The 57671-nt window shown below is 41.8% G+C and carries 46 protein-coding genes (1 of these 46 running past the window's edge); 20 read left to right on the top strand and 26 right to left on the bottom strand.

All coding sequences use genetic code 11. The features are described 5' to 3' along the window. Positions 1–889 carry the 3' portion of an energy transducer TonB gene (locus H6G14_RS17595; RefSeq protein WP_190568637.1) on the top strand. 527 nt of this gene lie to the left of the window's left edge, so only the last 889 of its 1416 coding nucleotides appear in the window; the start codon falls outside the window, past its left edge; its stop codon occupies positions 887–889. A gap of 66 nt (positions 890–955) precedes the next feature. Here H6G14_RS17595 and H6G14_RS17590 read toward each other — a convergent pair whose 3' ends face one another. The 5 genes from H6G14_RS17590 to H6G14_RS17570 form a co-directional block, all read right to left on the bottom strand. Then, positions 956–2266, bottom strand: a complete 1311-nt coding sequence (locus H6G14_RS17590; protein ID WP_190568636.1) for a DUF58 domain-containing protein — start codon at positions 2264–2266, stop codon at positions 956–958. Between the two features lie 76 nt (positions 2267–2342). After that, positions 2343–3293, bottom strand: coding sequence for an AAA family ATPase (locus H6G14_RS17585; RefSeq protein WP_190568635.1), 951 nt, complete (start codon positions 3291–3293; stop codon positions 2343–2345). A 396-nt stretch (positions 3294–3689) separates the two neighbouring features. Then, positions 3690–4775, bottom strand: coding sequence for a DUF4350 domain-containing protein (locus H6G14_RS17580; RefSeq protein WP_190568634.1), 1086 nt, complete (start codon positions 4773–4775; stop codon positions 3690–3692). Continuing rightward, positions 4772–5377, bottom strand: a complete 606-nt coding sequence (locus H6G14_RS17575) for a DUF4129 domain-containing protein (RefSeq protein ID WP_190568633.1) — start codon at positions 5375–5377, stop codon at positions 4772–4774. The genes H6G14_RS17580 and H6G14_RS17575 overlap by 4 nt, the downstream gene beginning before the upstream one ends. Positions 5378–5415: 38 nt before the next feature. Further along, the gene (locus H6G14_RS17570) at positions 5416–5904 is read right to left on the bottom strand and encodes a DUF2243 domain-containing protein (protein WP_190568632.1); all 489 of its coding nucleotides are present in this window, start codon (positions 5902–5904) and stop codon (positions 5416–5418) included. A 168-nt stretch (positions 5905–6072) separates the two neighbouring features. Here H6G14_RS17570 and H6G14_RS17565 point away from each other — a divergent pair, with 168 nt between their 5' ends. Both H6G14_RS17565 and H6G14_RS17560 read left to right on the top strand, forming a co-directional pair. After that, the gene (locus H6G14_RS17565; protein WP_190568631.1) at positions 6073–6546 is read left to right on the top strand and encodes an NADAR family protein; all 474 of its coding nucleotides are present in this window, start codon (positions 6073–6075) and stop codon (positions 6544–6546) included. Between the two features lie 267 nt (positions 6547–6813). After that, positions 6814–11304 (top strand): PAS domain-containing protein, encoded by a 4491-nt coding sequence (locus H6G14_RS17560; protein WP_190568630.1) that lies wholly within the window; start codon positions 6814–6816, stop codon positions 11302–11304. 96 nt (positions 11305–11400) lie between these two features. Here H6G14_RS17560 and H6G14_RS17555 read toward each other — a convergent pair whose 3' ends face one another. Then, positions 11401–12291: an alpha/beta fold hydrolase gene (locus tag H6G14_RS17555; protein WP_190568629.1), complete on the bottom strand. Its 891-nt coding sequence runs from the start codon at positions 12289–12291 to the stop codon at positions 11401–11403. Between the two features lie 14 nt (positions 12292–12305). Then, a complete protein-coding gene (locus tag H6G14_RS17550) occupies positions 12306–12803 on the bottom strand; it encodes a HugZ family pyridoxamine 5'-phosphate oxidase (RefSeq protein ID WP_190568628.1) in 498 nt (165 codons plus the stop codon). 152 nt (positions 12804–12955) lie between these two features. On the opposite strand from H6G14_RS17550, the gene H6G14_RS17545 reads away from it, so the two are divergent. The 3 genes from H6G14_RS17545 to H6G14_RS17535 all read left to right on the top strand — a co-directional run bounded on the left by H6G14_RS17545 (position 12956) and on the right by H6G14_RS17535 (position 16144). After that, the gene (locus H6G14_RS17545; protein ID WP_190568627.1) at positions 12956–14437 is read left to right on the top strand and encodes a CIA30 family protein; all 1482 of its coding nucleotides are present in this window, start codon (positions 12956–12958) and stop codon (positions 14435–14437) included. A gap of 72 nt (positions 14438–14509) precedes the next feature. Then, on the top strand, positions 14510–14854 hold the full coding sequence (locus H6G14_RS17540; protein ID WP_190568626.1) for a hypothetical protein: 345 nt from the start codon (positions 14510–14512) through the stop codon (positions 14852–14854). A gap of 693 nt (positions 14855–15547) precedes the next feature. After that, positions 15548–16144: a peptidoglycan-binding domain-containing protein gene (locus H6G14_RS17535; RefSeq protein WP_190568625.1), complete on the top strand. Its 597-nt coding sequence runs from the start codon at positions 15548–15550 to the stop codon at positions 16142–16144. A gap of 45 nt (positions 16145–16189) precedes the next feature. Here the strand turns inward: H6G14_RS17535 and H6G14_RS17530 are convergent, their stop codons facing one another. Both H6G14_RS17530 and H6G14_RS17525 read right to left on the bottom strand, forming a co-directional pair. Next, the gene (locus H6G14_RS17530) at positions 16190–18610 is read right to left on the bottom strand and encodes a sucrose synthase (protein WP_190568624.1); all 2421 of its coding nucleotides are present in this window, start codon (positions 18608–18610) and stop codon (positions 16190–16192) included. A gap of 397 nt (positions 18611–19007) precedes the next feature. Then, positions 19008–19958: a LysR family transcriptional regulator gene (locus H6G14_RS17525; protein ID WP_190568623.1), complete on the bottom strand. Its 951-nt coding sequence runs from the start codon at positions 19956–19958 to the stop codon at positions 19008–19010. A 282-nt stretch (positions 19959–20240) separates the two neighbouring features. On the opposite strand from H6G14_RS17525, the gene H6G14_RS17520 reads away from it, so the two are divergent. Then, positions 20241–20465, top strand: a complete 225-nt coding sequence (locus H6G14_RS17520; RefSeq protein WP_190568622.1) for a hypothetical protein — start codon at positions 20241–20243, stop codon at positions 20463–20465. Next, positions 20440–20667 (top strand): hypothetical protein, encoded by a 228-nt coding sequence (locus H6G14_RS17515; protein WP_190568621.1) that lies wholly within the window; start codon positions 20440–20442, stop codon positions 20665–20667. Before H6G14_RS17520 ends, H6G14_RS17515 begins: the two co-directional genes overlap by 26 nt. 71 nt (positions 20668–20738) lie before the next feature. Here the strand turns inward: H6G14_RS17515 and H6G14_RS17510 are convergent, their stop codons facing one another. Further along, positions 20739–21596: an acyl-CoA desaturase gene (locus H6G14_RS17510; protein ID WP_190568620.1), complete on the bottom strand. Its 858-nt coding sequence runs from the start codon at positions 21594–21596 to the stop codon at positions 20739–20741. A gap of 270 nt (positions 21597–21866) precedes the next feature. Here H6G14_RS17510 and H6G14_RS17505 point away from each other — a divergent pair, with 270 nt between their 5' ends. The 7 genes from H6G14_RS17505 to H6G14_RS17475 all read left to right on the top strand — a co-directional run bounded on the left by H6G14_RS17505 (position 21867) and on the right by H6G14_RS17475 (position 34386). Then, positions 21867–23081 (top strand): TetR/AcrR family transcriptional regulator, encoded by a 1215-nt coding sequence (locus H6G14_RS17505; RefSeq protein ID WP_190568619.1) that lies wholly within the window; start codon positions 21867–21869, stop codon positions 23079–23081. Positions 23082–23412: 331 nt separating this feature from the next. Further along, entirely contained in the window at positions 23413–23871 is a 459-nt protein-coding gene (locus H6G14_RS17500; RefSeq protein WP_190568618.1) for an NUDIX hydrolase, read from the top strand. Positions 23872–24354: 483 nt separating this feature from the next. Next, the gene (locus tag H6G14_RS17495) at positions 24355–30312 is read left to right on the top strand and encodes an AAA family ATPase (RefSeq protein WP_190568617.1); all 5958 of its coding nucleotides are present in this window, start codon (positions 24355–24357) and stop codon (positions 30310–30312) included. Between the two features lie 497 nt (positions 30313–30809). Continuing rightward, on the top strand, positions 30810–32921 hold the full coding sequence (argZ, locus tag H6G14_RS17490) for a bifunctional arginine dihydrolase/ornithine cyclodeaminase (RefSeq protein WP_190568616.1): 2112 nt from the start codon (positions 30810–30812) through the stop codon (positions 32919–32921). Between the two features lie 99 nt (positions 32922–33020). Next, positions 33021–33524 carry a DUF2085 domain-containing protein gene (locus H6G14_RS17485; protein WP_190568615.1) on the top strand — a complete coding sequence of 168 codons (504 nt, stop codon included), beginning with the start codon at positions 33021–33023 and terminating at the stop codon, positions 33522–33524. Positions 33525–33646: 122 nt separating this feature from the next. Then, the gene (locus H6G14_RS17480) at positions 33647–34057 is read left to right on the top strand and encodes a XisH family protein (RefSeq protein WP_190568614.1); all 411 of its coding nucleotides are present in this window, start codon (positions 33647–33649) and stop codon (positions 34055–34057) included. 56 nt (positions 34058–34113) lie between these two features. Further along, positions 34114–34386 (top strand): XisI protein, encoded by a 273-nt coding sequence (locus tag H6G14_RS17475; protein WP_422394082.1) that lies wholly within the window; start codon positions 34114–34116, stop codon positions 34384–34386. Positions 34387–34414: 28 nt separating this feature from the next. Here H6G14_RS17475 and H6G14_RS17470 read toward each other — a convergent pair whose 3' ends face one another. Next, positions 34415–35320, bottom strand: coding sequence for a pentapeptide repeat-containing protein (locus H6G14_RS17470; protein WP_190568612.1), 906 nt, complete (start codon positions 35318–35320; stop codon positions 34415–34417). Between the two features lie 349 nt (positions 35321–35669). Next, complete coding sequence (locus H6G14_RS17465; protein ID WP_190568669.1) at positions 35670–37424, bottom strand: N-acetylmuramoyl-L-alanine amidase; 1755 nt, start codon at positions 37422–37424, stop codon at positions 35670–35672. A gap of 96 nt (positions 37425–37520) precedes the next feature. Between H6G14_RS17465 and H6G14_RS17460 the strand changes: the two genes are divergently transcribed. Both H6G14_RS17460 and H6G14_RS17455 read left to right on the top strand, forming a co-directional pair. Then, positions 37521–39158: a CTP synthase gene (locus tag H6G14_RS17460; RefSeq protein WP_190568611.1), complete on the top strand. Its 1638-nt coding sequence runs from the start codon at positions 37521–37523 to the stop codon at positions 39156–39158. Between the two features lie 551 nt (positions 39159–39709). Next, on the top strand, positions 39710–40132 hold the full coding sequence (locus H6G14_RS17455; RefSeq protein WP_190568610.1) for a hypothetical protein: 423 nt from the start codon (positions 39710–39712) through the stop codon (positions 40130–40132). A gap of 42 nt (positions 40133–40174) precedes the next feature. Here H6G14_RS17455 and H6G14_RS17450 read toward each other — a convergent pair whose 3' ends face one another. The 3 genes from H6G14_RS17450 to H6G14_RS17440 all read right to left on the bottom strand — a co-directional run bounded on the left by H6G14_RS17450 (position 40175) and on the right by H6G14_RS17440 (position 42341). Continuing rightward, entirely contained in the window at positions 40175–41110 is a 936-nt protein-coding gene (locus H6G14_RS17450) for an ROK family protein (protein ID WP_190568609.1), read from the bottom strand. A gap of 55 nt (positions 41111–41165) precedes the next feature. Continuing rightward, on the bottom strand, positions 41166–41369 hold the full coding sequence (locus tag H6G14_RS17445) for a hypothetical protein (protein ID WP_190568608.1): 204 nt from the start codon (positions 41367–41369) through the stop codon (positions 41166–41168). An 81-nt stretch (positions 41370–41450) separates the two neighbouring features. Beyond that, on the bottom strand, positions 41451–42341 hold the full coding sequence (locus H6G14_RS17440) for an ABC transporter permease (protein ID WP_190568607.1): 891 nt from the start codon (positions 42339–42341) through the stop codon (positions 41451–41453). 132 nt (positions 42342–42473) lie between these two features. On the opposite strand from H6G14_RS17440, the gene H6G14_RS17435 reads away from it, so the two are divergent. Next, positions 42474–42935: a hypothetical protein gene (locus H6G14_RS17435; protein WP_190568606.1), complete on the top strand. Its 462-nt coding sequence runs from the start codon at positions 42474–42476 to the stop codon at positions 42933–42935. A 61-nt stretch (positions 42936–42996) separates the two neighbouring features. Here the strand turns inward: H6G14_RS17435 and H6G14_RS17430 are convergent, their stop codons facing one another. The 3 genes from H6G14_RS17430 to H6G14_RS17420 form a co-directional block, all read right to left on the bottom strand. Beyond that, positions 42997–43395 (bottom strand): nuclear transport factor 2 family protein, encoded by a 399-nt coding sequence (locus H6G14_RS17430; protein ID WP_190568668.1) that lies wholly within the window; start codon positions 43393–43395, stop codon positions 42997–42999. A gap of 63 nt (positions 43396–43458) precedes the next feature. Beyond that, positions 43459–44466, bottom strand: a complete 1008-nt coding sequence (locus H6G14_RS17425; protein WP_190568605.1) for a quinone oxidoreductase family protein — start codon at positions 44464–44466, stop codon at positions 43459–43461. 145 nt (positions 44467–44611) lie between these two features. Further along, complete coding sequence (locus tag H6G14_RS17420) at positions 44612–45412, bottom strand: aspartyl/asparaginyl beta-hydroxylase domain-containing protein (RefSeq protein WP_190568604.1); 801 nt, start codon at positions 45410–45412, stop codon at positions 44612–44614. A gap of 124 nt (positions 45413–45536) precedes the next feature. Between H6G14_RS17420 and H6G14_RS17415 the strand changes: the two genes are divergently transcribed. After that, positions 45537–47015: an amidohydrolase family protein gene (locus tag H6G14_RS17415; protein ID WP_190568603.1), complete on the top strand. Its 1479-nt coding sequence runs from the start codon at positions 45537–45539 to the stop codon at positions 47013–47015. Positions 47016–47199: 184 nt separating this feature from the next. On the opposite strand, the gene H6G14_RS17410 is transcribed toward H6G14_RS17415, so the two are convergent. The 5 genes from H6G14_RS17410 to H6G14_RS17390 form a co-directional block, all read right to left on the bottom strand. Next, positions 47200–48087, bottom strand: coding sequence for a DUF4437 domain-containing protein (locus H6G14_RS17410; protein ID WP_190568602.1), 888 nt, complete (start codon positions 48085–48087; stop codon positions 47200–47202). Between the two features lie 307 nt (positions 48088–48394). Continuing rightward, positions 48395–49783 carry a histidine--tRNA ligase gene (gene hisS / locus H6G14_RS17405; RefSeq protein WP_190568601.1) on the bottom strand — a complete coding sequence of 463 codons (1389 nt, stop codon included), beginning with the start codon at positions 49781–49783 and terminating at the stop codon, positions 48395–48397. Between the two features lie 394 nt (positions 49784–50177). After that, positions 50178–50624: a DUF3598 family protein gene (locus H6G14_RS17400; protein WP_190568600.1), complete on the bottom strand. Its 447-nt coding sequence runs from the start codon at positions 50622–50624 to the stop codon at positions 50178–50180. Positions 50625–50658: 34 nt separating this feature from the next. Then, positions 50659–51939, bottom strand: a complete 1281-nt coding sequence (gene aroA, locus H6G14_RS17395) for a 3-phosphoshikimate 1-carboxyvinyltransferase (RefSeq protein WP_190568599.1) — start codon at positions 51937–51939, stop codon at positions 50659–50661. Between the two features lie 91 nt (positions 51940–52030). Beyond that, on the bottom strand, positions 52031–52582 hold the full coding sequence (locus H6G14_RS17390; protein ID WP_190568598.1) for a Uma2 family endonuclease: 552 nt from the start codon (positions 52580–52582) through the stop codon (positions 52031–52033). Between the two features lie 231 nt (positions 52583–52813). Here H6G14_RS17390 and H6G14_RS17385 point away from each other — a divergent pair, with 231 nt between their 5' ends. Continuing rightward, positions 52814–53509: a Uma2 family endonuclease gene (locus tag H6G14_RS17385; protein WP_190568597.1), complete on the top strand. Its 696-nt coding sequence runs from the start codon at positions 52814–52816 to the stop codon at positions 53507–53509. 232 nt (positions 53510–53741) lie between these two features. Here the strand turns inward: H6G14_RS17385 and H6G14_RS17380 are convergent, their stop codons facing one another. From H6G14_RS17380 to H6G14_RS17370, 3 genes are all read right to left on the bottom strand, one after another. Further along, complete coding sequence (locus H6G14_RS17380; protein ID WP_190568596.1) at positions 53742–55163, bottom strand: aldehyde dehydrogenase family protein; 1422 nt, start codon at positions 55161–55163, stop codon at positions 53742–53744. Between the two features lie 134 nt (positions 55164–55297). Next, complete coding sequence (locus tag H6G14_RS17375) at positions 55298–56341, bottom strand: nitrilase-related carbon-nitrogen hydrolase (RefSeq protein WP_190568595.1); 1044 nt, start codon at positions 56339–56341, stop codon at positions 55298–55300. A gap of 88 nt (positions 56342–56429) precedes the next feature. Beyond that, on the bottom strand, positions 56430–57188 hold the full coding sequence (locus tag H6G14_RS17370; protein WP_190568594.1) for a red chlorophyll catabolite reductase: 759 nt from the start codon (positions 57186–57188) through the stop codon (positions 56430–56432). Positions 57189–57671 lie beyond the last annotated feature (483 nt).

Genomic DNA, 57671 nt, shown 5'->3' with positions numbered 1-57671 from the left:
TAGAGATTCTAGAGGAACTCAAGCAAATACCAGCAATACTGGCGAAACTACAGGTTCGACATCTCGGCAAGTAGGTTCTCCAGTAAGTAATAGTACACCCGCAGTAACTAGTCCGGCGATCGCCACAGCACCAACACCACGAAAAATTCCTACAGAACCCCGTGAAAGCAACAGACCAGGAAATGGTCGTGCAGCTTGCCGCGAGTGTAACGCCAGATATCCAGAAGCTGCTAGACGGCGGGGAATAGAAGGTAAAGTAGAAGTAGCTGTTGATACGGATGCTCAAGGTAATGTTACTAATGTTAGAGTTGCTCGTTCTAGCGGTAATCGAGAATTAGACGAAGAAACTTTAAGACAAGCACGTAATTGGAAATTAAAACCGGCTGAGGGTGGTAGACAGGGAGTAGCGATCGCCACTGAATTTGCCCTACAAGGGTCACGACGACACCGCCAACTCCAAGAACAAAAAAAACGTAGAGAAGCCGAAGCCAGACAGCGACAAACAACAGCAGCTAATACTGACTCTACAGAAGGAACTCGCAGACGCAGACGTTTGGTGACTTCCACTGAAGCTAATACTCCTGCTCAAACCTCCAGGGAAACCAGAGTCAGACGCATACGAGAATCTACATCAGAACGCTCTAACACGCCTACATCAGCAACAAGAACAGGAACGGCTAGAGAGAGTTTGCGTCGTATCCGCCGGGAGCGTACAACTAATAATTCTGCACAAGCAGCACCACAAACCCCTACTAGACGGCGGCGCAGAGAAAATGCTCCATCTGCTAGTCAAAGCAAGTTAAGAGCGACTTTACGGAATTTACGTCAATCCACTCAGTCCACACCCGCAGCACCACCAGCGTCAACTACGCCTGCAAATCAGGAATAGAATTCTTATCTCTTGGGGAGAGGGATTTTGGTAATGATGGGTAATGGGGATATTACTTTTTGAAGATTAAAGTTGATTACGGGCTTTGAGTTGCAAATATCGATCAACTAACTGATCAGTAATTTGATTGGCTGGCGCATCAAGTACTAAGACACCTTTTTGTTTTAGTTGAGCAAAAGCAACTTGTCTTTGCGCCAGTAAATCTAAAGCAACTGCACGGTTGTAAGTTTGGGTGACATCTTCCGTAAAAGTATGTGCTAAATTGTCTACCTGTGGATCTCGTAAGGTGACGCAAAATGGTAAATAGCGTGGTGTCAGTCGAGTAAGTGCGGCGAGGAGTTCAGTAGAAGCAGTGACATCAACTAAATCAGTAATTACTACTACCAGCGCGCGACGAGTTTGTTGTTTGACAACATTTGTTACTGCACCCAAATAATCGGACTCTAATAATACTGGTTGAATTGGTGTCAGATGGTCAATTAGCTTACTTAAATGATGTTGACCCCTTTCTGGTGGTAGCCATGTGTGCATAAGACGGTCAAATACACCCACACCAACACGATCGCCACGATGCAATCCGGCTAAAGCTAATGATAAAGCTGCATTTAATCCCCAGTCAAATCGTTGTAAACCTTTGACTCTAGCAGTCATCAACCGACCGCGATCCAATAATATAATTAAGGTTTGCTCCTGTTCTGGTTCCAGCACCCGCACTAAAGGCGCTCCCACACGACGGGCGGTAGCTTTCCAATCAATCAAGCGTAAATCGTCACCAGTGCGATAGTTCCGCAATTCGGCAAAATCTGTCCCAATCCCTAACTGTCGTGATTGGCGCATCGAACCAGATGATTGTAGTGTCAAACGAATGGAGAGCGATCGCAAACCGATCAAATCCGGGTAAACTTTCACCTGTACACTTTGGGGAATTTGCCAATCATCCCAAGCTAAACCCCAAGGCGCTAACTGTCGTACCTGAATATTCCCCCAAGAAAATTCCCCGCGCTGTGTTGGTTTGACAGTATATTTGATCTCTTCCTTTCCTTGTGAAGGAATTGTAGTATTGACCGTTAGCGTAGACACACCAAATCCAGTCGGGTAATAATCGCGGATTTGAATTACAGCCTCAGTCTTTGCTGATGTGATTGACAATATTACGGGATTATCACGGCCGATAGATAAACGTGCTGGTAATTGACGCTGAACTTCTACCCGCAGAGAACGTACCCGCCGACTATCGATAACCATCAATCCTAAGACGGTGAGATCAAATAATAGAGCGATCGCTATACTGGCAGGAATACCAATTAACAATGATAAAATAGGTGCGATCGTCAGTCCCAAAAGTAGCAGTAGATAAACCCGTTTAGCTGGAACCATACCCAGAATCCATATTCCTAATTTTGAATTTTGAATTTTGAATTTTGAATTTTGAATTTTGAATTTTGAATTGGTATTACCTTGGGACAGCGACTTGATTAACTACCGCCGCAATTACCGCATCCATTTGTAAACCATCTAGCATTGCTTCTGGCTTAAGAATCAGGCGATGACGTAATAAAGGTGATGCAACTGCTTTGATATCATCTGGAGTGACAAAATCTCGTCCCTCTAACCACGCTACTGCTTGAGAAGTTTGCAACCAAGCACCAGCCGCACGCGGTGACGCACCCAAAGCCAAATCAGGATATTGACGTGATGTCCTCACCAGCGCCAATAAATAATCAATGATGGATTCCGATACCTTAACTGCTTTGACGGCCTGCCGTGCCTCTAAAATATCAGTTACCGTTGCTATTGGTTGCAGACTATTAATATCTGAACGTCGTGCGGCAAAACCCGCTTGACGATTGAGTAGCATTTGCTTTTCTGCCGTTTGGTCGGGGTAATCTACTACTAACTTGAATAAAAATCGATCTAATTGGGCTTCTGGTAAAGGATAAGTACCCTCAAATTCCAAAGGGTTTTGAGTAGCAATTACCCAAAACAAATCCGGCAAAGGTAAGCTTTCACCATCGAGAGTAACCTGCATCTCTTCCATTGCTTCCAGTAACGCTGCTTGCGTCTTTGGTGGAGTGCGGTTAATTTCGTCTGCAAGCAAAACTTCTGTAAAAACAGGGCCTTTTTTCAGGGTGAAATTGCGATTATTTAAATCAAAAATATTTGTGCCTGTAATGTCTGATGGTAAAACATCCGGCGTGAGTTGCACCCGATGAAAATCCGCTTGAATCAACTGTGCTAAAACTTTCACCAACAGCGTTTTACCTGTTCCTGGCACTCCTTCTAAGATGATATGTCCACCCGATAATAGTCCTACTAGTAACTGTTGTATCAGCTGAGATTGTCCAACAATAACGCGGTTCAGTTTTTCACCCAGGTGAATGAGGATAGGATAGGTTTCACTCATAAGTTTTTTTGTGGCAGAATGCAGGGGGCGGGGAACGATGAATCAATTCAAAATACCCTACGGGAAGCTAAAGCTACAAAATTAAAGAGTAGGGAGAGAATAAAAATTAAGTTTTTTAATTAGTACTTACTACTCTTTAATGAATATGTTGTGGTTAATTTACCTCATCAAACTCAGAATGGCTACATTATTTGTTTCCGCCAAGCATAAAGAAGTATTGCATATTTCAACTTAAAGTGAGTCCGACGGAACCTAACCCCAAATTCTTGCTTACATTCGCGTAGCCATGTCAGTAGGGTGGGTCAGTCCGATAGAAACTAACTATACTCAGACATTATTCATACTGACATAACTTACCAAAACATCAGTTTGGGATAATTCATTTTTTGAGATTCTCTAACTCCCAACCCTCAAGCTACGCCATTTTGCCAACCAGTTTAATAGTTCGCTTTCACTCAAACGGCGTTTTCTTTGCTGTGGTTTTAATACTGCGTCTAGTTCTGTGGGAGACTTACCTGTTTTTTCTACCCAAATATTCACCAGAGTTTGGGGTTCTAGTAACACTGTGCCTAATCCCAAAGCTTTCTGTAGTTGTAGTTGTTCTTCTTTACCCACCATTTCTACAACAAATTCACTAGATTCAGCTTTGTGTAGCACTCCCGCTAAAGCTTGAATATAGGCTTGGCTATTATCGATAACTGGTGTAGTCAAAGCTATGGGCTTACCAAAACGGTGATTTTTTCCCCAAATCAGCACCAATAATAAAACACCCGCTTGCACCAGTATCACTATCATTGGGGTTTGAGCAAAATAGCTGATTAAATCACCTTGTCCTTCACGTTCCTTAACATCAGCATCTTTATAGCCGTGAATGTACTCATCTACAAATAAGGTATTGTTTTTCTGGTTGACTAAAGTGGCTAAGTATTGAAAATTACTTAAATTATCTTGGTAAGCGTTGGCAGCTAAATAGGGAGTGGTAGCGAAAATTACTTGACCTTTTTCTCGCTTCTCTTCCCACACTACAGCACCGAAGCGATCGCCTAATAAAATTTCTGATTGTTGAGCTTTTTGGAAACGTCTTCTAGTATCAATCTTAACTTCACCCACGGGTGACGGCTGCATAGTCTGAAAGTTGGCTGCACTTACCCGTGTATGCACACCCACTATTACCAAATTATTCCCTTTTTCCAGCCATTTTTCTTCATCACTATCTAATTCTGTCCGTCTCAGATAACCATATACTCGTAAGACTGTAGCGGGTTGTTTCTCATTGTTGAGTTTATTTAAAGGTTTTTGCCAGCGTTGGATAGTAATTCCTTGCTTCTGCATAAAACTATACCAAGCACCATAACCATCGGCGGCGCGATTATAAGTAGAGCCACTATTAATTTGTGTATTTGGCGCAGCTATGAAACTCAGTAGAATCATCACGACTAAAGCGATCGCACCCAGCCAAGCAACTCGATTTGAGCGTTTCATTGCTGTACAATCTCCCGATAGGCTTGCCGACACTGTTCATAATTTTCTGGCAAAATCTCTGCATTGCCAAAACATAATTGCTCGTGAGTAGTAATCACAGTTTCATAAGGTTGGACGGGAGTTGCAGACAAACGTAGCAATTGCAGATATTCGCTATCAGTACGACTAGGTTTGTGGAGAATGATTTTGCTGTCGTGCAAATGCTGCAAGATAGCTAAATAAAGACAACGACAAGCCTCACGATAATCACTTTGACGGTAAAGTACTTGCGATCGCTCTAACAAGTTTGCCACAGATAAATCTGGAGTCGGTCTTTTCGCCTCATTTTGAGCATAACCCCTGTTATTTAACCATGAAAATACATAAGGGCTAAATGCTACCCATAAACGCCAAATTACTACAATTAAGAATAAAACTAGTAACGACCAAGATAAAACACTCAAAAGATTAATCACCCAGGGAGCAAGTTTCCAGCCAGGACTCAAATTTGGTAATATTTGCTCAAAGCGGTATGACTGGTATTCTAGCCATTCTCCTACTTGTTGTTGGAACTGAGAAACCTGCCAATTCAAGCTGCTTTTTTCAAAAGTATCGATGGACATAAGTAGCTGGACAAAAAGTTGAGGAATGTGACTACTGACTACTCACTAATTTCACTGTTGCCCCTTTGTAGCATCATCCCCCCTACCAAGACAAGCAACGCTCCCAAAACCAAGAATCCTAAATCCCAAGCTAACTGATTTACCCCTGGTTTTACGTGATGAATACCGAGAATTTGGTGATTAACTATTCCTTCTACTACATTGAATAACCCAGCACCCACAAGCAAAGAACCGCCAAACGTTTGTGATGACCACACCACATCATCACGTCCTCCAGCCCTCCACAACAATGCTACCCCAATCACAGTCAACACCCAATCCAAAGCATGAAACAACCCATCCCAGACCATGTTCACATCTATATTAGAGTTGGTGCTTAAGGGTCGAACGCTGCTTAACATATGGTGCCACTGAAGGATTTGATGCAGGAGAATACCATCTACAAAGCCTCCTAATCCCAAACCTAAAAAAATTCCCGCAGAAATTAGTGGTAAACGCTTACCAAAAAAACCACTATTCGCTTCCATTGTCAACCTCTCAGACCGGGTTTTCACCAAAATATGATTTTTGTCTGAAAATATCTTCTATCTCCAGGCAAATAATAGCTTTCAATCCCAAGCTGCTCACTTCGTGCTGACATCTACAGGCATTATAGGAATAGAGATTTATATACGTATAAAAAGAGCAATTTTTCAATGACTATTTACTTTTATAAGGTTTGGCAGCCTTATGGCTGTTTTTCTAACTTTTCTCCCCACAGCATAGAAATTCAGGGGACATACTGGTCAACAGTAGAGCATTATTATCAAGCGCAAAAGTTTGTTGGCAGCGTAGATGCGGCGATTATACCCACTATCCGTGATAGCAGAACGCCAGAAGAAGCTGCTGCTTTAGGACGATGTAGCAGTCGTCAACTCCGCCCGGATTGGGATTTTGTTAAAATTATAGTTATGCGAGAAGCTGTACTGAAAAAATTTCTGACTCATGCTGATATTAGAGAAGTTCTCTTAAGTACAGGTAATGAGGTTTTGGTAGAAAATTCTTCTTGTGACTATTTTTGGGGCTGTGGAGCAGATAAAACAGGACAAAATCATCTCGGTAAAATTCTCATGAGTGTGCGTGAAGAAATACGTAAACTACAAGTACTTTCTGTGGTTTATAGAGAGTAGAGATGAGAGGCTGTAGAGTTTTCTCATCAGTCATAGATACCCCAATACGGTTCAGTTAAGGCTGAAAGACTGATTAGGGATGTGAAATTTAGGAGTTTCAACTCGTTGTCTAGTATCTGTAGCAAAGTAGATGTAAAGAGCGATCCAATAAATTTCATCAAATATGGTAAGATTCTGGCATCTTGAGGGTTTTAAGATTTTGTCAATTTTTATATGCCAACCTGCGGAATCCAGGTTAGTTACATCTACCTGATTAATTAATTCACAATGTCTCAGAAACAGCGTACCCTCTTAATTGTCGATGATTCCCCAGAAGATCGAGAACTCTATCGGCGTTATCTGCTGCGAGATAGCGAATATTCTTACACTATCCTAGAAGCAAACTTGGCACAAGAAGGGCTAGAACGTTGGCAGCAACATCAGCCCGATGCTCTGTTGCTTGATTATCGACTGCCCGACATGGACGGACTGGATTTTCTAGCACAATTGCAACCCTCGACCCAACAACGTTGCCTACCTGTAATTGTCGTCACCGGGCAGGGCAATGAGGCGATCGCAGTTAAGGCGATGAAAGCGGGCGCACAAGATTATATTGTCAAAGAGCAAATCACCCCCGAAGGGCTGCAAAAAGCAGTCAATGGAGTAATTGAAACAGTCCAGCTACATACCCAACTGCAACAAAGAATTGAGCGAGAGCGCGTAGTCTTATATATTACCCGGAAAATTTATCAATCGCTGAATCTGGATGAAATACTGCAAACAACCGTAACTGAAGTGCGAGAATTTCTGCACACCGATCACGTCTTGGTTTTTCAGTTAAAACCTGATGGCGATGGCACAGTAATCGCAGAATCAGTTGGAGCAGAATGGCGATCGTTGCTCTCCCGCACTATGTACGATCCCTGTCTGGCAGAGAACAACCTGGCATGGAATCCCTTGGAAACTGTCAGCTACGATCCCGCCTTTGTCGAGAATTATATCCAACGCTATCGTCAGGGTTACGTAACGGCAATATTTGATATTCAGGATAGCACTATCGATACCTGCCACATGGAATTGTTGGCTCAGTTTCAAGTAAAAGCTAATCTAGTGGTGCCGATTATTACCGATAACCACTTTTGGGGATTGTTAATTGCTCATAACTGTGCAACCCCTCGAAGGTGGCAACCTATAGAGATTGACTTGCTCAAAGAATTAGCGATTCAAGTTGGCATTGCAATTCGCCAAGCGGAACTTTATCAGCAGGCACAGAATGAACTAACCGAGCGCAGACAAGTAGAAGCAGAATTACGCCAGAGCGAAGAATTACTGCGATTAGCACTATCAGCTTCTCAGATGGGAACATGGAACTGGAACATCCAAACGGGAAAAATTTCCTGGTCGGATAACTTGGAAGCCTTTTTTGGACTTGAACCAGGGGAGTTTGACGGCTCCTTAGAGATGTTTGTGGCACGGTTGCACCCTGAAGATCGCGATCGCTTGCTGGCAGAAGTCGCTCGTGCTGTCGCCACCGGAGAAGACTATGACATTGAATTTCGGGTAGTATATCCCAACGGTAAGATTCGGTGGGCATTAAGCCAGGGCAAGGTATTTTACGACCAACACGGACAACCGATGCAGATGGCGGGTATTGATATGGATATCACCGAACGCAAACTGTCAGCCGAAGCTCTGCGCGAGAGTGAGGAACGTTTTCGCCAACTCGCAGAAAATATTGATGCCGTATTCTGGATTAGAGAAGTGTCGGAAAATCGAGTCACTTATGTCAGTCCTGCTTATGAGCGCTTGTGGGGATTAAACCCCCAGGAATTGTATCAAGGACAACAAGCATGGGTTGATCGCATCCACCCAGAGGATCGAGAATCAACAGAGAGAGCGTTTCAGGAAAAAGCTGTTCCAGGTCAATTTGATGAAGAATATCGGATTATTTTAGCCGATGGTAGTATTCGCTGGGTTCATGATCGCTGCTTTCCCCTGCGAGATGAAACAGGAGAAATTTATCGGTTTGCCGGGATTGCCGAAGACATCAGTGATCGCAAACAGGCAGAGCTTGCTTTGCGAAAGAGTGAAGAACGCTTCCGCACATCGGTTGAAAATATGCTGGACTGCTTTGGGGTATATCGCACTGTGCGGAATGAGCAGGGGCAGATTGTCGATTTTGTGACTGAATATGTCAATCATGCGGCTTGTGTCAACAATCAAATGACTTATGAAGAGCAGATTGGGCAGGGATTGTGTAAATTACTACCAGGGCATCGGGAAAGTGGATTGTTTGATGAATATTGCCAGGTAGTAGAAACAGGACGACCTCTGATTAAAGACAGTTTAATTTATGAAGATGAGTACGGGCAACAACGCTTAGTTAAAGCCTTTGATATCCGCGTAGCTAAATTTGGAGATGGATTTGTTGCCACTTGGCGAGATATCACAACTCGCCAACAAACAGAAGAAGCCCTGCGCCAGAGTGAAGAATTTAAGAACCGCATTTTAGATAGTAGTTCTGACTGCATCAAGGTATTAAACCTCGATGGGCGGCTCCTGTATATGAATACAGGCGGGCTTTGCTTGATGGAAATTGACGACTTAAATTCCTATCTCAATACTGAGTGGCTCTGCTTCTGGGAAGGCAGCTATCGGCAACAGGCAGAGGAGGCACTCGCTGCTGCTAAAACAGGTGAAATCAGAATTTTTCGTGGATACTGCCCAACTGTAAAAGGCACTCCCAAATGGTGGGACGTGGTTGTTAGCCCGATTCTGGATGCTTCTGGGCAAATAGAACGAATCTTATTGATTTCACGAGACATCACCGAGCGCAAAAAAACAGAACTCCTATTGCAGGAGAGCGAAGCCCGGTTGAAACTGGCGTACAAAGCGACGCGATCGGGAGTATGGGATTGGGACATTAGCCGCAACAGCGCTCATGTATCTGAAGAGTACTGTAATCTCTTCGGGCTTGACCCAACCACAGAGGAAGTCAGCTTTGAACAGTGGTTAAGTCGCCTGCACCCAGACGATCGCACCTCTGCTAATGAAATAGTGAGTTCTACCATCCAGCAACAGCAAGAGTATTATGAAACTGATTACCGCATCTTGCATCCTGACGGTATTCGCTGGTTAGCAGCTAGAGGTAAGGTTTTCTATGATGCTGCGGGCAATGCAGTACGAATGCTAGGCAACGTGCAAGATATCACAGATCGTAAACAGGTAGAGGAGGAGTTACGGCAAAGTGAAGAACGCTTCCGCACCTTGGCAGATAATATGTCGCAATTTGCGTGGATGGCAGACGAAAACGGCTCTATTTTCTGGTATAATCAACGCTGGTTTGAGTATACTGGCACTATCTTAGAGGAAATGCAGGGGTGGGGATGGCGAAAAGTACAACACCCCGATCATATTGACCGAGTTGTTGATCATATTCGCCACTGTTTTGAAACAGGTGAGTTATGGGAAGACACCTTTCCCTTGCGAAGAAAAGATGGACAATACTTTTGGTTTCTCTCACGAGCAACTCCTATCCGCGATGCACAGGGCAAAGTATTGCGGTGGTTTGGCACAAACACCGACATTACTGAGCGCCAGGAAGCAGAGCAAGAACGCGATCGCCTATTCCAGTTAGAACAAGCAGCCAGAGCAGAAGCCGAACGCGCCAATCGGATCAAAGATGAGTTTCTGGCTGTTCTTTCGCATGAATTGCGATCGCCTCTGAACCCAATTCTCGGCTGGACAAAACTGCTGCAAAGCCGCAAATTGAGTGAAACCAAAACGGCTGAAGCTTTAGCCACCATTGAACGTAACGCTAAACTACAAACTCAACTAATTGATGACTTGCTGGATGTCGCCAAGATTCTGCGCGGCAAACTCAGCATAGATGCGTCTCCGGTCAATTTAGCATTTGTGATTGAATCTGCGCTCGACACAGTAAGAACTGCGGCTGTTGCTAAATCAATTACCTTGCATCCGGTGCTGCCGAACATTGGGCAAGTCTCTGGAGATTCTAACCGCCTGCAACAGATCGTTTGGAATTTACTTTCTAACGCGATCAAGTTTACCCCTAACGGAGGACGGGTAGAAATCCGACTACAGTCACTCGATAATCAAGCACAGATTACTGTCAGTGATACAGGCAAAGGTATTAACCTTGAGTTTCTCCCGCATATTTTTGAGTCATTCCGTCAAGAAGATGTCTCCGTTACTCGCAAATATGGCGGGTTAGGATTGGGGTTAGCGATCGTTCGGCAGTTAGTTGAAGCTCATGGCGGCACTATTACGGCTGATAGTCCTGGTGTTGGCTTGGGAGCCACCTTTACAGTCCAGTTGCCATTGCTGAATGTTGAACCTCAAATCAAGCCGCCAGATGAATTGCCTAAACTTGCACTCGAACTCACTGGTATTCGAGTCCTCACAGTTGATGATGATGCCGATGCCCGTGAGTTACTAACAGTGTTGCTTGCTGAATACGGAGCAACAGTCAAGACTGTTGGCTCTGCGGCAGAAGTTTTAGCAAATATAGAGTCCTTTCAACCTGATGTGTTGGTCAGTGATATTGGGATGCCCGAAGTCGATGGCTATTCCCTGATTCAACAGATCCGAACTTTACCCCCTGAAAAAGGCGGTAAGATTCCCGCGATCGCTTTGACTGCTTATGCCAGAGTTGAGGATTCCCAACTAGCTATAACCAGTGGCTTTCAACGGCACGTTACCAAACCCCTTGATCCAGAAGAGTTAGTTCAAGCTGTGGTGGCACTTAAGAGAAATTGACTTTGGCAAACAGTTTTAGCCTTAACTGAACTGTATTGATAGATACCCGACTTTTTAAAAAAGTCGGGTATGTGAACACCCGTAACCCGTAAAACCTCATACTTTTACATATGGTTGCAGTAAGCCGATGATTATTTCTGGCTGTTCTAAATGGGGTAATATTCCTGTGTTGGCGATCGCATAAAATTTTCTAATTACATCAGGATTTAAATTAGCCAAGCGTTGTCCTAATTCAATCTTGGTAAATTGCGCTTTTTCTCCCCAAAAGATAACTGTGGGAGTTATCAATTGTTGAATGTATAAACTCAGGTCAAAGTAAAGGTCGCCTTTTAAAAAAGATAATGCAGCAAACTTGGCGTTGGGTTGTTGTGCAGAGTATAAATAAGCGTCTACCATTTCCTGGGAAACCCGTTGTGGTTGAGCGAATAAAAAACTTTGCAGAAAATTTCTCACAGCAATTTCATTCTCTGCGCCCAAAGCATAAATGAGATTATCTAATAAAGGTGTATTAATTATCGGTAGTGGTAATCTACGACCAGCACCTTGACCAAAATCATCAAATCCAGAAGGACAGACCAAATAGAGTGAATCAAATAGGTCGGGCTGAGTAATCGCTAAACGGATAGTGAAAGCAGCAGTTAAGGAAGAAGCGACTACCTTAACTGGTTGCTGACAAGTTTGGCTGATAAATTCTGCGATCGCTGTAAGATAGTCTCTAATCTCATAATCCCTGACTGGATGTGCAGACTCTCCCCAACCAATCAAATCAGGTGCAAGAATACGGTGTGTAGATGCAAAAGCCGGATAAACTTTAGACCATTCGTAAGCAGACGCTCCCCCACCGAAATTATGAAGAAACAATAGGGGTGGTAAATCTTCAGAGTCATCATCCCACCAAGGTGCAGCAGTTTGGGTATAGTAAACCATTGCGCCCAAAGATGTGTGGATGACCTTGTGACCAAAGCCAGGCGGTTGAAACTGAAGCATAATGTTTAATTTTCCTATCCTTTATCGCCTGTGATGGGGACGAGAGTATCTAAGCGATCGCCACTAATGTGATAAGCTGCACCAAAGCCAATGACAAAACGCCCCTCTTTGGGGGTTAGTTGAAAAATCCGAAAGTCACCCAAGCCCCGTAATACTTCGATAATTTGACCAAAACGCTCTTGGAATTGGTCAACAATTTGATTCCATGTCTGGGATTCACGTTCGATGAGGGTGGCTGTACAATCAAAACTCAAGCGACGACGAGCAAATATTTGATTAGTCTTTGCCTCATCATCAATAAATAAAACATTTACAAGAGAATTAGCTTCAATGTTTTTGGTGTGTACTGCAAGACCACTAACATAAATATAGATATTTTTAGCATCGTCTATCACAAAAGGAGCATAACTACCATTGGGAGTCCCTTGTTCGCTGATAGTACTAATGATGGCACTTTGAAACTCTTGAATAAAACCTGCATACTCAGCTTGAGCTTTTTCCAGTTGGCTCATAAGTCAATTTCTATTTGATTAATCATAACTACTTAAGTATCCTAACCTGCCTCAGCAAAACACAACTCCTATTTGATTTTTCACTCCTCCTCTCTCTCCACTCCCCACCTATCGTTATGATGTAGCAAGACGCTAATTATGAGGACGCAATTGTGGCTGATAAAAATCGTTCTCAATGGAACTTATGTAGGTTTATTGAAACGCTGACTTACTTCGAGGTGATTCCTTTTTTGAGTTGGGTGCAGCAATTAATCCAAGGTCGTCCCCAGGATTATCAACCTCGAACTGATGGAGAAAACAACATGGGTGTAATTCTAGTAGCAGGTGCAACTGGTGGTGTTGGTAAACGAGTAGTACAGAAACTGAGAGAGCGCGGTAAAAAAGTCCGCGCCCTCGTACGAGACATTGATAAAGCACGGTCAATTCTTGGTGATGATGTTGATTTAGTAGTGGCGGACATTACTAAACCAGAAACACTAACTCCTATTGTTATGGCTAATATCCAAGCCGTGATTTGTTGTACCGCAGTACGCGTCCAACCAGTAGAGGGAGACACCGCAGATAGAGCCAAATATTATCAAGGTGTGAAATTTTATCAGCCAGAAATCGTCGGTGATACCCCAGAAAATGTCGAATATCAAGGAGTTAAAAATTTAGTCACAGCAGCCGCAAATTATTTACCTGCAACTAATGAAAAACTCATATTTGATTTTACCCATCCTTCAACAGAGTTAAAAAATATTTGGGGGGCGCTGGATGATGTTGTCATGGGAGGAGTCAGTGCTAGTAATATTCAATTAGTAGAAAATACTGCTTTATTTGCTGGTAATGTCTCTACCGCCAACTCAGGAGGATTCGCATCTGTTAGGACAAGAAACTTTGAGCCACCATTCAATTTATCTGGTTACGAAGGTGTAGAGTTGCGGGTGAAAGGTGACGGTCAACGTTACAAAATCTTCCTACGCACAGAGACTAAATGGGATGGGCTAGGATACAGCTATTCTTTTGATACTGTAGAGAATACATGGATTAATATCCGTGTTCCCTTTGCAGAATTAGTGCCAGTATTTCGGGCAAAAACCGTCCAAGATGCGCCACCAATTGACAGCAGCAGAGTTAGTTCCTTCCAATTAATGTTAAGTAAATTTGAATATGATGGCGCTTTAAATCCTAAATTCTCAGCAGGGGGTTTTGCTCTACATATAGAATTTATCAAAGCTTATGGCGGAGTAAATACACCAAAATTTGTGCTTGTAAGTTCCGCAGGTGTCACCCGTCCTGGTAGGCCAGGAATTAATTTAGATGAAGAACCCCCAGCTGTTAGATTAAATGACCAACTGGGAGGGATTTTGACATGGAAGTTAAAAGGAGAAGATAGTTTAAGAGCAAGCGGCATTCCTTACACTATTATTAGACCTTGTGCCTTAACTGAAGAAGCAGGAAGCAAGGCATTAATTTTCGAGCAAGGTGATAATATTCGGGGCAAAATCAGCCGAGAGGATGTAGCAGAATTGTGCGTACAAGCGTTACAACAAAAGAAATGTAATATTACGTTTGAGGTCAAGGAAGAGACGAATGTTGCTGAGTTTGTTGACTGGCACCAGTTATTTGTCAATTTAGAAGCTGACCGATAAATAATACCAATGAAATAGGGAAGTTGAGGAAATAATTATTTTATAAATCTACTTCCCAAAGGAGTAGAGTAAATGTTGCGTAAATGGTTGTTTGCTGGGGCTTTAGTGATGGTGATTTGGCTTGGTTTGTTATCAAGTCCAGCATCATCACAACAAATTGAATCTCGCCTGAACAATTTGCAAGCTGATTTTAGTCGGGTTTTATCAAGATTAAACCAAATAGAATCACAACTTAACCAAAACCGCCAGCCAGCATCCTCTCCCAGAACAACGATTACAGTTCCATCGGGTTCCCGCAGAAATATCTCTTTGCCAGAACAAGAGAAAATGTTTGATAGATTAGCCACTTTGGTGGTGGAATTGAAACAACAAGTTAATAAATTAGAGGCGCGAGTTACTAAATTAGAATCACCTTAATTAATCTGATTTGGTTATTTTTGATGCAGACTGCGCGCACATGAATATCTAAGCACCTGTAGGGTGGGCAATGCCCACTCTACGAATCTACATCTGATATATGTTGTCTAGGTTGTGTCAGGTAGCTCGAATACTGTTAATAAACAAATTTTTGATACTTGGCGCACTCTACTAATATACCAACTGTGTAAGTCTTGTATTTAAAGTACGAAATCTGACATTATTTATATTTTTAAAAGTAATCATTAATACCTTTATTAAAACACCAGTAATTTGGGAATACCAAATTGCAAAAATTTATCTGGATATATACCGCTTCAGATGGAATAAATTTCTTATTATCTAGAGTTTATTATTCTCTAACACTTAATTGTAGGACTTAAGTAGGATGTATTGTAAATAGTTCAAATTAATTACACATCAGAGAAAAAGACTAGTTTGATATTTGGCGATGTACATTAGTCTGTGGCATGAAGTATCAAAAAAATAGTCCATCACCAAAAAGACTGACTGCAAAAACAGAAGCTATCACTTAAAAATCAGGAAGTAGAATATCTGCGTGATTTTGCAGCTAGTTTCTAAATTATTTATCATCGATGCAAATTTAACTTATTGAATTTAAGTAGACGTTATTCCGGAATAATTTATTTTTTTCTGTCAAAGGAATTATGGGTCATAGTGACATCAATTACCATGAATGAAATTGTCTTGCTGATGACGGGCGTATTAGCAAAAAATCAACCTTCTACGCCTATCGTACCCAAAAAGCCTGCAATTCAGCTTGACAAAGGCGTGAACAACTCAATACAGGGTGAATCGTATCAGTTAATATCGTCTGTAAAAATCACGCCTCCTGAATTCACGCAGCTTAATGAAAATGACTCAACTATTAAAGCTAATTATCCACCGGACAATTACAAATCTCTCATAAAAAAAACACAGAAAGTTCTAGAGAAAGACTTATATAGTGTGGATGAATTTAATAATTTTCAAGCTGTCAGAGTCAAGTTTGCTCAGGAACCACGCCTGATAAGCCAAAGGTTTCGTAATGAGATACTGATTGCTAGAAGGTCTACTACTCGTCGTAATTTACCTACACTACGTTTTGGTAATTCTGGTCTTGCTGTACGAGCTTTGCAACGGTTATTAGTTGCTAAAGGCTACGCTGTTCGAGTAGATGGGAATTTTGGTGCGCTGACTGAAACTGCTGTTAAAGCTTTTCAAATTCAGCGCAATCTGTCAGTAGATGGGGTAGTTGGTTTCAATACTTGGTCTTCCTTGACAAGATAGTCCATAGCCAAAAGTAGACAATAATGACTAATGACTAATAACAAATCACCGATATTTATGCTGTTCTAATAGTTGCTGCGCTCTGGGTTTGTAAATTAAGTAGAACAGCGACTCAAGATAGCGTAATAAATCCTCGCGTTTTTCCTTCGAGGTAAAGTTCCAGAAGCCGTAAATCCGAGCTAAAGTTAACAGCTTGGTTGTATGGATTTTCCAGGTATATGTACTATATACTCTGTCAATTGCTTTCTCGGAAATTATCTTCCAATAGTTGGAATTATGTTCGCATTTGGTGATAAAATCTAGAATTTTCGTGGCTGTTTCTTCTAGATGGGTTGGGTTGATGTAGAAACCATTAATTTGATCCTGAATAATCTCTAATGGCCCTCCAAATTGGGTGGCGAATGTTGGCAATCCGGAAATCATTGACTCTAGAATTGTCAACCCAAAGGCTTCAAATAATGCTGGTTGTACAAAAATGCCTTGGCGATCGCAAATGACACGATAAATTTCACCGGAGTCATTTTTGGATAAGCGCACACCTAACCAGCGAATTTTGCCATGCAGGTTGTATTCGTCAATAATCCGGTAAAGTTTGACGATTTCGTCCCGTTCTTCGTTATCTTCTGATTCTTCGATACGCAGCTTACCTGCAACTAAAATTAAGTTGCAATGTTCTTGCAATTCTTTACTTTTACCAAAGCATTCTGCTAAACCTGTGAGGTTTTTAATGCGGTCAAGTCGCGCCATTGAGAAAATAGGACGCTTATTTGGGTCGTCGAGTTTGCCGAAGATTTGGCTAGAATCTTCTAGGGTAAACAGCATTTCCTCTAGGCGATCGCGATCGCTTTCTATTCTGTCTTGAGTATGTGTGTAGGGAAAGTAGGAATTTTCATTTACCCCAGGCGGTACAACGTTAAATTTGGGGCTAAATAATTCAATGCCGTTGACCACATGATACAGTTCCGGCATGGTGAAGCATTTGTAAGACTCATACTGCCCTACACTGTCTGGTGTGCCAACAATTTCTTGATAGGTGCTGCTGATGACGAAGTTAGCAGCATTCATGGCTATTAAGTCAGCAGTGAACTGTAAGGAGAAGTGATATTTTTCTTCCAAATCTTGCCAGTAGAGGTTACTGAATAAGTATTTGGATTTTTCTAAAGCATGGGCGATGTTGCATTGGGTAACTTTCATCCGTCGCGCCAACAGAAAAGCAACTAAGTTCCCATCGGTGTAGTTACCCACGATTAAATCGGGTCTACCTTGAAATTCTGCTAATAATTCTCTTTCCGAGTCTATGGCGAAGGTTTCTAGGTAAGGCCAGAACTCGAATCGGGAAATCCAGTTTTGCGTCATCTTGGGGTTAAACTCCCGCAGAGGTACGCGCAAAATCCAGGCGTTCTCTGTACCGTGGACTTTTTCCAGCCTTTGGTTACACAGAGTTCCGTCACTATTGGGAATCAACCGGGTGAGGATAATTACCTTGGGCTGGACGTTCAACACCTCTAAACCTGCAAGTATGGCATCTTCTTGCAGTTGCTTTTCTAAATTCTTGGCTTGGTCAAGGACGTAAACTACCTGACCGCCGGTATCTGGACGACCTAAAACCCCCTCTTGTCCGAACCAGCCGTGGGCTGAAACTAAGACGATTCTAAAAATCATCGGGATGCGAGAGATAAAAGCTTCCAAGGTTTGGGGATCAGGCGAGTCTATCAATTCATCCAGAATGTTTAAGGTATCCCGCACACGAGAGGCTGTATTACCCCACCCTGGTTCAAAGCCCATAGCTTGCAATTGCAGGCGAAATTGTTCGTAGGGTTCATCATGGGGGCGATCGCTCACAAAGTTCAGTGCTTTCTTAACCTGCTGCGATAATTGCTGCTGTGATTGAATTTGATAGTTGATCAGTAGTTGAATACCGTTGTAGTTATGTAGGCGCAAGAAATTAAACAGACTTTCCAGCCATTGTTGAGAGTCTTGAAAAAGTTTACTAGAGAGATAACGGTTGAGGTATTGTACACCCTTGCCAATATTCTTGGGGTCGCGGATGGTTGGGGTGTAGTCGTAAAAGGGGCCGAAATCCAGTTCTAATAGATCGCCTTCATGGGGATGGAATTTATTGACTAGGCGATCGCGCAAATCCAACAATTCCTGTACAGTCATCGGCTCTACGTCTAAATCTGCGGTGAGTCGATATACTTCTTGAGCAGCAATATTAGGACGAATAATGAAACAAAAATTCGAGTCTTCTTGAATTATTTCTTGAGTGTAGTAAATAAGTTTACCTAGATTGGAAAACTTATAAGAAGTTTCCGATTTCTGGCACTTAGAGCAGTATTCACTATACACATTCAGTATATCGTTGCGTAGCAGGTAATTTTTATCTTGCTGACGCAACTCACTAATAAATGCGCGCAAATCATTTTTTTCTTCACTATCTAAAATTGTTTGCATTAATTCTGACATATTCACCCCTTAAATGAAGATTTAACCTATTTGCTTTCTAGGGTAACGTAGGCTAACAACCTAGAATTTCAATACGTACAAACGCAAAAAAACACAGATATATTGATCTATCTGTGTTTTTATCTGTCGTATCAAAACGTGTTCTTATTTACTCAGAATATCGATAACTAGGTATTATTTGCTCTAACTAAAGATAGACAATTTTTTATACTCTAGTTATAGTTTGGATACTACACCCAGCCGATATAGGTAATAGGTAATAGGTAATGAGTAATGGGTAATAATTCAATTATCTAAGCTAATGCACGGTATTAGTATAACTATTAACAGCCCTCACGATAGATTGTACAACTTAAAAGCAGAATAGCTTATCACCTAATTACCAGATTCCTCAAAATCAAAAATGCCCACCTTTAGTTCCTACTCCCTCTGTTAGTAAATATTCTAAAAAAGTACTCACAATAGGAGACAGCCATTTTTTCTTTGGATAAGCTATTTGCCATTGTTGAAGAATAGGAAACCCCTTTACATTCACGATTGATAGCTGATTTCGTTGTAATTCAGGATATAAGGTATGTATTGATAAAACTGCTAGTCCTAAACCTTCAAGTACTGCTTGTTTAGTGGCGTTATTACTACTTACCTCCAATTTAACTGGCATTCTGATTCCCCGTTCAGCAAACAACATTTCTACAGCCATACGAGTTTCCGAGCCTCTTTCTCGCATAATCAATTGTTCTTTAGCTAAACGTTCCAAAGAAATAGATGATTGCTTCACAAAAGGATGATTTGCTGGAGCGACTACTACTAAAGGATTATCCATAAATGGCTTGATTTCAATATCTTCTTTCTTTGGTGGATATCCAAGAATATAAAAATCATCCGCATTATCTTGTATTCTTGTCAAAATTACTTCATGATTTGTAAACTCAAGGGCAATTCTAATATCAGGATAAAGTCTACAAAATGGTTGCAACAAATTAGTAATCACATACTTGCTTGTCGTTACAGCCGAGACTTTTAAGTAACCATGATTACTATCTTTTAAATCAACTAATTTTGTATCAAAATTTTCTAAATGCTGAAATATTTCCTTATAAATAATGAGCAATTCTTCCCCAGTTGGTGTCAGTTGAATGCAATTATCTACATATTTAAATAGAGGCAACCCAATTGTTTCCGTTAATTGTTTAATATGACGGGATACAGAAGGTTGGGTAGTGAACAACTCTTCGGCTGCACGGGTAAAGCTTTTATGTCGTGCGATCGCCTCAAAAATTCTCAAATGCTCTAAGCTTAAGGAATTTAAAAGGCTATCTCTGTGGATTAAATCTAGATAACTGTTCATATAAATAATTCGACAGACAAGCTACTGTCAAGCAAAAGTAACTTGTACTTGGCTAGTATTACAGATAATAAGTAAAAATTATGAGGATTTTGTGAGGATGGGAGATGAGGAATTAGTGATCGGGGACTTTATCAAATTTTGCTGACTTTGATACTTTTCCTCACAAGTTCCTCAACTTTCTAGTTTATAAAAGCTTTGAAGGAGATGAGCAGTGGTGAATAAACTCTATCAACTCCTAGCACAGCGAGGTTGTAAAAATAGAAAATAGCTCCTATTGATCCTATGAGTAACTACTTGTTTCATGATGAAAATACCCTAGCAGAAAAAGCAGAGGAGCTAGGGAAAAAAGCCGTCAAGTTGGGAATAATACCCTCGTTTATTGTTCATCATTACCCAGATAGCCAAGAATTTTGCCTCCCTGAAGAACACAACTCAAATATTCTGACAGCACCAGAGGCTTATATGAAATTTAAAAAATTAGTTGACTCTGCCTTATCTCAGGTATGAATCAGCTTGCCTAATCTTTCACTATCCAACTCCCATTATTAAGCGATCGCACAACTCTAAATTAGGCGATCGCTTTTTGTTGGGTATTGGTTGTTATCAGTTCTTATACCACTGGGTGTTAAGCGTTGGTGCAACTTCTCCGACAGGAGAAGCCATACCACGGGCTTTATGCTCCAATTCAAACAAGGCTAACTCCTATTAATGGGTAATTGGTTTCTCCCCATTACCCATTGGATACACATCTGGACTAAAGCATAAGCGTTGGTTGCTTGATCAGCCTTGATTCATTCTTTGTGATGGCGGTAAAACTACTTTCTTCGCCAAACCTAAAGTCTGCAACAGTTTAATACTCCACCAAGTGACATCAACTTCCCACCACTGGAACCCAGCTTTTGCTACGTTGGGGTAGGTGTGATGGTTATTGTGCCAACCTTCACCATAAGTTACTATAGATACCCACCACAAATTACGTGCATTATCATCAGCGTTAAAGGTACGATAGCCCCACATATGGGTAGCAGAGTTGACAAACCAAGTAGAGTGCCATAGAAATACTGCTCTGAGAACTACACCATAGATGACGAAAGACCATCCCCCGATGGCGTAAAGCATTAATCCAAAAGGAATTTGCAACAGCAGAAAATAACGATCCAGCCAACGATAAAATGGTTGTCTTGCTAAGTCAGGTGCATACTTTTGATAGACTTCATAGTCGAAAAATTCGGAGCGGGGGTATAAAATCCACAGCATATGACTCCACCAAAATCCACGCTGGGAAGAATATGGATCTAGATAGACATCTTCGGTGTGAGCATGATGCTGGCGGTGTCCCCCAATCCAAAAAATTGGCCCTCCCTGCATAGCCAATGCGCCGATAGTGGCGATCGCATATTCCAACCATTTGGGTACTTGAAAACTTTTGTGGCTTAGTAATCTATGATACCCAAGGCAAATGCCAATGCTGCCAAATAACCAGTGGAGAAACAACAGCAAACCCAATGCTGACCAAGAAAAAAACCAAGGAGCCAATAAAGCTAGAGCATGAAAAGTTGTAAAAAATGCCACATTTGTCCAGCTGAGGCGCAATGACTTCTTCCCCTCAGGGGCAATTGCCAGATGTTTTACGGTCATAACAATTCCTAATTAATGGATCAGGTAGCGATTTGCTCTTGTACCTGGTGCATCATACCAATTCAAAACACCCCACGGGAAGCAAGCCACAAAATTAAGAAGCATCAGATTCAATCAAGATTTCTGAGTTCGTATCTGGTGCTTGATTTTGCAGAATTGGCACGACTCATATAGACCTATGCGTTACAGTAAACTAGAGCAAGTATCACTTACATTGGATATGCTAACACCTTATTTTCTTTTTGTGCAAGTAGCACTTGCATTTTGTTTATGGTTTCTCCACCGCTTTCAACTCGCCAACGCTTGATACAAGCTGCACTAGAGTTATTTACGGCTCAGGGAGTTAGTGGCACTACCACCCGCCAAATTGCTGAAAAAGCCGCAGTTAATGAAGTGACTTTGTTCCGAAATTTTGGTAACAAACATGGATTGCTTTTGGCTGTGTTAGAAGAATCGGCAGCTTTTACAAATTTGGGTGAATCTTTGGTAAAACGGGCAACTCCTCCAGGGAATGTTTACCAAGCATTAAAGGATTATGCAAGTGAGAGCTTGCACGCTTTGGAAAGAGTACCAGAACTAGTTAGGTCTGTGGTAGGAGAAGCTGACCAATTTCCGGCAGAGAATCGTCGTGCTTTAGGACGGGGGCTAACAGAGGCTAACCGTTATGTGGCTCAATATTTAGCCACTGTGATCCAGCAAGGGGATTTAAACACTTATCTACCCGCAGAGAAGTTGGCAAGTTTGCTCAATGGAATGATCTTAGGATATGCGGTGATCGAATTTACCAGCGAATTTCACCAATTATGGGAAAATCGGGATGATTTTCTAGAAAATTTGGTGGAATTGTTTCTGCATGGGGCGATGTCAGCCACTGCTAACGAAGAAAGAAAACTTATTACTAAAGAAGTCGCTGATTTACCTGCTACATTAGTTCACGAAATTCTTCGACAAGCGAGAAAGGTAGGCACACAAGATTATGCGATCGCCTACGTTTTATTCGCAGCTGGCTTATCCGCTACAGAAATCGTTAATTTACAACGCAATCACCAAATCTACGACTCTCATGGGCATTTTCTCCAAATCACTATCCCCGGACTTGTCCGCCAAGTTCCCGTCAATCAGTGGATTTTGGGTAAACGCTATGGTTCCTACACGGATAATCCGTTAACTAAATGGCTGAAAAGTCGTAAAGATAATTATGCTGCCATGTTTATCAATACAGCAGGTGAACCGATAACTGAATCAGAGGTTTTGGAATATTGGCAAGCATGGACTCAAGCATTATTAACTCCCCAAGGACAACTACCAGAAATTGACCAAGCACAAAATACTTGGCGTGTAGAAATGTTGATGCGGGGAATGAGTCTAGAAAATTTAAGCATCATCACAGCTTGCGATCGCACTCAGTTACAAGCATACGCCCACAGAGCTAAGGAAAAAGCTGCCCTTGAGCAGGCAACTCGTTTGGATCAAAAACCATGTTAAGAAATGAGGACAGTGATTTTTTTTACTTTATCGTGAGCGATCGCCTGTTGGGGTCTGTCTCAGTGTAGTGGTTGAATAGGAGACTCGACTGAGAAACTGAGTGAAAACTACTGCTGGCTAGACAAAATTTATCCCCCATTTGGGAATTTTTTCATGATTAGCTGATTTAACTTTGTGCATCTTCTTGTGTAGAAAATTCACAGTATCTGATGTGAATATTAAAGATTGACGAAATAAAATATAAATTCACAAAAATTTATAGTTGATCAACACTGAATATCTCAAAGTAAAAACCATAGACTAAAAAAGTGAGCTAAAGGATAGAAGTCTCATGAGAGAAAAAGCCAGCAAAGTGTTCAATCAGTCTGGGGTCATTCCTTATAGAGAGAGAAATGGAAAAATCGAAATATTATTGATTACAACGCGCGATCGCCAAAGTTGGGTAATTCCCAAAGGTGGGATTGTTAATGGCATGACTCCCCCTGATTCAGCCGCTAAAGAAGCATGGGAAGAAGCTGGAGTTATCGGGCAAGTAGATATTAATGAGCTAGGTACTTATAAATATCGTAAACGAGGCAAAGTTTACCAAGTTAAAATGTATTTATTACCGGTCGAAATGGTAAGTAATAATTATCCAGAAGCTAATAAAAGATATCGACGTTGGTTAGATGCCAATCAAGCTATTAAACTCATTAAAAAAGATTCCCTCAAACGGATTTTAAAAGGATTTCTCCAAACAAAATCTCATTCTTGCTCCTCATCTTTGGAATTAAGTCAACAGTCTATCTGATTAACGTTAAGAGGTTATTTATAAAGCAAAAATAAAATTATTGTAGGGGAGCCAGTGCGTTGCGGAGGTTCCCTCCGTTGTAGCAACTGGCGTTGTGTTAGGCGCTGATTTCCAAGATAATCTCATCCCACCCCTAAAAGGGGATGGAATTTCACGTTGACGGTTGACGGTTGACGGTTAACAGTCATCAGTCAGCAGTTAACGGTGGCGTGCACCGCTTTTTACCTCCCCTTCTTAAGATTTACTTTATAAATAGTCTCTAACCAACATTGTTAGATTACTGGTATTTTTGGGCATTTTAATAATAGTAATCATCTTTGAAGACCATTAAGTCAGTGGTAAAAAAGACAACTATGTTAAGAAAGATAAATTAGGCTAAAGCCCTCTTCCCTTCTGACTTGTCTGCGACACGATCCGCGAACTGACCCCGGTCTTATCCAACAACCAATATTTACGCTGTTCTACTTATCAGTCCTCCAGGTTATGACATCTACAGTACATCAATTCCCGGTAATTTCTGGCTACACCATCACTGAACAAATTTACTGGGGTTCACGTACTACTGTATATCGAGCAACACAGTATATTCAGAAATTACCAGTTGTCATTAAGGTGCTGCAAAGAGAGTATCCTACATTTGGGGAATTGGTACAGTTTCGCAATCAATATGCAATTAGCAAAAATCTACCCATTGTCGGCATTATCCAACCCTTGAGTCTAGAGAAGTTTGGTAATAGCTATGCCCTAATCATGGAAGATTGGGGTGGTATATCTCTGGAAACATATATCCAGCAACAGTCATTAGACATAGCAGACATTTTAGGAATTGCCATCCAATTGGCTAATATTCTCCACGAACTACAACAACATCGAGTCATCCACAAAGACATTAAACCCGCCAACATCCTCATTCATCCAGAATCAAAGCAAGTTAAAGTGATAGACTTTAGCATTGCTTCACTACTGCCCAAAGAAACCCAGGAAATCCAAAACCCCAACACCCTGGAAGGCACTTTAGCTTATCTTGCCCCCGAACAAACCGGACGCATGAATCGCGGTATCGATTACCGTAGTGATTTTTATGCCCTCGGTGTCACCCTGTATCAAATGCTCACAGGTCGCCTACCCTTCATTGCCGACGACCCCTTAGAATTGGTGCATTGTCACATCGCTAAAATTGCCACACCCGCCCATGAGGTAAGCATTGATGTACCGCCAATTTTGGGGGCAATTGTCGCCAAACTCATGGCCAAAAATGCCGAAGATCGTTACCAAAATGCCTTGGGACTCAAGCATGATTTAGGTGAATGTTGCAACCAATGGAAACAAACGGGGTCAATTGCAGAGTTTGAGTTAGGACAGAGGGATTTATGCGATCGCTTCATCATACCCGAAAAACTCTACGGTAGAGAAACCGAAGTCCAAACCCTGCTAGATGCCTTTGAACGGGTTGCAGTCGGAACTACAGAATTAATGCTGGTGGCTGGTTTTTCAGGTATTGGCAAAACAGCCGTTGTCAATGAAGTACATAAACCCATAATCAAACAACGGGGTTACTTCATCAAAGGTAAGTTTGACCAGTTTAATCGTAACGTTCCCTTTTCAGCCTTTGTGCAAGCCTTCCGGGACTTAATGGGGCAATTACTCAGTGAAAGTGATGCCCAATTACAACACTGGAAAACTCAGATTCTCGCAGCACTGGGAGAAAATGCCCAAGTGGTTGTAGAACTGATCCCCGAACTCGAACGCATCATTGGCACACAACCCCCAGTGCCGGAATTATCGGGAACAGCAGCACAAAATCGATTTAATTTATTGTTCCAAAAGTTCATTCAAGTTTTCACCCAGCCGAAACACCCGTTAGTGATGTTTGTGGATGATTTGCAATGGGCAGATTCAGCTTCGTTGAATTTGATTCAGGTCTTAATGTCTGAATCACAAACAGGCTGTTTATTGCTGTTAGGCGCTTATCGGGATAATGAAGTTTTTGCGGCTCATCCGTTAACGTTGACCCTAGAGGGCATGGAGAAAGCCGGAGCAACGATTAATACCATTACCCTACAACCCCTGAGTTTTACTAGTCTCAATCACCTGATTGCGGACACTCTTCATGCCCAGGAAACAGTAGTAAAACCACTGACAGAACTGGTCATGCAGAAAACTCATGGTAATCCTTTCTTTGCGACCCAGTTTTTGAAGGCATTACATCAAGACCAGTTAATTACTTTTAACTCAAATGCAGGGTATTGGCAGTGTGATATTGTGCAAGTGCGAGATGCGGCTTTGACTGATGATGTGGTCGAATTGATGGCGCAGCAATTGCAAAAACTCCCACAAGCCACCCAAGAGATTTTGAAACTGGCAGCTTGTATTGGCGCACAGTTTGATCTAAACACATTAGCGATCGTTTCCCAGCAATCCCCGACAGACGTAGCAACAACATTGTGGAAAGCGTTACAGGAAGGGTTGATTCTGCCGCAAAGTGATTTGTATAAATTTTATTTAGAAGAAATTCAAACAACACAGCATTCCCCACAGGAAACACTCAATTATCGGTTTCTGCACGATCGCGTCCAACAAGCTGCTTATTCTTTGATACCTGAAGTCCAAAAACAAGTAACGCATTTGCAGATTGGTCAATTGTTGCTGCAAGGACTGTCGCCCCTAGAAAGAATCGAACAGATTTTTGAGATTGTCAATCAACTGAACTTAGGCAGAGGTAAAATCTCCGATGCCGTGCAAAAACAGCAACTAGCTCAGTTAAACCTGCAAGCTGGACAAAAGGCAAAACTCTCTGCTGCCTATCAAGCTGCTCAAAATTATTATGATAGTGGCATAGACTTGTTGACTACAGAAGCTTGGCAGACTGACTATGCCTTGATATATACTTTACACCGAGAAGGGGCGGAAGCGGCTTATCTCTGTAGTAATTTCGATCGAGCAGAAGCCCTTTATGTAGTTACTTTAGACCACGCTCAAACCCCCCTAGATAAAGCGGTGGTTTATCGGATACAGATGACCCAATATCAGCTTCAGGGTCGAAATGCAGAAGCGATCGCGATTCAACGCCAGAGTTTACAACTTCTAGGCTGGATGATGCCAAAAACCCCAGAGAGTATTCAAGCTACCCTGGAGGAAGAAATTGCTACAGTCAATCGATTCTTAGAGCAACAAACGATTGAATCGATTCTGTCATTTCCCAAGATGGAAAATGAAAACATTGCAGAACTCTTAAGAATCTTGCAAATTCTTTTTTATGCGGCTTGGCTAGATGGTCAACCCACATTAGCGTTACTTGCACTGGCTAAAATGACGACCCTCTCGTTACAGTATGGCAATAGCGATATGTCGCCCTTTGGTTATGTGGGTTATGGCTTAATTGCGAATACCTTGTTGAAGGAATTTGCGATTGCTTATCAGTTTGGAAATATGGCTGTACATCTGTGCGAACAATTTGACAATGCAGATGTCCGGGGAATGACTAATTTTCTCTTTGCTGCGGATGTACATAGCTGGAGTCGCCCCATTCGAGAAGCTGATATTTACTACGACAATGCCTATAAATATGGGATGGATGGCGGAAACTGGCTAACCGTTGGCTTTATGATGATGCAAAGTGGTTCTGATCGCCTCACCTATGGTAAAAATCTGGATGAATTATATGCGATCGCCACTACCCATGCTGATTTTTTGCGTCATATTAAAAGTTTTGAAAATTTAGATGCCTTAATAGCTGGAGTTATTCAACCCATTCGTAATCTTCTGGGTTTGACTCACACACATTTAATCTTTGATGACGATTACTTTAGTGAATCTAAGTATCTAGAAAAATACAGTGACACACCGTATCATTTAGCCTGGCTGTATTCTGTAAAAATTCGCAATAGCTATTTGTTCGGTAATCAAGCTGCATACCCAGATTTGATTCCCCAACTCAGCATCATTGAAAATACCGTTTCCAGCCATACTAAAGTCCCTTCTAGTGTATTCTATGTAGCATTAATGCACATCTCTCTGGCGGAATCTGCTCAGGATGAGCAAGAACGTCAATTACACTGGCAAGCTTTGATTCCTTTGGAAGAAAAATTAAATCAGTGGCAAGCAGCCTGTCCGGCAAACATTGTTCACAAGTGTCTCCTTATACAAGCAGAAAAAGCGCGGCTCAAGGGACAAAAATTAGAAGCAATTAACTTGTACGAAGAAGCCATAACTACAGCAAAAGCTCATGAGTATAGTTATGAAGAAGCCCTTGCCAACGAACTCGCCGCCCAATTTTATCTCAACTGGGGGAAAGAGAAAGTCGCCGCAGGCTATATGCAGGAAGCCTACTACTGTTATGCCCGATGGGGAGCTAAAGCCAAAGTCGTTGACTTAGAAACCCGTTATCCCGATCTGCTCCGTCCCATCTTGCAACAGACACAAGCATCTACGAGCATTTTGAGTACCCTAGCCACGATCTCCCCGTTAACTGTATCTGGTCATAACAGCGATCGCCATAGTTCCAGTAGTATCAGCATCAATCAAGCTCTCGATTTTGCGGCTATCCTCAAAGCTTCTCAAGCTCTATCCAGCAACATTCAACTTGATGAACTTCTACATCAACTCACCCAAATCATTCTCCAAAACTCAGGAAGCGATCGCTGTGTCTTGATATTGCCGAGTGAGACTGGAGAATGGCAAGTGCGGGCGATCGCTACTCCCAATGAAACACAACTGTATACTGAACCACTCATCAATCATCCCCATATACCAGTAAAGCTGATTCAGTACGTCAAAAACACCCAAGAAATGGTAGTGATTGACAACATGGAAACTACCTTACCTGTAATTGGTGACTATCTCAGACAACACCAGCCCAGAAGTGTACTATGTATGCCCCTACTCCATCAAGGGCATTTAATTGGCATCTTATATCTCAACAATCAACTCATTTGTGGAGTATTTACCGAAGAGCGGATTTTAATTCTCAATTTCCTCTGCACCCAAGCTGCCATTTCCTTAGAAAATGCCCGACTCTATCAACAGTTGGAACACTCACTCCAAGATGCTCAACAAAAATCTCAGGATTTAGCAGAAGTTTTGGCACTGTCTAATGGACAACAGCAAATTTTGGCACTGATTGCCCAGAGAGTTTCTCTAAACACTATTTTGGCCGCAACAGCCCGATCCATTGAAAGCCACGCTCATCATCCAGCCTATTGTTCCTTTTTGCTGATTGATGCCGAAGGGCGATTATGTTACGCCGCAGCGCCCAGTTTACCAGCAGCCTATAATGCCTTAATTGATGGCGTTAAAATTGGCCCAGAGGTCGGCTCTTGTGGGACTGCCGCCTATTGCAAAGCATCTGTCACGGTTACAGATATTGCCACCGATCCCCTCTGGGCTAATTATCAAGTCGCCGTAGACTTTGGTTTGCGGGCTTGTACCTCCACACCAATTTTAGGTGCGGATGGACAGGTGCTGGCGACCCTGGCCATGTATCTGCCTGTAGCTGGTGAATTTACCCTGCATGATCGTAAATTGATGGAAGTTGCCACCTATCTTGCTCGCATTGCCATTGAACGCCATCAAGCAGATATCGAACTCCAAAATACCCAACTCCAAATTGTCCAAAGTGAGAAAATGGCATCTTTAGGAAATTTGGTCGCAGGTGTCGCCCATGAAATCAACAACCCCATCGGTTTCCTCAATGGCAGCATCACCAATGGCCAAGATTACGTACAAGATTTACTGGGACATTTAGCTCTTTATCAACAGCACTATCCCAACCCAGTTGAGGCAATTCAAGATCATGCTGAAGATATCGACTTGGAATTTCTCTTAGAAGACTTACCCAAGTTACTCGATTCTATGAAAGGAGCAACGGATCGCATCACAAATATCAGTAATAGCCTTCGTACCTTCTCTCGTGCTGATACCGAATACAAAATCTCTGCCAATCTCCATGAGGGACTCGATAGCACGTTATTAATTTTGAAATATCGCCTCAAAGCCAACGAATACCGCCCAGCGATTCAAATCATACAAGAGTTTGGAGATTTACCCACAATCGAATGCTTTCCTGGACAGTTAAACCAAGTATTTATGAATATCCTGGCGAATGCTATTGATATGTTTGACGAAATGGCGCAAACTCAATCCTTTCAAGCACTGGAAGCCAATCCCCAACAAATTACTATCCGTACTGAAGTTATATCAAACCAAGTTTATATTCGTATGCGTGATAATGGCAAAGGTATGACACAAGAAGTGCAAGAGAAAATTTTTGAACATTTATTTACTACTAAAGCAGTCGGGAAAGGTACAGGATTGGGATTGGCGATCGCTCGTCAAATTGTGGTGGAAAAACATGGTGGTAACTTGAGTGTATGGTCTGAGCTAGGTCAAGGAACTGAGTTTACGATACAAATTCCCGTTGAACAAGCTACAACATGGTTTTAGTACACTAGAGCTAGGACTCAATGACCTAGTTGAACAAGCGACAAGATTTCAAAAATAATCAAAAACCTCATCAGATTTAACATCTATATTAGAGAGCATATGGCATAAAAACGTCCAGAAGATGAGTAATATGCTTATTCTGTTGACTATTTTTGTGATGTTCCAGGATTTTGCTAATTATTGTCTGAATATTCTGGGGATCAGGACTATGTTCTAAAAATAAAGTTAAATCTTTCATTTTTAACTTAAATTATTAAAACTAAATATGGCTAAAATAGGGCGAGATTGCAACCTCAGAGGTATACTACTAAGTCCTTAGCATTTAAGTAACCTATAGGTTTGTTACCATTACTTTGGCTTTTCCGGTACTTGCATCAAAGCAAAACTTTTGTAAATCCTGCGACTATCTAGAAATAGATACTAAGTCAAGGAATATACATTAAGGAAAAAGAAAATACTTCTGTTTGAATTAAGTTTGTAGCATTTGTAATATTTTTATGACTTCTCGGATTCGTTTTTTGATGTGTCCCCCTGACCACTATGATGTGGACTATGTGATTAACCCCTGGATGGAAGGGAATATTCACAAGTCATCACGCGATCGCGCTGTGGAACAGTGGCAGGGACTATACCAAATTCTTAAAGAACACGCCGTTGTAGATTTGGTGACACCTCAAAAGGGTTGGCCTGATTTAGTTTTTACCGCTAACGCTGGTTTGGTGTTGGGCGATAACGTTGTCCTGAGTCGCTTTTTACACAAAGAGCGTCAGGGAGAAGAACCATACTTCAAAGAATGGTTTGAAGCCAATGGTTACAAAGTTTATGAACTACCTAAAGACTTACCTTTTGAAGGTGCAGGCGACGCGCTACTAGACAGAGAAGGGCGTTGGCTGTGGGCTGGTTATGGTTTTCGTTCGGAGTTAGATTCCCATCCATATTTGGCAAAATGGCTGGATATTGAAGTATTATCTCTACGATTGATAGATGAGCGTTTCTATCATTTAGATACCTGTTTCTGTCCACTAGCTAACGGCTATTTACTCTACTATCCTGGTGCGTTTGATTCTTACTCCAATCGCTTAATTGAGATGCGAGTTGCACCAGAAAAACGCATAGCTATTGCTGAAGCCGATGCTGTGAACTTTGCTTGTAACACTGTGAATGTGGAAAGCATCGTCATTATGAACAAAGCCAGCAATGCTTTAAAACAAAGTTTGGAAGATGTTGGTTTCCGGGTTCTGGAAACTCCACTCACCGAATTTCTCAAGGCTGGTGGTGCGGCGAAATGTCTCACCTTACGGGTAACAGAACCAGTCAGAGACGAAGTTCACGCCAACGTATATGTAGAAAGCCGAATTATTCGCATCGAAGGGCATTTACTTGATTCTGGCTTGATTAACCGCGCCTTAGACATGATTGTCGATACTGGCGGTAGCTTCCAAGTACTAAATTTTAACTTGGGAGAACAACGCCAAAGCACATCCGCCGCCGAAGTCAAGGTGTCTGCACCTTCTCACGAGGTGATGGAAGAAATCATTTCTCAGCTCATTGATTTAGGTGCGGTAGACTTGCCCCAAGATGAGCGCGATGCCAAACTTGAGCCAGTAATTCAAGATGGTGTAGCCCCTGATGATTTCTATGTAAGTACCATTTACCCTACAGAAGTCCGAATAAATGGGCAGTGGATCAAAGTCGAAAATCAACGGATGGACGGAGCGATCGCCATTTCTCAAACCCCCAATGGTCTACTAGCACAGTGTAAAATATTACGTGACCTCAAAGCGGGTGAACAGGTAATTGTCGATGTGTTGGGTATCCGCACCATCCGCAAAACCGAATCACGGGAACAACGCAACACCCAAGAATTCAGCTTTATGTCTGGGGGCGTTTCCAGCGAACGGCGGGTGGAATTGGTGGTTGAGCAAGTCGCCTGGGAATTGCGAAAAATTCGGGATGCTGGTGGTAAAGTAGTCGTCACAGCCGGGCCTGTGGTAATTCACACTGGTGGCGGTGAACACCTATCCAGATTGATTCGGGAAGGATATGTACAAGCCTTACTGGGTGGGAATGCGATCGCCGTCCACGACATCGAACAAAATATGATGGGTACATCCTTGGGTGTGGACATGAAGCGTGGTGTCGCCGTCCGTGGTGGACATCGCCATCACCTCAAGGTAATTAACACTATCCGCCGTTATGGCAGTATCGCCAAAGGTGTAGAAGCAGGGATCATTCGTAGCGGTGTGATGTATGAATGTGTCCGCAATCAAGTTCCCTTTGTCTTAGCTGGTTCCATTCGGGATGATGGCCCCTTACCCGATACCCAAATGGATTTAATCAAAGCACAAGAGGAATACGCCAAACACCTAGAAGGCGCGGAGATGATTTTGATGCTGTCATCAATGCTGCACTCCATTGGTGTGGGGAATATGACCCCAGCCGGAGTGAAAATGGTCTGTGTAGATATTAACCCGGCCGTTGTGACAAAATTGAGCGATCGCGGTTCTATCGAATCAGTGGGTGTAGTTACAGATGTGGGATTATTCCTCAGTCTGTTAACTCAGCAGTTGGATAAGTTGACAAGCCCGTATGTTTCTACGGTAGGGTAATAAACGAGGCAGAAGGCAGGAGGCACAAGAACTTACCTCTTGTCTTCTAACTTGCCCAAAGGTTAGAACAACGGACTTAATAGGACGCAGAGAACGGAAATGGCAAGAGTAGCTTTCAGAAGCGAGTTACAAATTAACTGGGTTAGTTTTATCGCTGACTTTATGCTGGTGGGAATGGTGTTCGGCCCTCCCATTGCGCCCTTTCTGGCTGCGTCTGGAGTATGGTTGTTTGGGGGTATTGCGGACATTATTTATTTCATGGGTAATCATGTGTGTCCGCAACCAGAAATGGGCTTAGATTTAGCACCCCCATTTATCATGGCTGTTTGTATGCGCTGTTATGGTACTGTCACAGGTTTATTAATTACTCGCCTGCTGTATGCTGCAACTGGCGGAAAAGGTATTTACTGGCTCAGTCAATATGGTTGGAATGGTGCAGCTTTAGCCAGTGTATTCATGATGGCTTATCCTGTGGAATTAGCAGCCCAAATTTTCGACTTGTGGGATTTTAATAATTATTTAGTTACACCCTTTGGGTTAATTACAGGTTTAGCTTGGGGTTTGTTTGCAATGCCATTTTTACACGGTTGGCAAAGTGATTGAACAAGCAACTTCACTTCATGAAAACCGACTCTATTTTTTATCAATTATTTCAAAACTTCCCCAAGATGTTCTGTTATGTTATTACTACAAAATTTTACTTACACCTAGCATAATGAAATTCTATGGCAAAGGATAGATTTCATCATATTGTCAGAAATGCTTTAGAGAAAGACGGTTGGAAAGTTACTGCTGATCCTTATGAAATTAATGTGGATGATGTAGATTTTGAAATCGATTTAGCGGCAGAGCGATTGTTATTAGCAGAGCAAGAAGGAAGAAAAATAGCAGTAGAGATTAAAAGCTTTATTAGTCCATCGAATGTTTCAGAATTTCATACTGCTTTAGGACAGTTTTTAAACTATCGGGATGCGTTAGATAAAATTGAACCTGAACGACAACTCTATCTAGCTGTACGTGTCCCGATTTATGAAAGTTTTTTCCAACGAAAATTTATTACCTCCGCAGTTATCAAATATCAATTGCGATTGATGATTTACGATGTACAACAAGAGGTTATCTGTCAATGGCTATAGAACAATATCGACAATATATTAGACATCTTCTTTGCGAACGGCAAAAACAATCTGCAATGCAAAAAAATGCCGAAGAGTATGAAGTACAAACAATTTTTGACGAACAGCAAAACCACTATCAATTACTTTATGTTGGCTGGCGGGGAAATAAACGCGATTTTGGCTGTATTTTACATCTTGATATTAAAGATGGAAAAATTTGGATTCAGCATGATGGTACCGAGGAAGGAATTGCTAATCGATTGGTAGAAATGGGAGTGCCAAAACAAGATATTGTTTTGGCATTTCATGAACCTTATGTACGCCAATTCACCGAATTTGGGACTTAATTTACTATAGTTTTTGAGAAACAGCTTTTTAATTAGGAGATTTAGCATCATCTGGCAAAATAGCCCCAGCCAAGTCTGCACCTTCTAGGTTGACATCAGATAAGTTAGTACCAGTCAAATCAGCACCACGCAAATTGGCGTATTTTAAATACGCGCCTTTGAGATTAGCACTACGTAAGCTAGCTCCTTGCAAGTCAAAACTTCCACAAATATGACTAAAACCACGCAGGTCTGCGCTACTGAGATTGGCTCCATTGAGGCGAGGACAACCACGAGCGCCTCTGAGATTCGCACCTGTCAAATCAGCTCGTTCTAGGTCTGCACGACCCAAGTCAACACCAACCAGATAACACTTTGGGCATTTTTTGGTTTTTACTAAAGTTTCCAGATTTTTACTTGCGTCATCAGGTGAGCCATTAGTTGTGTTTGCAGAGACTGGAGGTGCAGAAGTTGTTTGGGGTAAATTAGAAACAGATGTAGTTGCAGGAACAGACGCAAGTGCTTTGACCTCTGGTACACCCGATTCTTGAAATTTGATAATTCTGGTTTTGCTTTGTTCGTTTTCCAGGTTAATCGTCAAGTTTTGAGTTGGGTAATTTTTTTTACTCAAATTGACAATAACGTCACCCTTACTGGGAATTAGAACTTTTGCATAACCATTATTATCAGTCCATTGAACTTCAGGCGCTCCTTGAGATATAAATTGGATTTTTACTGCGTCTAAAGCTTCCCCGGTTTCTTTTTGTGTAATGAGTTCTACCCCTACTCTGGGAACTACACAAGCTTCTGATTTTAGTCCCACAGAACACCTAAACTCTGGCACTGTGACTACAGCAGCAATAGTGCCAGCAACGGCAATTGGAGTCCCGATAATAAAGCCCCATTTAGTAAAGTTAAACTTTTTTTTATCTTGATTACTGGCATTTTGGGTCATGTTGTGCTTCGCTTTTAATTACGTTTTTAAAGACTTGGGTACTATTTTTTTTAATAGTTAATTACCAATTCAGGCAAATTTATATAATCTTACTGATGGGTTTTTGATTTTTTATTTTGCGAAGATTGTATGATAAATCACCTTTCCCGTAAATACCATTAACTGAATTAAATAATTTATAAATTTAAATTTATTCAGAGAAAAATAGTCGATATTTTAGGACTTACGCACTGAACTAAAAAGCCCTGCTGAGGGTGGTCAATAGTCAATAGTCCAAAAACCTTGATTTTGACTATTGACTATTGACAAAAAAACCAGAAAATTAGTCCCACTGCGTAAGTTTTAAAATCTACTTAACTCTGTCAAACCACTCCGTTACCCCCTGAGCTAAAACCTCCGCCAACTTCTTCTGCTCTTGGGGATTTGTCACCCACTCAAATTCATCGGGATTACTCATAAAACCCAACTCTAATAATACCGAAGGGGCAACGGCTGGGCGTGTCAGTGCCAAATTATTCCAAAATACACCGTAGGAAGGTCTACGGAGTTTATTCACGAGATAATTGTGCATAAACACAGCCAGATTATGGGCTTGGGCATGGTACCAAAAGATACCAACCCCCTTGGTATTTTCCGCGTCACCAGCATCAGGTAAAGCGTTATAATGGACGGAAAGTGCGATCGCTGGTGATTCTCGATTGATAATTGCTTGACGCTCTGGCAGGGATACATCCCGATCATCATCCCTAGTCATCACTACATTTGCCCCTAATTTGAGCAATTCATCACGCAATAACTTAGATACTGTCAGATTTACGTCTTTTTCTAAATATCCAGTTGGCCCAGCTGCGCCAGATTCTTTACCACCATGACCAGGATCGAGTAGAATCTTGATACCAGATAAGGGCTTTTGCCTATTTTGCCTGATAACAGGCGCATGGCGTAAAGTTAACACCAGGGTTGTACCGTCGTATCTCAGCTTATATCCCCACTGTTGAGCTTTTTTCAGGTTGAAGGTGTATTTTACTTCTTCTGAGCCTATCTGCTGCCAATCTAGACGAGAAATTAGAGGGTCATCATCAAGGCGAATAATATCTGTTTGGGCAGTAGTGTTGTGGAGTGTCAGGGCGAAAGTTGTTTCTCCTTGCTGCACACTCACAGGTACAGGGGTTTGGAGAGGGAAAAGCATTTCTGTTGCGCCTGGAAGTCTCCGATATCCGACACTACGAATAACTGTTTGTGGCGGAACGCTTCCCGGAAGAATGCGAGTTTCCTGACTATTAATCCAAGCACCATAGTCTAGGCGAAACCATACACCTTCTTTACCTGTGACACTGGCTCGTGTTCCCTTAGGCAGTGGCGTAAGTCGAGAAAAATCGGTGCTAGGGCCAGTCCGGGCAGCTCCTGCGTCTGCTACCACCTCAGCTACAGGTAACTGCGTGGGTGAGAGAATTGTAATTTTGCCAGCACTTGGTTGAGTTATCGTCTTACCATTAAGTGTCAGTTGGTATTGAGGTTGTCCCAAATCTGTTGCAACTGGTACTGTTGTGCAACCCTCATACTTACCTGGGATAGACTGGGTAGTGGGTTGATTTTGTCCAGTGAGCGCAGCCAAATTACTTGGTAGTATTGCTTGTTGTGGTTGAGGCAAAAGTACCACAGTATCATTACCCAGTTTCACAGAGACACTGGCGTTAGGAGGTGCAATAGCGCTAAAACAAATTAGTTCTCCGGGTAGTCTGGCAATATCGGCAGTTGGTGTGAGAGAACCTTTAGCAAAAGTTAAACCTTGTGGTAGCTCTGGTTGATTACTCAGCCTTGTCACCTTAATCTGAAGCTCTTGATTTTGGTGGCGTATTGTAAAGATATTCTCTCCTAACTGTAAGGGAAAACTTGGGGCAAAATGGCCAGACCGACTGCGATTAATTGGCTTACCATTAACGAGAACTTGCCCGTTTGGTGGTGCTGTACCAATAAAAAAGATTTTTTCTGCACTAGTCTGGTGGTTTGTCGGCGGATAAACAACCTTGAGAGGTGAGGAAGCCAAAGCAACGGAGGAGGTGACAACGAAGCTTAATATTACTGGGATGAGAACTTTTTTCACAGCAGTATCACAGAAGTATTCACTATGTGACTGTGGCACAATGACGGGATGGATTTTGGAAGGTATCGTTAGCAGTTGATAAAAATTCAAACTACTATGACTAAGTTTATCTTTGTTACTGGAGGTGTTGTTTCCAGTATTGGCAAAGGCATTGTAGCAGCAAGTCTAGGCCGTTTACTCAAATCACGAGATTATTCGGTGTCGATTTTAAAACTCGACCCCTATATTAATATTGATCCGGGTACAATGAGTCCCTTTCAGCATGGTGAAGTTTTTGTTACCCAAGATGGCGCAGAAACAGATTTAGACTTGGGACATTACGAACGCTTTACCGACACTTCAATGTCACGCCTCAATAGTGTGACTACTGGTTCGATTTACCAAGCGGTAATCATGCGTGAGCGTCGCGGTGACTACAATGGTGGCACAGTCCAGGTAATTCCCCATATTACCAATGAAATTAAAGAACGGATTTTGTCAGTTGCTAAGGAAACAAATCCCTCTGTAGTCATTACCGAAATTGGTGGAACGGTGGGTGATATTGAATCACTACCGTTTTTAGAAGCTATTCGCCAGCTACGCAAACAGGTAGGACGGCAAAATGTGTTGTATATGCACGTTACCCTCATGCCTTATATTGCTTCGGCGGGGGAGATGAAGACGAAACCTACACAGCATTCTGTGAAGGAACTGAGATCCATTGGTATTCAACCAGATATTCTAGTATGTCGGAGCGATCGCCCCATACCTAGAGGATTAAAACAGAAATTGTCAGAATTCTGTGATGTTCCGGTAGAGTGCGTCATCACTTCTCAAGATGCCAGAAGTATCTACGAAGTCCCATTAATTCTCGAAGGGGAGGGACTGGCAGAACAAACACTCAAGTTGTTACAAATGGAACAACGCCAACCAAACCTAGAGAAATGGCAAGCTATGGTGCAAGGATTATATAGTCCTAAACACACCGTAGAAATTGCCATTGTTGGTAAATATGTCAGCTTGGGCGATGCGTATTTATCAGTAGTAGAGGCGTTACGTCATGCCGCAATTGCCACTCAAGGAGACTTACAACTGCGGTGGATAAATTCCGAAGATTTGGAAACCCAATCACCAGAAACCTATCTTGCAGGCGTAGATGGCATCGTTGTACCAGGCGGCTTTGGGACTCGTGGGGTAGATGGCAAAATTGCCGCGATTAAATACGCACGCGATCGCCAAATTCCTTTCTTGGGTTTATGCTTAGGAATGCAATGTTCTGTAATTGAATGGGCGAGAAATGTTGGTGGGTTAACAGGTGCTAATAGTGCGGAATTTGATTCAACCACCAAATATCCTGTAATTAACCTGTTACCAGAACAGCAAGACGTAGTAGATTTAGGCGGAACCATGCGCTTGGGCGTATATCCTTGCCACATTCTCCCGAATACTTTAGCGTCTAAGCTTTACCAAGCAGAAATCATTCAAGAACGCCATCGTCATCGCTATGAGTTCAACAATGATTATCGTCAACTGTTATTAGATTCTGGTTATGTCATTAGTGGCACATCTCCCGATGGCCGCCTAGTGGAAATTGTGGAATATCCACAACATCCATTCTTTATCTCTTGCCAGTTCCACCCAGAATTTCAATCGCGGCCTAACACGCCCCATCCTTTATTTACAGGCTTTGTCCAAGCTGCGATCGCTCAAAATCATCCTACCGCTAATTTTCAGACACCCGTCAAAGTGTCCTAAAAATTTAATGGTCTGGGGTATAGGGTAATACGGTTCAGTTTTGTCAGTAGTCAGTGGTGAGGCAGTGCGTTGGGGAGACAGCGCTGTGGGCGGCTTTGCCGACTTGAAGCGACTGTCGTCGGGTTCCCCGACTTGTAGCAACTGCCGTTCCCCGGAGGGGTTCTCGGAGAGTACCCGTAAGGGTCAGTAGTTAGTGGCAAAGATATGTAAAAACTACTTAGGACTTACGCATGAAAACGAAAGATCAAAGGTTTGGACAAGGGTGTAGGGGTGTAGGGGTATAAATGCTTGAAACCCTTACACCCCTGTACCCTTAAACCCTTACACCCGGTCTCAACAGATAACCTATTTGCGTAAGTCCTACTACTATACAAGGGGTTGGGTATTAGACCAGATTCTCTCAACCACTGACAACTGACAACTGACACGCAAAGCAAAATAAAATTTTGGGATTTTCTATAAAAATCCGAGTAAATTAACTTAGAACGTCAACAGATTACATAACATACAGGGTAAGCATCATTCATGAATTTCGGACTTGAGGAGCTGTTGTGGCGTACTGGGTGAAACTTGTATATGAGAGGAAAGAATATGTAGTCAATTTTGACCGTGTAAATGCTTTTTGTTATGAAAAGAACGGCAGGGTAACGTTTTGGTTGCCTGACTGTGCCATTCCGATTATAATCAATCCCCAAACTGACTTAGAAGACTATCACAAAATCCTAGAATATCTAGAACAAGTGACTACCGTAGCAGTAGAAAATGCCCATTGGGTAAAAATCATTTATGAAAGAAATGAATATGTAATTAATCTCAATTGCATTAGTTCCTTTTGCCAAGAAACCAACGGCAGGATAACTTTTTGGCTACCAGATGGTACTATTCCCATCATCATTAACCCCGTTAGTAACCCAGATTCTTATAAGAAGGTTTTGCAATATGTCCAAAAAACCACAGGACATTCTTTTTCTTAGTCAATAGTCAATAGTCAATAGTCTTGAATTACCCATTACCTATTAACTATTACCAAACTTTTCCCAAGCTAATCTGGCTGCACCTACCATGCCGGCTGAGTTGCCTAATTGTGCTGGCAAGATTTGTAAATCTGCGCGAGATGTGGGCATGACTCGCTTTTCTATTTCAGCTTTGAGAGTTGGCAAGAAAAACTCATGGCTAGCACTGACACCACCACCAAGCACGATCGCCTGTGGTGTGAGAACATAAATTAAACTAGTTAAACCTATACCCAAATTTTGTCCGTATTCTTGCCAAAATTGTAAGGCTTGTGGATTTCCCGCTTGAGCTAGCATACCTAATTCCGCAGGTTCTTTACCAGTCAGGCGACGAATAGCTTTAATAGAAGTGTATTGCTCTAAAGAACCTGAGTTGCCGCTTTTACACATGGGGCCATCTGGTTGGAGGGTAATTAACCCTAGTTCCCCAGCCGCGCCGCGATGGCCGACAAATAATTTGCCATCTAAAAAAATTGCGCCACCAACACCAGTCCCCAAAGTTAACATGATAAAGTTTTGGTAGTGGCGACCGGCTCCTAACCACGCCTCAGCGATTCCCGCACAGTTGGCATCATTTTCAATTACTGTCGGCTTGTTAGTTTTCGTTTCCAACCAATCAGCCAGAGGCACATTTTCCCATTGCGGTAAATTAATCGCAATTTGGGCAATGCGTCCTTGAGCATCAGCCGGGCCAGGAGTACCCACACCAATAGCTATAGTTTCATTATCTGGGTCAATTTGCGCGATCGCATCTACCATGACCAGAAAAACGGCTTCTGGGGTTGCTGGTTGGGGAGTCGCCACAGTCAAAGATTGTGAACAAGTCCCATCTTGCCTAAATCGCCCCAGTTTAATTGCTGTTCCCCCCAAGTCAATGCCAATTACTTGAGAATTCCCCACATTCAATTCCTCACACCAAACCACCACAGCAGAAATCATCAGCTTTGATGAAGCTGACGATAATTACCCATTTGGGGTATTTCACAAAAGCATATTAGCTTTTTGGGATTTCTGGGCCAAAAAATTCTAAGTTCTCAGTTTTTTTGGCTGTGACTCTTAAATTTGTAACCACACCGTTACTAAAACTAGATTTATCTTGCCAAGCTATGACGGGCGCACCTCTCAAAATTCCCGCCAACGCCACAGAAAGCATAAATCCACCAGCAGCAGCAGCTATCAAAGAAATGTTATCTTTCACTTTAATCTCTCAGTAATTAATAAAAAATTGTTGTCAGAGACGCGATTAATCGCGTCTGTACAATTGCCCATAATCTAATGACTATTTCCGATTTTCTCCTCGTAATCGAGGATTGACAAATTCATTTAACCCCTCTCCTAGTAGTGATAACCCTACTACCATGAATGTCATTGCTAAACCGGGGAAAAGTGTAGTCCACCAAATCCCAGTTGGTAATGCTTCTAGAGCTTGTTTTAAATCAAGCCCCCATTCTGGTACTTCTTCCGGTAATCCTAGCCCTAAAAAACCCAAACCGCCTAGTACCAAAATTGCATCGGCGGCGTTGAGGGTGAAAAGTACGGGTACGCTTTGAATGACGTTGAAAAACAGATAACGAGAAAGCACAATCCAAGTAGAAGCACCCATTGCTTGAGCTGCTTCGATGAATACTTCAGTTTTGACGCTGACGGTGTGGTTACGCACAACGCGGTAGTATTGGGGAATGTATGCGATACTAATAGCGATCGCTGCATTTAAGATTCCTCTGCCTACTACAAACGCTAGGGTTACCGACAATAGCAGTCCTGGTAAGGTGTAGATACTATCCATGAGAAACAGTAACGCCTTATCTAACCTACCGCCAAGGTAACCACTGAGCATCCCCAATGGCACGCCAACTATCATACTCAGCGCCGTGGCTAAAATTACCACTTGCAACGCTGCTTGCGCGCCAAATAATGTCCGAGAAAAAACATCATGTCCTAAAAGAGTTGTGCCAAACCAATGTTTCGCTGATGGTGCTTCTTGAGGTGTGTTAGCCAGAAACTCTCTGGGGTTTTGTAGCCATCCCCAGCTTTGGAATACAGGCGCGAAGAATGCCAAGAAGATGAAAAGCAGAGTAATAGCTAACCCAACCAGCATTAATTTTTGGGAAAGATTGGGCTTTTTGACAAAAGATCCCCATTTTGGCAGTATACGTTTAGTAATGGTCATGAGCGATACCTACGGTAAGCTACGCTAACGCCTGCATAGCGCAAGATACGCTGACCATTTTACATATCAATGTGAAGATTGGGGATTAGTGTATATTTATTATTGTACTCGGCGCTCTCATGAGGGCTGTCAATGAATAAAGTGTTGGATGAATCCCTTTCCCTAAAAGTTGCTGAAAACATCAAAAGCAAGGTCAATAAGCCCTTTGATAATGCTTATAAAGCTGCATTAGTAACCCAGGGAGCAACTTATGTCCAAGGATTCTTGATTGCAGGTAAGCCATACAAACCTAAAGAACACGGTTGGATTGAGTTAGGGGATAGTGTTATTGACCCTACACTACCTCATCTGCATAAGAAGCCTGAAGAACTCTGGTATTTTGCTGCACAAAGTTTGAGTGTGAAAAAACTCAAAGCGGTGATAGAAGAGTCAAAAGAAGATTATCCCGAAGATGACCCATTACCCATCTACGGTGAAGCACCTTACGAATATTATGGCGATATCATGTTGGGTGGTCAAGAATACTTAGATGCTTATCAAGCCGCCGAGGCAAAATGTCAGGAACTGCAAGCAATTCAAGCCCAAAATAATTAAATTAAGGATGGGGAATGGGTAATAAATAAATTTTCAATTACCAATGACCAATTACCAAATTTTAATTAGATTTCCCATCACTACCAAAATACTCTCGATAGCTACAAATTTTGTCGCCACGCACATCAAAAGAAACTGCTACGCGGTTTTTATAAGGTTGTCCTAATAATAGTCCTTCATCTCGAAACTCAAAGACTACTGTCGTTTCATTGCTAGTAACACGGTCTAGAGATGATAGTTGTATTCCAGGATGAAAAGACTCAGAAACATAAGTAAAAAATTCCTTGGCTCTTTCTTTACCTACATTCAAACCATGAAACTTCCCCATCGGAAACCAAAAGGTAAAATCTTCGGTCAGCATATCGAGAAATTTTTGCCATTCTCCCGTTGCTAGACCTTGAGTAAAAAATTCAAATCCTTGATGAGCGACTTTTAAAGTATGTTCTGAGTTTTGTTCCATCATCATTAAGCGGATATACACTCAATTTAATTATTTGGTAATATCAATAGTCAAAGTAATTATTTAAAACCTCACAACCACTTTGCCACAATTGTGACCACTTAACAGATATTCTACTGCCGTAGGAATGGATTCTATACCGTTGAACTGTGTAGGGTCAACACTAACTTGGAGTTTGCCATTGTAAAAAAGATTTAATAGGCGATCGCTTGCTTCTGGGATATATTCTTGATAGTACGGTGTGAGGAAACCCCTGACGGAAGCTGCTTTCCACATCAGTTGATGATAAATGCGCGCTTGAGTCACTGGTTCTACATCTTTCCCGTATTCAGAAATGTGACCAATGCTGACTAAACGTCCGCGAATCGCTAAGTTGTCTATGCAGGTATCAAAAACCTGTTGACCCACACATTCAAAAATTAAGTTAATTCCTTTGGGGTATTCTTGTTTGAGGACTTGATCCAGGTTTTCTGTATGATAATTAATGATGCGATCGCACCCTAATTCTTTTAATAACTTAGACTTCGCTTCAGAACTACAAGTCCCAATAACATGATTACCCGCTAACTTTGCCAACTGCACTGCAATATGACCAGTCCCCCCAGCCGCAGCAGTCACCAAAACCACCTCATTACTTTTCATCTCCCCCACTTGTTCCAACGCCACCAAAGCTGATACACCAGTAGGCATCAAAGTTAAAACTTCTGGCGTAGCTTCCCGCACCTTCACCGCTAAGTTTGCATCAATCACCTGATATTCTCGATAACCGCTACCCCGGACTGTAGTGACAACCGCATCACCTATGTGAAAACCTGTAACATCTTCACCCACAGCCACAACCTTTCCCACAGCCTCCACACCCAAATCAAAAGGAGGAATTATCTCAAAATAGGGAATATCACCACGACAAACTAAAGTATCAAAACCACCATTAATTCCCGCAAATTTATTCTCAATTAAAAGCTGACCAACACCAACTTGAGGAATAGGAACTTCCACAATTTCCGCAGCAGACTTAAAATCCTGACTAAGCCGCTTAACTATTAACTTCCTGTAACTTTCTCTTCTCATCCCCAAAAAATACCCAAATACACAACTACGATTCCTCCGCGTACCTCCCTTCGGGTTCACCAGTCGCCTGCGGAGGGAAACCCTCCCGCAGCGCTGCTTCACCGCGCCAAACTTAGCCTCACTCCGCGTTTAAAAATTCCCAACATCAACTCGATAAAGCCTTATCCCACTCCAACTGATGAGCTAAACCATACTTAATAAAATCTTCTTCCTTCGCCTTATCACTCTTCCCAAAAACACCCAAACTATAAGGATTATCCTGCATCCGTTCAGCAACTTGCTCTTTCTCAAATGCAATCACTTCCTCTCTAGATTTATCTGGCTTAAAAAAGTCCACAACCAAAACAGTTCTATCATAATTAGTGTAATTATGTGGACAATGGGGATAACTGTGATCTAAAATCAGAAATTCCCCTTCATGCCAATAAAGTGTTTCATGGCATATCTTCATTGCCACATCCCCCTCAGGCACAATTAAACCCAAATATCCACGATTCATGTGAGGATTATAGTTAACATGAAGCTTGATATCTAGACCAGGATGAAATGTTCCAAAATAAGCATTTCTGATAATATTTTCATCAAAACCATTCACCTGTTCTATGACATAAGACAAATTTGAAAAATATTTATTCCTTAATTCCAAGGATTTTTCCGCAGCTATTTTTGTCTCATAATTTTGATATTGTATTTGATGTAGTTGAACATATGATTCAACAAATAAACCTTGAAATAAAATTCCAAAAGCACTATATTTTGAACTACCTTTAGTTTTTATCGTTTTACTTTTAGGCCCTAAAACATCATAAGTGAATTGCAACTCCTCAGGAGATGCCTGCTTCATGAAAGTGGTAAACTCATCTCTAATCACTTGCCAACTATCTTGAAAAGTTTTGAGAAAAGGGAAATTTTGAGGATTTAGATGATACTCATTAAAACTTTCCATTGTTATTCCTCTCGACGTTAATAAAAAACTGTTACATAGTCATGGGGTTTGGTTAGCTTTCCTGTACGATGTGGAAATTCCTAACTAAACTGGCTGCTGTACTTATTTTAGTGTGAGGTCTACTGTGGCTGAACCTCCAGTATTAGATAAAATTATCAAAAATGTGCGGGTAGTTCGTCCCCATAAAGATGTTGTTGAACTACTAGACATAGGCATTAAAGATGGGAAATTTGCTCAGATTGCTCCTCATATTACTCCAGACACAGGTCAAGAAATTTTTGATGCCAAAAACCTGTTAGGCTTTCCTGGGGTTGTAGATGCCCATATGCACATCGGTATCTATCAACCCCTCGATAAAGATGCGGTAACAGAAAGCAAAGTAGCCGCGATGGGCGGAGTCACAACCAGCCTCAACTATATTCGTACAGGACAGTATTATCTAAATAAAGGTGGTTCTTACCAAGATTTTTTTCCCGAAGTTTTGGCATTATCAGCAGGTAATTTTTTTGTAGATTATAGCTATCACGTTGCACCTATCGCTAGTCAGCATATCGACGAAATACCGTTACTGTTTGAAGAACATGGGATAACATCTTTTAAAATATTCATGTTTTATGGGGGCTATGGACTGCATGGTTTATCAGACCAACAAAACCTATTTTTGATGATAAATAAAGAGGAACGTTACGACTTTGCCCATTTTGAATTTATCATGCGCGGTATAACTCGCTTGATGGCAGAATATCCAGAAGCGCGAGATTATATAAGCTTGAGTTTGCATTGTGAGATTGCAGAAATTCTCAACGCTTATACCAAAATAGTTGAAAATGATTCTAGCCTGAGTGGACTGCACGCCTATAGTGCAGCGCGTCCTCCCCATTCGGAAGGGTTAGCAATTTCTATTGCTTCCTATTTGGCACACGAAACTAACTGTGCAAGTATCAATTTATTACATTTAAGTTCCCGTAAGGCAATGGAAGCAGCTTTAATTATGCAAACTGCTTTCCCTCATATCAATTTTCGGCGAGAAGTTACCGTTGGGCATTTATTATTAGATGTTGATACTCCCAATGGAACTTGGGCAAAAGTTAACCCACCTATTCGTCCCCGCGCTGATGTGGAATACTTATGGCAAGCAGTACTCAATCATCAAGTAGATTGGATAGTAAGTGACCATGCTTGCTGTTCTGCGGAACAAAAACGCAATGCGAAAGACCCGAATAATATTTGGTTAGCTAAGTCTGGTTTCGGTGGGACGGAATATTTGCTTTCGGGTGTGGTGAGTGAAGGTAGCAAGCGGGGAATGTCCTATAATCACATGGCTAAGTTGCTATCTTGGAACCCATCGCGGCGCTTTGGTTTGTTAACAAAAGGAGATATTGCTGTTGGTTACGATGCTGATTTGGTGTTAGTAGACCCCAATGAAAGCTTTGTGGTACGTGCTGTTGAGTCGGAATCACAACAGGGTTACACACCTTTTGAGGGGATGGAGTTAACGGGAAGGGTGAAGAGTACGTTTTTGCGGGGAAGTTTGGTTTATCAGAATGGACAGGTTGTGGGTTCGCCGAATGGGCGTTATTTGCGGAGGGGTTTGGGGGGATAAGTTTCACGCAGAGGCGCAGGGGCGCGGAGAGTTTTAAAGAGATAGGACTTACGCAACTAGCATATTTTTCCTGTAGGGTGTGTGACGCAGCGAGAAGACTTGAACATAGTCATGAGACTTATAGCGTCACGCACCAACCACCAATTGTGACACTTGTGTAAGTCCTGAGAGAGTTGGCTTGAGGTTAATCTCCATTTGCGTAAGATAAAACTGTACTTACTTTTGATAAGTCTCTGTCAATTCGGATAAAGAATAAACCACCATCATCTGTTCTGTGCCAAGGAGAAGTAGCAAAACTAGGAACATAAGCAAAGTCATCTTTAACAAGATGATAATCCCCAATATCACAGTAACCAGCTAGACAATAACCTTCTTCGTTATAACATTGTATTTGTGGATTCTGTCCATCGTAATGAGGCAAGATAGCAAGCAACCATACTCCGCCGCCGTTAGCATCTTTTCTTAAAAACTTCTTTTTTGCTACTTCAAATTGCACTGTATCTGTTTTTCCCCACGGCAATAATTTACTATCTAATACTGGGATAAATTCGTTTAATTTTGCTTCTGGATGATTATCTTGTAGATTTCTATAACTAGCTGCGCCGTTTTCCATCCAGAGAATTTCTACGTCTTCATCACCTAATACTTGCCATTCACCTAGCTTGACTCCGGCGGGAATAAAAGAATAGCAATGTTTAGTAAGTTGCCATTCACCGATTTTAATTTTACCTTTAAGGACAAAAAGCTCTAAATCTGCTGTAAATATGCCTGATGGAGCTTGAAATTGTGGTGGTAAAATAACTCTTGATGTGGAAGCGCCGCAATCATGCCAAGTTAATAATCTACGACTTCCAAATACTACATTATTTGGCATCCCAGGCATTCGCCAACTTTGTTCTTCTGGGACTTTATTTGTGTCAAAAAATTGGTATTGACGAGGTATATATTCTGGAGAAATGGCGGTGCGCCTTCCTGATAAATTCATCCGTCCTCTACCATCTCCCCCCCAATCTTCTTTAACACAAGGTATATTTAACAGGTCTTCACTCGCTGGATGAGATTGACTTTCCATATATTTTGGTAGTGTGGAACTAAGTTTCTGTCTGTGCTTGTATGTTGGAGAATAGATTATTTTCTGACAGAGCGTAATATAAAATTATTGTAGGGTGTGTTAGGCGCTGATTTCCCATATGATTGGTCACGAAATAACTATCTTCGCGCCTAACGCACCGCCTCACAGATGGTGCGTTACGGCTAAATTTTATTGTCTCCAAGTTCCCAATTCTTTCATAGCCGTAACACACCCTACCTTAATATTTACTTTGTGTTGAGAAATAGATTATTCCACAACAGAGGCACAGAAAAGAGAATATTTTTAATTAGGTCAACCTACGTTTAATTTCTTCAGCCAATTCTGCTAAGGTTACTTCTACCTGCTCACCTGATTTTAAATCTTTGAGAGATGACTTTTGTGCGGCGGCTTCATCAGCGCCGATGATGACACAAAATCTAATACCTTGTTTATCTGCTGCTTGGAATTGTTTACCTAACTGGCGTTTTTCAAAGTTGGTAATTACATTCAGTCCTGCTTGTCTTAATTGTTGCGATACTTTTAAATAAGTTGGCATTAAGTCATCCTGCATATTTACTACCACTACCTGGGCTGGTGTTGGTGGTAAAGTGTTAAGAATCCCTGCTTTCAGTAAGCGGCTAATTAAGCGAGTTAAACCGATGGAAATACCGACACCGGGCATTTTTTCACCGATAAATGTGCCTACTAATTCTTCATATCTGCCACCGGAACAGATGCTACCTAAAGCTTCATGTCCAATGAGTGTGGTTTCGTAGACTGTGCCTGTGTAGTAGTTTAAGCCACGAGCGATCGCTAAATCAATACAAAAACGTTTGTCAGGAACTCCCAGGTTACGCACCCCTGTAATTACTGTTTCTAATTCGCTGACACCTAGATTAAATTGCTCGCTTTCTGGAAGAGTTTGTGAGAGGTGTTTGAGTTTATCTAATACATCATCAACACTACCATCAATTTTGATAAAGTCTATAATTTTTTGTGTCTGCTCTGGGTTAATACCTTCTTTCTCTAACTCTAATTTAACTTTAGCTTCCCCGATTTTTTCTAAATTATCGATAATGCCAATACAAGATTTAATTTGAGTTTCTGATATTTCTAAAGATTGAAAAAATCCTGTTAAAACTTTACGGTTATTTATGCGAATTAAAAAATCACCAATATTAACTGCTTCAAAGATTTCGGTGATAATCGCTGGCATTTGAGCATCATAAAGCAAGCTGAGTTTTTCTCGTCCAATTACATCAATATCACACTGGCGAAACTGCCGAAAACGTCCGTCTTTGGCTCGTTCTCCACGAAAAACTACATCCATTTGATAACGAGCAAAAGGGAAGGTTAAATCATTTAAATGACGAGCAATATAAGCGGCTAAAGGCACAGTTTGGTCAAATTTTAAAGCTCTGGCTTCTGAACCCGTGTCTCCTGATTTATCTTTTTCTGCTTGGCGATTTGGTGGGAGAATTGGCTCAAGACCATAAATAATATTATCCCCTTGATTACCTTTGGCTTGTAGTACTTCTAAGCGTTCAACTGCGGGAGTTTCAATAGGTGTAAATCCATAGCTTTCATAAACTCTACGGATGGTATCTAGTAAATATAATTCTAGGCGTTTTTCGCTGGGCAGAAATTCGGGAAAGCCGCTAGGAGTTGAGAAGTTAATTTTGTCGTTTTTTGCCATGCGTCTATTTTTGTTAAATTGAAACTTGATAGGGGCGCAAAAGTTTGCACCCCTACCATTTTATTTTTTCAGAAAGTTAAGCTGTCAGGCATTTAATCTGCATATTTTTTCGTGTTGGCTGTTGACAGTTGACAGTTGACAGTTAACCGTTAGTAGTCAAAAATCCATACAAGTGATTATGTAAGTTAAAAGCGTAATAAGGTGATACGCACCTAAATCAAATATTCTTGCGTCAGGGCTGTCTATAGTCAAGAGTCCAGAGTCAAAGGCTAGCTTGAACTGTGGACTTTGGACTTTTGACAACCTGAGTGCGAAATATACAATTTAAATGCGTAACAGCTTAGCTTATACCGCTAACAGATAAAAGCATAACTTTCTAAACTATGGTGAATTATTATTTTAGCCGCTCTTCTTGAATCAGAGTACGTTGATATATTTGATCATTCTTAAACCAGTGCCAAGTTCTAGCACGATGGTTATTATCAGGGCTGATTTGAATCATTTCATATAAGTACATTCCTGGGGCTGTCTTATAGGAAAACCACAGGATAACTGTAGAGTCATCTATTTCCCAGGCTTTACCTTGGATGCGATCGCTATTAAACCACAGTATCTTATCTTGATATGTCCCTGGAAAATTATGCACTTCTTCTTTTCCATCAGCCCAAGTATAGCGATTCACTTGGTAGTAAGGATAGAGTCCATCTTCAGGAAATTGGCAACTTAAGTGAGATTGATGGTGGTCAAGAATTTTCCCGGAAGTATCAATTAATGTATATGTACCCGTCCATTCACCTTCATGGCGGGCAAGTACAGGCATTTCTTCACGAATATTTGACATAGGCTGCTGCTGGTTGTTGACTATTGACTATTGACTATTGACCAATCATTTTAAAGAAGCGGGTGAAGTAGTCGGGGAATGTCTTGGCTGTACAACCGGGGTCTTGAATCACAATACCGGGGGTTTTTAAACCTGTGACGGCAAAAGCCATTGCCATTCTATGGTCGTGGTAGGTTTCGATAGCGGCTGGGGTGATGGGGGTTGGTTCAATTTTCATCCCGTCGGCAAATTCTTCAACTTTCACACCTAAACGACGCAATTCGGTAACAACGGCGCGGATACGTTCGGTTTCTTTATAGCGGATATGTTCTACATTACGGATGATAACAGGTGATTTAGCATAAGGAGCGATCGCTCCCAATGTTTGCACCAAATCCGACATATCATTCATATCAACGTCAATACCCTGTAATTGTTCTGGGCCTATCACCTCGGTGTAATCTTCACCCTCAAGCACCTGACAACCCATCTGTTCTAAAACATTCAGCCACAAAATATCACCTTGACAAGATTGTTTAGTTAAATGGTTTACCCGCACTCGTCCACCAGTAACGGCGGCGGCGGCGAAGAAATAAGAAGCATTCGACGCATCGGGTTCTATCGTATAGTGTCGAGGTTGGTAACGTTGACCTGCTTTGATATGAAATTGGTTGTCGTCAGTTTGGGTGACATCCACACCAAAATCAGCCATCAGGCGACAAGTCATTTTTACATAAGATTGGGAAACCAATGTACCCTCAACCTCAATGGTTGTATCTTGTTGGGCGTAGGGTGCAATCATCAACAAAGCGGAAAGTTGCTGACTGGTTTGGTTAGCTTTGAGGCGAAAATGTCCACCTGCGAATTGCTGACCATAAATAGTGTAGGGCATAAAACCAGAGTTGCCCTCAAAGTTAATCGTTATGCCACTGTTTTGTAACACCGTTACCAAGTCACCCATTGGACGTTCCCGCATCCGGGGAACCCCATCTAAGCGATATTCGCCATTACCAAGTGCTACCAACGCCGTGATAAATCTTGCTGCTGTACCGGCTAAACCCACAAACAAATCTGCTTGTTTTGCGGGGATGTCGCCTCCCTTTCCTGAAACTTGGATTTGCGCCAGATGAGGATTTAGTGTGATGGGAATACCCAACTGCTCTACACATTTAGCAAAATATTCACTATCTTCACTAAATAAGGCATTTTCTAAAGTAGAGTCGCCTTGCGCTAAAGCCGCAACAAGCAATGCCCGATTAGTGATACTTTTGGAACCCGGAATCTCTACTGTGGCATCCACAGGACGATTCAGAGCGGGAATGGCGATGGTATCCACTTTCAACCTCTATCTGGGTGGTCAGCTACAACTTATATATGTTCCCATATCATGAAGGTTGCTGGAACAGTCATATTTTTTGGTGTTTTTTTCATACACTTATAAGGCGCTCAACTTGTATTAAGACATCAGGAAAGGCCAAGGGTGAAATAGTGCCTGTTGTGAGGGTTAGTTCGGTTGTATATTGCTGATTGTTGAGGTCACGAAAGACTTTTAACTGGGTATTTTTTAAGTTAACAACCCAATATTCAGTAATACCAGCCTCAGCGTAGATTTCTTTTTTATCACCTAAGTCTTTATTTAAGGTGGCATTAGCAAATTCAATTACCCAGAAAATATCTTCTGGGTAAGGGTGATGTTTTAAGTAAATCTCACCTAAAGGTTTGACAATAGCAACATCGGGCGCGGGTTCAGAATCGTTAGGTAAGGTAATTGGTTTAGCATCACGGATTTTTACTCGCTCACCAAGTAATGTGCGGAGATAATCTGCGGCTTCTGTGTTGTAGTAAGCGTGAGGTTCTCGTTCTGGAGGCATAACAATCAGGTCGCCACGCAATAATTCCAGAGGCTGGTCGTCAAAAATGCCTGCTTCTATTGCTCGGTGATAGCGTTCTATTGTCCATTTATAGGTAGTTACGGTCATAACACTTGATTTAGCTTTGGTTGTACCGTAAACACAAGAAGTTTAGTTTGATTTTAACCTTTGGGGCAAGTGTACGATGATCATAATTCTGAGGCAGGCGATGACCTACAGTCGTTGGAACGCCATTGCTCATCAGATGTTTTAGGTAAATTTGTTTACGTCCTCAGGCAACAATATTTTTTGCAATAATTGAGATGTGTCGTGCTACTAGACATTTCACCCTGAAAAGTTATGATATCTGCTGAGAAAACCTCTCAACTTTTGGTAATTCCCCCATTAGAAAATGGCGATAGGCTCACCCGTTATGAATTTGAGCGCAGATACCGTGCTATGCCTCATTTGAAAAAAGCAGAACTGATTGAAGGAATTGTTTACGTGGCATCACCGTTAAGAATCAAAAGTCATGGCGAACCCCATGCTTATATTATGACTTGGTTGGGTGTTTACAAAGCAGCAACACCGGGCGTAGGTTTAGCCGACAATACTACAGTCATCATTGATGCCGATAATGAACCCCAACCAGATGCTTTACTCAGAATAGAACAAGGAGGGCGATCGCGCATTAATCAAGATGATTATTTAGAAGGTGCGCCAGAATTAATTGTAGAAATCGCTGCTTCTACTGCTTCCTATGATTTACATGAAAAATTAAAAGTGTATCGGCGTAATCAAGTCCAAGAGTATTTAGTTTGGCGAGTTTATGATAATCAATTTGATTGGTTTAAGTTACAAGCAGGTGAGTATATACAGCTTGAAGTAAATACAGATAATATATTGCGTTCACAAACATTTCCGGGGTTGTGGTTAGCGAAGTCTGCTTTATTATCAGGCGACTTAGCTACAGTATTAGCTGTTTTGCAGCAGGGATTATCTACACCAGAACATCAAGACTTCAAAAAGTCTCAAGGGAAACTTTCTTTCTCTTAACAGAGACGCTACGCGAACAAAACTTTTCGCTGCGTTTAAAAACATTAGTTCTGTATTGGAAACAGAACATTAATGTGGGAAGCATAGCCGTAGCCAGATAAATTACGACATCAAGCCAAGATAAAACCCTCACAACCGTCAACAGTCAACAGTCAACCGTCAACAGTCAACAGCTATAAAACCAACCAAAGCTTTACCTCTATTCCCCATACCATATTTATTCAGTAAATTGTCATTCCCCCTTATCAAACCACCAAGGATCATAGGCAGAGTTGGTTTTAATCAAAAATGCTTGTTTTCTCAGGAACCGCTTCAACCCTGATGCACCCATACGCGAACCACCAAGACCAGAAAAGTTGAAAGCGTTTTTTTCTCCTTCGTGCATCACAGCAGTGAGAGCAGCATCATTAATACTGATAGCACCTGCATTTAATGGTCGAGCAACTTTTAAAGCTTCATCTTCTGAACCTGCAAACACCGCCGCACTTAGTCCATAAATTGAGTCATTGGCTAAATATACGGCTTCTTCTACGTCGGGAAAAGGCATAACCGGCATAATTGGGCCAAAAGTTTCTTCAGTCATCACCTTCATGGAGTGATTAACATTAGTCATGACTGTAGGACGACACCACCAGCCGCCGCCTAATTCTTCGACTTTACCACCGCAGTGAATTACTGCCCCTTTCTCAACTGCATCTAAAATATGGTCGTTAATAATTCCGGCTTGTCTTTCGGCAATAATGGGGCCGATCGCTCCATCTTCTACTAAAGGGTAAGCTAGTTGTAGACGATGGGCTTTAGCTATGAGTTGATGATAAAACTCTTCAAATCTAGATTCAGCTACGTAAATTCTTTCAATAGATAAACAAGATTGTCCTGTATTTACAACCGCACCCCACAAAATAGCTGAGGTTGCTAACTCTAAATTGGCCGACTCTAAAACGATCGCCGGATCTTTGCCTCCCAATTCCAAGTAAGCTGGAATAAAACGCCTAGCTGCGGCTTCTGCTACTTCTCTTCCTGTAGCTACACTACCCGTAAAACATACCAAATCAACATAATTAATTAAATTTGCCCCAGTTTCTCCGCCTCCCTCCACAAAAATTAAGATATCGCGCAACTCAGGAACCGTATTTAATGCCATCAACAGAGGCGCAACAAATCGGGGGGCTATTTCACTAGGTTTGACAACCACCGCACAACCAGCCAACAACGCTGGAATTGTATCAATCATTGACAGCAACAAAGGAAAATTCCACGGACTAATTACGCCGACAAGGGGGTAAGGAACTAATGATTGTTGTAAGGCGATAAAGGGAATGCTGGTATTTTTGGCAGACTCTTGTAATAATTCTGGGGCTAAACCACACCAGCGATCGATACTGGCAATAAAAGAATCAATTTCTAATACAGTTATAGATAATCTACCCGTATCATTTACCAAAGCTTCTGTTAGTTGTTCACGTCGGGAAAGTATAGCTTGTTTCCATTGCTGTAAAGCCGCGATTCTTCCTTCCACACCCAATTCTTGCCAACGAGATTGCGCCCGTCGCGCCCGGTTACACTGCTGTGCTAGCAACCTCGGCGGCGGCGGTATAATCACATAATCAAATTTTCCCGTACGTGGATTACGAACTTCGATTGTTTTGGTCATTTGTTAGTTGTCAGTTGTCAACAGTCAACAGTCAACAGTCAATAGTCAACAGTTATTGGTTAATAGAAGAAACGTTGTATACAACGTTTGTACTTAGTTTTTCCCAATCCCCAATCCCTAATCCCCAGTCCCCATCAAATAATCCCTAACCGAGTTAAGCGTTCAATAGTTTCCTGCTGTGTTTGTATAAAATGTTTGCGCTCTATTTCTTTATTCAGCATAGTGTTTGCTGGGTAAAATTTAGCTTGACTGTAGCTTTGAGCATACATTTCAAACCTTTGGCGCGATAATAAATTATTTAAACCTGGTCTGGTGCGATCGCGTCTTAATGCAGCTAAGTCTATTTCTGCAAAAGCAGCCATACTTTCACCTGCGCCTGTTTCTGCTAAGATTATCCCACGATGGTCAATGATTTTGGAGCCGCCATCAACGGAACCAATGGGAATCGCACTATTCGCTAAACCTGCGCTGTTGGCTGAAACTACATAAGCCATATTCTCAACAGCACGACTAATTTTTGCTGCATCTTTGGGGGTGAGGTTCTTGCTATACACCTCAGATGTGGAATGGAGAAAAATTTCTGCCCCCCGCATTGCCAAACATCTAGCTACTTCCGGGTATAAAATTTCCTCTGATGCCAAAGCTGCTAAATTACCAATGGCAGTTTTAGCCACAGGAAACACACCTTCCAAGCCGTAACAATCAAGGTATTTATCCCAAACATCATGGGGTGTGGGAGCGAATAAAGAATTTAACCGCCGATACCGTAACACTACTGAACCAGAGGGGTCAATCACAAAACAAGTTTGGAAGTATAATCCGGGGAAATTGGGGTCAAGTTCGTAAGCGTTACCTGCAAGAAATATTTGCTGTTTTTGAGCAATCATTCCCAGTGCTTCATACTCTGCACCGTTAATTTCCAAACAAGCTTTATCTGCCCATACTTGCAAAGGTTCTCCCATCGGAAAGCCTGTGAGAAAATATTCTGGTAACACAATTAAGCGACAGTCAAACCCAATAAAAGCAATACTGGCGGCAATTTGTTGTGCCAAGCGGTTAATTGTATTTTGCATCATTAACCCAGCTTCTTGGCGATCGCTCGCTTGATTGACTGCATGACAAGTAACTTGCAGCGCCAAAGCCCGAAATGAGTTGAGATTCCCAGGATTATCTACCATAAAAAAGGAGCAGGGGGGCAGGGGGAGCAGGGGAAGTAAAGAAGATGACAACCGACAATTGTACAGACGCGATTAATCGCGTCTCTGACTAAATTCTATTGTCTCCCCAAAGCGATCGCACTAATTGATCTGTCATGTATTCGCCGAATAGCTGCACTGCAATTTTATTATCTGGGTCACGTTCAGCGATCGCTCGGCGGACAATTAAATCACGTTGCGCTAAAGCCGCACGTTCTGATTCTGGTACAGGTTCCGCTTCATCTACCCAACCCAACCAACGATCCATCATCTCATGAGCTGTTAAACGCAGGGTAGCAATTGTTTCATCTGTGATTTGACTGGTGTAACAAAGGCTTGTTTGTGATTGTACTTGACGAATATAGAGAGTTTTGCTGTGATATTGCTGAAAACGGTCGTCTTTGAGAAATGTTAAATATCTCTCGTTTGCAGGTTCATAATAACGGTCTAAATAATCTAAATCAGTCAACAAATCACCGCGACTGATGTAATCCATGTAAAAGAATAAATTTGGCACAGTTGCAAAAGCAAAAGCCAGATGGGGAACGCGAATCTGTGAACCTAACCAAACTGTTAAGTGCATATTGCAAAAACCTGAAATAGGTTCCCGCAACCAAGAATGCACCAGCCAATCAACTTCCGCACCAGAGAAAGTATTCAGCGAACCATGTGCGGCTCCCACTTGAGCAGAATAATTTTGTAAATCCTTGGTAGACTCGTTGAGCCGTAACTCAAAACGTGCGTCTAGTTTCTGGCGGAGTTCTTTGGTAATATTCCATAACTCCTCAAATCTGGCTGTACTGTCTACAAAAAGTTGCTGTTCCAGCATTGTTTGCAATGTTCCTTTTCATCAGGATGTATGCAAACAAAGTTAATTGAGAGGTAAAACGTCTACATCTCGCTTGTGTTTGAGTTCCCCTCTCATCCTTTCTACAGTTAATAAGAATAAATGTCTTAGTAGGGTGGGCATTGCCCACCAAAATCATCATACGGTGACCATTGCCTACCCTACTACTAGTGTTATTTATTGCTTTTGTTCAAGTATATATAGTAAATTCAGTGTAATTCAGCAGAATCGTAACTTATTAATGTAGTTAATTTATCTATGCTAAATGAAATTTTACAAGTTTTAGTAGCTGCATTTATCGGTGCGGCTTCTGGATATTTTATTAATCAATTACCGCCACTGGGCACTCGTGAGGGGTTAGATTAAAGTGTATTTTGTCAATGAGCTAAAATACTTAAACTTATCTAAATAAAAATGATAATCATGTGGTGGGGAGGGGGAGGAGGCGAGCGACGCTCGCCTCCT

It is taken from the genome of Nostoc parmelioides FACHB-3921, assembly GCF_014696625.1.
In the GTDB taxonomy this organism is placed as follows: Bacteria; Cyanobacteriota; Cyanobacteriia; order Cyanobacteriales; family Nostocaceae; genus Trichormus; species Trichormus parmelioides.
This window is presented reverse-complemented; position numbering and strand designations above follow the sequence as displayed.

What these genes read in the sequence shown, in the direction of transcription:
- H6G14_RS17475 (WP_422394082.1), top strand. Translation starts at nt 34,114, where the DNA reads ATGCAAAAAAATGCCGAAGAGTATGAAGTACAAACAATTTTTGACGAA.
- H6G14_RS17375 (WP_190568595.1), bottom strand. Translation starts at nt 56,341, where the DNA reads ATGGTAGATAATCCTGGGAATCTCAACTCATTTCGGGCTTTGGCGCTG.
- H6G14_RS17520 (WP_190568622.1), top strand. Translation starts at nt 20,241, where the DNA reads ATGAGTAACTACTTGTTTCATGATGAAAATACCCTAGCAGAAAAAGCA.
- H6G14_RS17385 (WP_190568597.1), top strand. Translation starts at nt 52,814, where the DNA reads ATGATATCTGCTGAGAAAACCTCTCAACTTTTGGTAATTCCCCCATTA.
- H6G14_RS17390 (WP_190568598.1), bottom strand. Translation starts at nt 52,582, where the DNA reads ATGACCGTAACTACCTATAAATGGACAATAGAACGCTATCACCGAGCA.
- H6G14_RS17430 (WP_190568668.1), bottom strand. Translation starts at nt 43,395, where the DNA reads ATGGAACAAAACTCAGAACATACTTTAAAAGTCGCTCATCAAGGATTT.
- H6G14_RS17460 (WP_190568611.1), top strand. Translation starts at nt 37,521, where the DNA reads ATGACTAAGTTTATCTTTGTTACTGGAGGTGTTGTTTCCAGTATTGGC.
- H6G14_RS17525 (WP_190568623.1), bottom strand. Translation starts at nt 19,958, where the DNA reads ATGAACAGTTATCTAGATTTAATCCACAGAGATAGCCTTTTAAATTCC.
- H6G14_RS17565 (WP_190568631.1), top strand. Translation starts at nt 6,073, where the DNA reads ATGACTATTTACTTTTATAAGGTTTGGCAGCCTTATGGCTGTTTTTCT.
- H6G14_RS17560 (WP_190568630.1), top strand. Translation starts at nt 6,814, where the DNA reads ATGTCTCAGAAACAGCGTACCCTCTTAATTGTCGATGATTCCCCAGAA.
- H6G14_RS17410 (WP_190568602.1), bottom strand. Translation starts at nt 48,087, where the DNA reads ATGGAAAGTCAATCTCATCCAGCGAGTGAAGACCTGTTAAATATACCT.
- H6G14_RS17550 (WP_190568628.1), bottom strand. Translation starts at nt 12,803, where the DNA reads ATGAGCCAACTGGAAAAAGCTCAAGCTGAGTATGCAGGTTTTATTCAA.
- H6G14_RS17540 (WP_190568626.1), top strand. Translation starts at nt 14,510, where the DNA reads ATGTTGCGTAAATGGTTGTTTGCTGGGGCTTTAGTGATGGTGATTTGG.
- H6G14_RS17470 (WP_190568612.1), bottom strand. Translation starts at nt 35,320, where the DNA reads ATGACCCAAAATGCCAGTAATCAAGATAAAAAAAAGTTTAACTTTACT.
- H6G14_RS17500 (WP_190568618.1), top strand. Translation starts at nt 23,413, where the DNA reads ATGAGAGAAAAAGCCAGCAAAGTGTTCAATCAGTCTGGGGTCATTCCT.
- H6G14_RS17435 (WP_190568606.1), top strand. Translation starts at nt 42,474, where the DNA reads ATGAATAAAGTGTTGGATGAATCCCTTTCCCTAAAAGTTGCTGAAAAC.
- H6G14_RS17370 (WP_190568594.1), bottom strand. Translation starts at nt 57,188, where the DNA reads ATGCTGGAACAGCAACTTTTTGTAGACAGTACAGCCAGATTTGAGGAG.
- H6G14_RS17535 (WP_190568625.1), top strand. Translation starts at nt 15,548, where the DNA reads ATGAATGAAATTGTCTTGCTGATGACGGGCGTATTAGCAAAAAATCAA.
- H6G14_RS17420 (WP_190568604.1), bottom strand. Translation starts at nt 45,412, where the DNA reads ATGGAAAGTTTTAATGAGTATCATCTAAATCCTCAAAATTTCCCTTTT.
- H6G14_RS17495 (WP_190568617.1), top strand. Translation starts at nt 24,355, where the DNA reads ATGACATCTACAGTACATCAATTCCCGGTAATTTCTGGCTACACCATC.
- H6G14_RS17485 (WP_190568615.1), top strand. Translation starts at nt 33,021, where the DNA reads ATGGCAAGAGTAGCTTTCAGAAGCGAGTTACAAATTAACTGGGTTAGT.
- H6G14_RS17530 (WP_190568624.1), bottom strand. Translation starts at nt 18,610, where the DNA reads ATGTCAGAATTAATGCAAACAATTTTAGATAGTGAAGAAAAAAATGAT.
- H6G14_RS17440 (WP_190568607.1), bottom strand. Translation starts at nt 42,341, where the DNA reads ATGACCATTACTAAACGTATACTGCCAAAATGGGGATCTTTTGTCAAA.
- H6G14_RS17580 (WP_190568634.1), bottom strand. Translation starts at nt 4,775, where the DNA reads ATGAAACGCTCAAATCGAGTTGCTTGGCTGGGTGCGATCGCTTTAGTC.
- H6G14_RS17585 (WP_190568635.1), bottom strand. Translation starts at nt 3,293, where the DNA reads ATGAGTGAAACCTATCCTATCCTCATTCACCTGGGTGAAAAACTGAAC.
- H6G14_RS17555 (WP_190568629.1), bottom strand. Translation starts at nt 12,291, where the DNA reads ATGCTTCAGTTTCAACCGCCTGGCTTTGGTCACAAGGTCATCCACACA.
- H6G14_RS17575 (WP_190568633.1), bottom strand. Translation starts at nt 5,377, where the DNA reads ATGTCCATCGATACTTTTGAAAAAAGCAGCTTGAATTGGCAGGTTTCT.
- H6G14_RS17450 (WP_190568609.1), bottom strand. Translation starts at nt 41,110, where the DNA reads ATGATTTCTGCTGTGGTGGTTTGGTGTGAGGAATTGAATGTGGGGAAT.
- H6G14_RS17510 (WP_190568620.1), bottom strand. Translation starts at nt 21,596, where the DNA reads ATGACCGTAAAACATCTGGCAATTGCCCCTGAGGGGAAGAAGTCATTG.
- H6G14_RS17590 (WP_190568636.1), bottom strand. Translation starts at nt 2,266, where the DNA reads ATGGTTCCAGCTAAACGGGTTTATCTACTGCTACTTTTGGGACTGACG.
- H6G14_RS17425 (WP_190568605.1), bottom strand. Translation starts at nt 44,466, where the DNA reads ATGAGAAGAGAAAGTTACAGGAAGTTAATAGTTAAGCGGCTTAGTCAG.
- argZ (WP_190568616.1), top strand. Translation starts at nt 30,810, where the DNA reads ATGACTTCTCGGATTCGTTTTTTGATGTGTCCCCCTGACCACTATGAT.
- hisS (WP_190568601.1), bottom strand. Translation starts at nt 49,783, where the DNA reads ATGGCAAAAAACGACAAAATTAACTTCTCAACTCCTAGCGGCTTTCCC.
- H6G14_RS17380 (WP_190568596.1), bottom strand. Translation starts at nt 55,163, where the DNA reads ATGACCAAAACAATCGAAGTTCGTAATCCACGTACGGGAAAATTTGAT.
- H6G14_RS17400 (WP_190568600.1), bottom strand. Translation starts at nt 50,624, where the DNA reads ATGTCAAATATTCGTGAAGAAATGCCTGTACTTGCCCGCCATGAAGGT.
- H6G14_RS17505 (WP_190568619.1), top strand. Translation starts at nt 21,867, where the DNA reads ATGGTTTCTCCACCGCTTTCAACTCGCCAACGCTTGATACAAGCTGCA.
- H6G14_RS17480 (WP_190568614.1), top strand. Translation starts at nt 33,647, where the DNA reads ATGGCAAAGGATAGATTTCATCATATTGTCAGAAATGCTTTAGAGAAA.
- H6G14_RS17570 (WP_190568632.1), bottom strand. Translation starts at nt 5,904, where the DNA reads ATGGAAGCGAATAGTGGTTTTTTTGGTAAGCGTTTACCACTAATTTCT.